49 protein-coding genes and 1 pseudogene (1 of these 50 only partly in view) are annotated in these 56805 nt (G+C 62.8%); 23 read left to right on the top strand and 27 right to left on the bottom strand.

The window, feature by feature from the left end; all coding sequences use genetic code 11:
* The 5 genes from AC1DU8_RS19300 to AC1DU8_RS19280 all read right to left on the bottom strand — a co-directional run.
* Window positions 1-830, bottom strand: partial view of an NADP-dependent oxidoreductase gene (locus AC1DU8_RS19300; RefSeq protein WP_457282656.1) — the 5' portion only. It extends 172 nt beyond the left edge of the window; only the first 830 of its 1002 coding nucleotides appear in the window; it begins with the start codon at window positions 828-830; its stop codon lies beyond the left edge, outside the window.
* A complete protein-coding gene (locus AC1DU8_RS19295) occupies window positions 827-1663 on the bottom strand; it encodes an oxidoreductase (protein ID WP_477689801.1) in 837 nt (278 codons plus the stop codon). The genes AC1DU8_RS19300 and AC1DU8_RS19295 overlap by 4 nt, the downstream gene beginning before the upstream one ends.
* 93 nt (window positions 1664-1756) lie before the next feature.
* Window positions 1757-2362, bottom strand: coding sequence for a TetR/AcrR family transcriptional regulator (locus AC1DU8_RS19290; protein WP_477666872.1), 606 nt, complete (start codon window positions 2360-2362; stop codon window positions 1757-1759).
* A gap of 200 nt (window positions 2363-2562) precedes the next feature.
* Window positions 2563-2922 (bottom strand): DUF4148 domain-containing protein, encoded by a 360-nt coding sequence (locus AC1DU8_RS19285; RefSeq protein WP_477666871.1) that lies wholly within the window; start codon window positions 2920-2922, stop codon window positions 2563-2565.
* Window positions 2923-3302: 380 nt separating this feature from the next.
* The gene (locus AC1DU8_RS19280) at window positions 3303-4229 is read right to left on the bottom strand and encodes a LysR family transcriptional regulator (protein ID WP_477666870.1); all 927 of its coding nucleotides are present in this window, start codon (window positions 4227-4229) and stop codon (window positions 3303-3305) included.
* A gap of 206 nt (window positions 4230-4435) precedes the next feature.
* Here AC1DU8_RS19280 and AC1DU8_RS19275 point away from each other — a divergent pair, with 206 nt between their 5' ends.
* Entirely contained in the window at window positions 4436-4720 is a 285-nt protein-coding gene (locus tag AC1DU8_RS19275) for a DUF4148 domain-containing protein (protein WP_477666869.1), read from the top strand.
* A gap of 145 nt (window positions 4721-4865) precedes the next feature.
* Window positions 4866-5696: a hypothetical protein gene (locus tag AC1DU8_RS19270; protein WP_477727163.1), complete on the top strand. Its 831-nt coding sequence runs from the start codon at window positions 4866-4868 to the stop codon at window positions 5694-5696.
* A 109-nt stretch (window positions 5697-5805) separates the two neighbouring features.
* On the opposite strand, the gene AC1DU8_RS19265 is transcribed toward AC1DU8_RS19270, so the two are convergent.
* From AC1DU8_RS19265 to AC1DU8_RS19220, 10 genes are all read right to left on the bottom strand, one after another.
* Window positions 5806-5973 (bottom strand): hypothetical protein, encoded by a 168-nt coding sequence (locus AC1DU8_RS19265; protein WP_477727162.1) that lies wholly within the window; start codon window positions 5971-5973, stop codon window positions 5806-5808.
* A gap of 28 nt (window positions 5974-6001) precedes the next feature.
* Window positions 6002-7156 (bottom strand): DUF1513 domain-containing protein, encoded by a 1155-nt coding sequence (locus AC1DU8_RS19260; RefSeq protein WP_477727161.1) that lies wholly within the window; start codon window positions 7154-7156, stop codon window positions 6002-6004.
* Between the two features lie 9 nt (window positions 7157-7165).
* The gene (locus tag AC1DU8_RS19255; RefSeq protein ID WP_477727160.1) at window positions 7166-8266 is read right to left on the bottom strand and encodes an imelysin family protein; all 1101 of its coding nucleotides are present in this window, start codon (window positions 8264-8266) and stop codon (window positions 7166-7168) included.
* Between the two features lie 66 nt (window positions 8267-8332).
* Window positions 8333-9802, bottom strand: a complete 1470-nt coding sequence (locus tag AC1DU8_RS19250; protein WP_477689806.1) for a di-heme oxidoreductase family protein — start codon at window positions 9800-9802, stop codon at window positions 8333-8335.
* Window positions 9802-10947 (bottom strand): imelysin family protein, encoded by a 1146-nt coding sequence (locus tag AC1DU8_RS19245; RefSeq protein WP_477701928.1) that lies wholly within the window; start codon window positions 10945-10947, stop codon window positions 9802-9804. The genes AC1DU8_RS19250 and AC1DU8_RS19245 overlap by 1 nt, the downstream gene beginning before the upstream one ends.
* Before the next feature lie 180 nt (window positions 10948-11127).
* Window positions 11128-12459, bottom strand: coding sequence for a cation:proton antiporter (locus AC1DU8_RS19240; RefSeq protein WP_477727159.1), 1332 nt, complete (start codon window positions 12457-12459; stop codon window positions 11128-11130).
* 186 nt (window positions 12460-12645) lie between these two features.
* Entirely contained in the window at window positions 12646-13851 is a 1206-nt protein-coding gene (locus AC1DU8_RS19235; protein WP_457282667.1) for a phospholipase A, read from the bottom strand.
* A 25-nt stretch (window positions 13852-13876) separates the two neighbouring features.
* Complete coding sequence (locus AC1DU8_RS19230) at window positions 13877-14263, bottom strand: hypothetical protein (protein WP_457282668.1); 387 nt, start codon at window positions 14261-14263, stop codon at window positions 13877-13879.
* Between the two features lie 408 nt (window positions 14264-14671).
* Complete coding sequence (locus AC1DU8_RS19225) at window positions 14672-16762, bottom strand: ATP-dependent helicase (protein ID WP_477689941.1); 2091 nt, start codon at window positions 16760-16762, stop codon at window positions 14672-14674.
* Window positions 16763-17033: 271 nt separating this feature from the next.
* Window positions 17034-17897, bottom strand: a complete 864-nt coding sequence (locus AC1DU8_RS19220) for an IclR family transcriptional regulator (RefSeq protein WP_477689808.1) — start codon at window positions 17895-17897, stop codon at window positions 17034-17036.
* Window positions 17898-18438: 541 nt separating this feature from the next.
* On the opposite strand from AC1DU8_RS19220, the gene AC1DU8_RS19215 reads away from it, so the two are divergent.
* The 12 genes from AC1DU8_RS19215 to AC1DU8_RS19160 all read left to right on the top strand — a co-directional run bounded on the left by AC1DU8_RS19215 (window position 18439) and on the right by AC1DU8_RS19160 (window position 30661).
* Window positions 18439-19977 (top strand): sugar ABC transporter ATP-binding protein, encoded by a 1539-nt coding sequence (locus tag AC1DU8_RS19215; protein WP_457282671.1) that lies wholly within the window; start codon window positions 18439-18441, stop codon window positions 19975-19977.
* A 20-nt stretch (window positions 19978-19997) separates the two neighbouring features.
* The gene (locus tag AC1DU8_RS19210) at window positions 19998-20993 is read left to right on the top strand and encodes an ABC transporter permease (protein WP_457282672.1); all 996 of its coding nucleotides are present in this window, start codon (window positions 19998-20000) and stop codon (window positions 20991-20993) included.
* 137 nt (window positions 20994-21130) lie between these two features.
* Window positions 21131-22075: an ABC transporter substrate-binding protein gene (locus AC1DU8_RS19205; RefSeq protein ID WP_457282704.1), complete on the top strand. Its 945-nt coding sequence runs from the start codon at window positions 21131-21133 to the stop codon at window positions 22073-22075.
* Between the two features lie 75 nt (window positions 22076-22150).
* Complete coding sequence (locus tag AC1DU8_RS19200) at window positions 22151-23431, top strand: L-fuconate dehydratase (protein ID WP_457282673.1); 1281 nt, start codon at window positions 22151-22153, stop codon at window positions 23429-23431.
* A 61-nt stretch (window positions 23432-23492) separates the two neighbouring features.
* Window positions 23493-24275, top strand: a complete 783-nt coding sequence (locus AC1DU8_RS19195) for an L-fucose dehydrogenase (protein ID WP_457282674.1) — start codon at window positions 23493-23495, stop codon at window positions 24273-24275.
* Window positions 24276-24469: 194 nt separating this feature from the next.
* A complete protein-coding gene (locus tag AC1DU8_RS19190; RefSeq protein ID WP_457282675.1) occupies window positions 24470-25531 on the top strand; it encodes a porin in 1062 nt (353 codons plus the stop codon).
* A 223-nt stretch (window positions 25532-25754) separates the two neighbouring features.
* A complete protein-coding gene (locus AC1DU8_RS19185) occupies window positions 25755-26708 on the top strand; it encodes an AEC family transporter (RefSeq protein WP_457282676.1) in 954 nt (317 codons plus the stop codon).
* 173 nt (window positions 26709-26881) lie between these two features.
* A complete protein-coding gene (locus AC1DU8_RS19180; RefSeq protein ID WP_457282677.1) occupies window positions 26882-27319 on the top strand; it encodes a YciI family protein in 438 nt (145 codons plus the stop codon).
* A gap of 65 nt (window positions 27320-27384) precedes the next feature.
* The gene (locus AC1DU8_RS19175) at window positions 27385-28158 is read left to right on the top strand and encodes a YciI family protein (RefSeq protein ID WP_457282678.1); all 774 of its coding nucleotides are present in this window, start codon (window positions 27385-27387) and stop codon (window positions 28156-28158) included.
* 174 nt (window positions 28159-28332) lie between these two features.
* Window positions 28333-28869, top strand: a complete 537-nt coding sequence (locus tag AC1DU8_RS19170; protein WP_457282679.1) for an SRPBCC family protein — start codon at window positions 28333-28335, stop codon at window positions 28867-28869.
* Window positions 28870-28906: 37 nt separating this feature from the next.
* Window positions 28907-29356, top strand: coding sequence for a YciI family protein (locus tag AC1DU8_RS19165; RefSeq protein WP_457282680.1), 450 nt, complete (start codon window positions 28907-28909; stop codon window positions 29354-29356).
* A gap of 6 nt (window positions 29357-29362) precedes the next feature.
* Window positions 29363-30661, top strand: a complete 1299-nt coding sequence (locus AC1DU8_RS19160; RefSeq protein ID WP_477727158.1) for an RNA polymerase sigma factor — start codon at window positions 29363-29365, stop codon at window positions 30659-30661.
* Between the two features lie 5 nt (window positions 30662-30666).
* Here AC1DU8_RS19160 and AC1DU8_RS19155 read toward each other — a convergent pair whose 3' ends face one another.
* Window positions 30667-31953 (bottom strand): MFS transporter, encoded by a 1287-nt coding sequence (locus tag AC1DU8_RS19155; protein WP_477727157.1) that lies wholly within the window; start codon window positions 31951-31953, stop codon window positions 30667-30669.
* Between the two features lie 141 nt (window positions 31954-32094).
* Between AC1DU8_RS19155 and AC1DU8_RS19150 the strand changes: the two genes are divergently transcribed.
* From AC1DU8_RS19150 to AC1DU8_RS19135, 4 genes are all read left to right on the top strand, one after another.
* On the top strand, window positions 32095-32859 hold the full coding sequence (locus tag AC1DU8_RS19150; RefSeq protein ID WP_477666970.1) for an ArsR/SmtB family transcription factor: 765 nt from the start codon (window positions 32095-32097) through the stop codon (window positions 32857-32859).
* An 84-nt stretch (window positions 32860-32943) separates the two neighbouring features.
* Window positions 32944-33342, top strand: coding sequence for a pentapeptide repeat-containing protein (locus AC1DU8_RS19145; RefSeq protein WP_457282683.1), 399 nt, complete (start codon window positions 32944-32946; stop codon window positions 33340-33342).
* Between the two features lie 191 nt (window positions 33343-33533).
* The gene (locus AC1DU8_RS19140) at window positions 33534-34076 is read left to right on the top strand and encodes a hypothetical protein (RefSeq protein ID WP_477689812.1); all 543 of its coding nucleotides are present in this window, start codon (window positions 33534-33536) and stop codon (window positions 34074-34076) included.
* Between the two features lie 135 nt (window positions 34077-34211).
* On the top strand, window positions 34212-34757 hold the full coding sequence (locus AC1DU8_RS19135; RefSeq protein ID WP_457282685.1) for a hypothetical protein: 546 nt from the start codon (window positions 34212-34214) through the stop codon (window positions 34755-34757).
* A gap of 30 nt (window positions 34758-34787) precedes the next feature.
* On the opposite strand, the gene priA is transcribed toward AC1DU8_RS19135, so the two are convergent.
* From priA to hemE, 3 genes are read right to left on the bottom strand one after another with little or no spacing between them, the layout of a single operon-like run.
* A complete protein-coding gene (gene priA / locus AC1DU8_RS19130) occupies window positions 34788-36989 on the bottom strand; it encodes a replication restart helicase PriA (RefSeq protein WP_477689813.1) in 2202 nt (733 codons plus the stop codon).
* Window positions 36986-37327, bottom strand: coding sequence for a hypothetical protein (locus AC1DU8_RS19125; RefSeq protein ID WP_457282687.1), 342 nt, complete (start codon window positions 37325-37327; stop codon window positions 36986-36988). The genes priA and AC1DU8_RS19125 overlap by 4 nt, the downstream gene beginning before the upstream one ends.
* Before the next feature lie 36 nt (window positions 37328-37363).
* Window positions 37364-38473 carry a uroporphyrinogen decarboxylase gene (gene hemE / locus AC1DU8_RS19120; protein WP_457282688.1) on the bottom strand — a complete coding sequence of 370 codons (1110 nt, stop codon included), beginning with the start codon at window positions 38471-38473 and terminating at the stop codon, window positions 37364-37366.
* A 123-nt stretch (window positions 38474-38596) separates the two neighbouring features.
* Between hemE and AC1DU8_RS19115 the strand changes: the two genes are divergently transcribed.
* On the top strand, window positions 38597-38965 hold the full coding sequence (locus AC1DU8_RS19115; protein ID WP_457282689.1) for an aminoacyl-tRNA synthetase: 369 nt from the start codon (window positions 38597-38599) through the stop codon (window positions 38963-38965).
* On the opposite strand, the gene AC1DU8_RS19110 is transcribed toward AC1DU8_RS19115, so the two are convergent.
* Window positions 38946-41531 (bottom strand): putative bifunctional diguanylate cyclase/phosphodiesterase, encoded by a 2586-nt coding sequence (locus AC1DU8_RS19110; protein WP_457282690.1) that lies wholly within the window; start codon window positions 41529-41531, stop codon window positions 38946-38948. The genes AC1DU8_RS19115 and AC1DU8_RS19110 overlap by 20 nt on opposite strands.
* A gap of 279 nt (window positions 41532-41810) precedes the next feature.
* Between AC1DU8_RS19110 and AC1DU8_RS19105 the strand changes: the two genes are divergently transcribed.
* Window positions 41811-42107 (top strand): hypothetical protein, encoded by a 297-nt coding sequence (locus AC1DU8_RS19105; protein WP_457306745.1) that lies wholly within the window; start codon window positions 41811-41813, stop codon window positions 42105-42107.
* 31 nt (window positions 42108-42138) lie between these two features.
* On the opposite strand, the gene AC1DU8_RS19100 is transcribed toward AC1DU8_RS19105, so the two are convergent.
* The 5 genes from AC1DU8_RS19100 to AC1DU8_RS19080 all read right to left on the bottom strand — a co-directional run bounded on the left by AC1DU8_RS19100 (window position 42139) and on the right by AC1DU8_RS19080 (window position 47862).
* Window positions 42139-43473: a class I SAM-dependent methyltransferase gene (locus AC1DU8_RS19100; RefSeq protein WP_477727156.1), complete on the bottom strand. Its 1335-nt coding sequence runs from the start codon at window positions 43471-43473 to the stop codon at window positions 42139-42141.
* A 175-nt stretch (window positions 43474-43648) separates the two neighbouring features.
* Window positions 43649-44431, bottom strand: coding sequence for a hypothetical protein (locus AC1DU8_RS19095; RefSeq protein ID WP_477666856.1), 783 nt, complete (start codon window positions 44429-44431; stop codon window positions 43649-43651).
* Between the two features lie 74 nt (window positions 44432-44505).
* The gene (locus AC1DU8_RS19090) at window positions 44506-44970 is read right to left on the bottom strand and encodes a CoA-binding protein (protein ID WP_477666855.1); all 465 of its coding nucleotides are present in this window, start codon (window positions 44968-44970) and stop codon (window positions 44506-44508) included.
* Window positions 44971-44977: 7 nt separating this feature from the next.
* Window positions 44978-45631: a thioredoxin family protein gene (locus tag AC1DU8_RS19085; protein WP_457282695.1), complete on the bottom strand. Its 654-nt coding sequence runs from the start codon at window positions 45629-45631 to the stop codon at window positions 44978-44980.
* A gap of 50 nt (window positions 45632-45681) precedes the next feature.
* Window positions 45682-47862 carry a protein-disulfide reductase DsbD family protein gene (locus AC1DU8_RS19080; protein ID WP_477727155.1) on the bottom strand — a complete coding sequence of 727 codons (2181 nt, stop codon included), beginning with the start codon at window positions 47860-47862 and terminating at the stop codon, window positions 45682-45684.
* A gap of 146 nt (window positions 47863-48008) precedes the next feature.
* On the opposite strand from AC1DU8_RS19080, the gene AC1DU8_RS19075 reads away from it, so the two are divergent.
* A complete protein-coding gene (locus tag AC1DU8_RS19075) occupies window positions 48009-49616 on the top strand; it encodes a B12-binding domain-containing radical SAM protein (protein ID WP_457282697.1) in 1608 nt (535 codons plus the stop codon).
* Between the two features lie 19 nt (window positions 49617-49635).
* Here AC1DU8_RS19075 and AC1DU8_RS19070 read toward each other — a convergent pair whose 3' ends face one another.
* Both AC1DU8_RS19070 and AC1DU8_RS19065 read right to left on the bottom strand, forming a co-directional pair.
* Entirely contained in the window at window positions 49636-51333 is a 1698-nt protein-coding gene (locus AC1DU8_RS19070; protein WP_477689815.1) for a phospholipase D-like domain-containing protein, read from the bottom strand.
* 126 nt (window positions 51334-51459) lie between these two features.
* Window positions 51460-53388 (bottom strand): ATP-binding cassette domain-containing protein, encoded by a 1929-nt coding sequence (locus AC1DU8_RS19065; RefSeq protein ID WP_477666851.1) that lies wholly within the window; start codon window positions 53386-53388, stop codon window positions 51460-51462.
* A gap of 208 nt (window positions 53389-53596) precedes the next feature.
* Between AC1DU8_RS19065 and AC1DU8_RS19060 the strand changes: the two are divergent.
* Window positions 53597-54034, top strand: a pseudogene (locus AC1DU8_RS19060) ((2Fe-2S)-binding protein); the annotation flags it as partial.
* 137 nt (window positions 54035-54171) lie between these two features.
* Window positions 54172-56481, top strand: coding sequence for a xanthine dehydrogenase family protein molybdopterin-binding subunit (locus AC1DU8_RS19055; protein WP_457282700.1), 2310 nt, complete (start codon window positions 54172-54174; stop codon window positions 56479-56481).
* Window positions 56482-56805: the final 324 nt, after the last annotated feature.

Raw genomic sequence — 56805 nt, 5'->3', positions numbered from 1 at the left:
AACGCGTAGTCCACTCCACGGCTCTTTGCCCTGCGCCGGATGCCTGAACTCAGCATGCGAATCACCAGCTTTACGAATGCAGGAGCACTGCTTTCCTTGCCGAATGCGGGATCAGGTGGGCCGGAGATGGAGATGAGCTTCCCGCCGGCCTTGAGAATCCGCAGGGATTTTTCAAGCGTCTTGCCGTCCTGGCTGTTCAGGACCACGTCGTAGTCGCGCAAGATGTCTTCGAAGTCCTGCGTCTTGTAGTCGATCACGACGTCCGCGCCCAGACTCTTCACAAGTGCGACATTGCCCGTGCTTGTCGTCGTGGCAACGGTAGCGCCCAGGTGCTTGGCCAACTGGATGGCAAAGGTGCCAACGCCCCCTGAGCCAGCCTGGATGAAAACCTTCTGCCCTTTTTTCAGCTTGGCCTTCTCGACCAGTGCTTGCCAGGCCGTTAAGGCCACCAGCGGGATGGACGCGGCTTCTTCCATCGTGAGCCCCGCAGGTTTGAGCGCCAGGGATGCCTCCTTGACCGGGACGAATTCAGCGAAGGTACCGATCCGGAAATCATCCGGCCGGGCGTAGACCTCATCGCCCGGCTTGAACTGCCGCACGCCTGGGCCGACCTTGACGACCACCCCAGCGACGTCGTGGCCCAGAATGAGAGGCAGGCGATAGGGCAGTATGAGTTTGAACTCGCCGTCGCGGATCTTGAAGTCCAGCTGGTTCACGCCAGCGGCATGCACCTGGACCATGACCTCGTCATCGCGCAGCTCCGGGCTCGGCATGTCCGTCAACCGCAAACTGCTCTTTTTTCCATAACGTTCAACGATGAATGCTTTCATGATGTTGTCACTGTTGGCATCACGTCGAGCCGCAGATCTTTTCGAATCCCGGCATCCACCAGACCCGCAGGCGCAAATGTGCGGAGCAATCGCAGGCGACTCGCGAGTCCGCCTGCGGTGTATCGGAGTTTGGGACGAGCGGCACTGGCAGCTTTCAGCACGACGTCCGCCACGACGCCTGGCTGTTCCGCAGTTGCCATCACTTCCTTCACGCGCTGGCTCACGGCAGCGCGAACCTCGCGGTACTCATCGAGCTGAGCGTCGGGTTCCAGGAAGTTCGCGTCGAACGGCGTCTTCGTGTATGCAGGCTCGATGACCGAGACCCGGATGCCCCTCGTGCGCAGCTCATGGTCAAGCGACTCGGAGTAGCCTTCGATGGCATGCTTCGTCGCCGCATACAGTGCCCCGTACGGCATTGGCAGGAAACCAAGCACCGAGCCGATGTTGATGATGCGTCCCGCGCCCTGTCGGCGCATGTGCGGCACGACGGCGCGCGTCATTCGGACGATCCCGAAGAAGTTGGTGTCGAAGATCGCCTGGGCCTGCGTGATCGAACTTTCCTCCGCACCAGCCGGGGCGACGCCGAAGCCCGCGTTGTTGACCAGCAGGTCGATGCGGCCCTCAAGCTGAATCAGCTGTTGCACCGCGGCTTCAACCGACGCGTCCTGGGTCACATCCAGGGCCAGCATCTCGAAGGGCTGCCCGCCCGTCCGGTCGCCGCGCCGGCTGGTGCCGTAGACCTTGTAGCCGGCTTTTGCAAGCCGCTCTGCCGTCTCTTTTCCGATGCCTGAGGAGGCGCCCGTCACAAGGGCAATTTTGTTTTCGGTGTTCATGGTGTTGTTCTTTCAGTTTGAAGTGAATTTTGAATGATGATCGTCATATGTAATGGCGAAGAAAAAAGCAGGCGTGCTTCAAAAAAAATGAATTCAGTGGGAGACCGGTACCAGCTGCTTCAGCGCGGCTTCGCAAAAGCTGTCCGCCAGCGCGGGCTCGTCGACCACGCGCGCCAGCAGCAAGGTGCCGACCATGGTGGCGACCGTCGCCAGCGCGCGCTCGTGGGCGCCGGGCTGGCCCCAATCGGGTGACTGGCGGGCGACGAAATCCACCATTTCCTTGACATGCCGGGTGGTCGCGCGGCGCACTTCAGGCGCCTGGCGCGGCGTCTCCGAACCCAGCGCGGCCAGGGGGCAGCCCATCTCAACCTGCTCCCGGTGCTCCGGTGAGAGGTAGGCGCGCAACATGGCCGCCATGGCCTGTTCAGGCGGCGAGCCGGCCGCAACACCCGCCACCACGGCCGCCGATTCGGCACAGGCCCGCGTTGCGGCTTCGGCCAGCATGGCCTCGCGCGACGCGAAGTGGGCGTAAAACGCACCATGGGTCAGGCCGGCCTCTTTCATGATGTCGGCCACGCCGGTGCCGCTATAGCCGCTGCGGCGTATTGCCCGCGCGGCTACGGAGACGATACGTTCGTGGGAGGCCTCCTTGGCGGCCGTTCTGGCGTTGATCTTGGTGTTTCGCATGATACGCATCATACATGATTTTGCAACTATGCGTGCCAAGGCAATTTTGATCGCTGACTTGTTGAATGTCCTTCACGCGACGCCAGGATGGACAACAGGGAAGGAAGGGACGGTGCTGCGCGCAGGCCAACGTCCAGAAAGCCGGAGGCTTCCTGGACGTTGCAATGCGGTTTAACGAGAGATGCACACGCCGGCTGGCGGTGCGGCGCTGCTTAACCCGCGGAGTGTGCCCTGCCGTGTGCGGCAGGTACGTTGAAGTCGCTGGGGTAGGAGTTGTCAACGCTCAGCTTGTAGCCTTCGTGCTGTGCCTGCTCCAGTTCAGCGCGGACTTCGGCGCGGGTCTTGGTGCCTGCAACGGGGGTGGCATCAGTGCCAGGATAGCTGCTGTCGCTGTTGACCTGGTATGACGCGCGCGGTGATTGCAGCAACTCTGCGCGGACGTCGGCGCGGGTCCTGGTGCTGGCGGCGCTCACTTCATTGCCGGGGTAGTTGCTGTCCTGGGCAAAGCTGTTCGCCGAGGCGAGCGCTGCAAGGGCAAGAACGGATGCGGAAACAAGTTTCGTCGATTTCATGGTGAATTTCCTTTAAGAACAATTGTGAAAACAGGTCGGACGGGCGTTCTGCCCGTGAGGCCTTCATCGCTGAGTCGCTTTGAATAGGTGGCTCACCGATGTATCAAACCTTGTTCCGCGGCGCAGATACACAAGTGCGTATTGGCAGAACATTCAATTGTCGAAACCGGAACAATAACGGCGTGTAGTCCTGGAACTTTTTGGTGTGCAAAAAGTTCGTTCACGTCTTCGCGATTGGCGCAACGTGTTTGGCGAGGGTGGAGTTTCACGGCATACGCCGGCAAACCGGGCAAAGGCTGCCGTTGATACATGGGGCCGCAAGGCCGCATTTCCACACCGGCCGCTGGCGTGAGTGCTTTTGCCGTGCGCCCGGCGCAGGCTCAGTCCTGCCGCGCTTCCATCTTTTTGAGCACAGCGCGCGTGTACTCGGTCATGAACTCCAGAAACACGCTGGTGCGGGCAGGAATGAATTTGCGGCTGGGCAGCGCTGCATACAGCGTGTTCCTTCCCGTGATCCAATGCGGCAAAACCCGCTGCAGCTCGCCGTTCTGGAGGTACTTCGCCACGATGTCGATGGCCTGGATGCTGATGCCGGCGCCGTCAAGGCAAGCCCGAATCAGCGCGGTGGTGTTGTTGACCAGCAGCGCGGGTTCGATCTGAACCTCCACTTCCCGGTTGTGTTCCTCCGGGTTGATGAGGCGCAGGGTGCGGTGCCGGTTCGCCTGGAGCTTGACGCGCAGGCAGCGGTGGCTGGCGAGATCTTCCGGTTGCAGCGGAATGCCATGCTCCCGCAAGTAGTCGGGCGAGGCGCACAGGATGCCGTCCGAGGAGGCGATGGGCCGCGCAATGATGTTGGCGTCGAAAGTATCAGCGGCGCCCAGCAGGGTCAGGTCGTAGTCTTCAATGGGCGGCACCAGTGGCGAGTCCGCATGGATGTCCAGCACGACCTTGGGGTAGCGCCGCCCGAACTCGGCCACCAGCGGCGCCAGCACATGGGTGGCGAACACCGGCGGCGTCAGGATGCGGATGACGCCTGACATTTCCTGGGCGTGCGCCTGGGCGGCGGCGTGGGCTTCATCAATGTCGTTCAGGATATGGCGCACGCGGGCCAGGTAGGTTTCCCCCGCATCGGTGAGTGCCAGGCGGCGGGTGGTGCGCTGCAGCAGCCGCACCCCAAGGTGATCTTCCAGGTCGCCGACCAGCCGGGTCACCACGGCGGAAGACATGTCGAATTTGCGCGCTGCCGCTGCAAAACTCCCGTCATCCACCACTTGCTGAAAAACGCGCATTGATTGAAGCCGGTCCATGGTTTACCCCTAAATAATGCCTCTATTGTTGCTGATTCGACAGTAATGTATTGTTGAAATTGCTATTTTTTGATTGATTTGAATGGAATAAAGTTCATACATCGATGAGCCGAAGCCCACTACAAGGCGACTCACCGAGGCTGGACAGACGGGAAGATGAGCCCGCCATGCCCGGAACGTCACTTAACTTTGAGAGGATATTCATCATGAAATCGAACTTTATCGCCGCTTCCGTTGTGGCTGTTGCCGCCCTGACTTCCGTGGCTGCTTCTGCCCAAACCTTCAACTCCTATCTGTTTGACCAGATGCAGGCACCTGCGACCAGAACCCGCGCGGAAGTCAAAAGCGAAGTGGTACACGCCCAAAATGCCAGCTCTGCTTCCAGCTACAACGGCGCCACCGCCCAGCAAAACCTCGGCGCTCCCCGCGCCGAGAAGGCCGGTGCAGCACCCCAAGCTGCTGCTGAACTCGTGAAGACCAGCCAGCAATAAGCCTGCTAAGGCGCCGGTAGCAGCCGGCTTCAGCACTATCGCCCCGGTAGCCAAAGGTTGCCGGGGCGATGGCATTTGGGCGTACGGGATTCACTCAGGTCCGCATACGGAAGTATCCCGGCCGCACTCTAGAATCCCAGACACCTTGAAGACCTCCAACGCACCTTACGCCTTTGCTTTTGTCGCCGCACAGCTGTTGGCCCTGCCGGGCCTGGGTCTGGCGCTTTACCTGTACACCGTTGGCAAGGTGGCGGGCAGTGGTGGCTGGCTGCTGGGCGTGTTCGAACTGCTGTTTTCAGGCGTGGTGGTCCTGCCCGCGGTGTTGCTGTGCACGGTGCTCTTGCTGATTGCTGGCTTGTTCTCCCGGGTGCGGCCATGGGCTTGCCTCGTGCTGTTGCTGGTCAATGCGGCCGTGCTGGCTGTTGGCTGGACGATCAGTCCAGCCACCGAAGCCGCCGAGCTGCTGGTCTGGGTCGCCACAGCGCTTTCGGCCGCGGCTGCTGCTGCGCTGGCGTGGCAGGCGTTTTCACCGGTGACAAGGCCTGAGCGGAACATGCTGTGGGGCCAGCTCCTGCTGGCTGTTGGGCTTGGGATTGGATTGGGGCTGGCAGGCGGCGGCAGTGTCCCGGCTCCGTCACCTGCCGAGCCGGACCCCATGGCAGCGATACCGCCGGAGCGCGTATTCAAGGGACTGTTGGAGGGTAAGCCGGTGCACCTCGCGGTGCATGATTGCAAGGTCTACCGCGCCATACCAAAGGAGGCCAGGGAGCCCGGAAAGGGCGGCGAGGGCGACTGGCAGTTGGTGCTCGAACCCGATCTCTATCCCTTCTTCACGTATTGCGAGCGGCAATCGCTGCAGGCAGACAACGGTGTCGTCACCGTCACCCTCGGACGCATCGCCTTCGGTGCAGGGGGCTGCTGCGCCACGGGTGGCACTTACCGCTCCAGGGATGGCGAGCTGTGGAAGAAGCTGTGAAGTCCGCCGAATAACGGTGCCGAATAGGGCGCCGAATAAGCTGCGTTCGAATCCGCAGGTCATCGGGGCGCTATAAAAACAATAGCTGCTTGCGCAGGACCCGCTTGGGTCAAAGCCGTTTTTCGCTTTGAAAATAGCCTTTTTTGGTTGTCCTGGGGACGACAAAAATCCGGAAAAATCCCTGCCAGGACGCGGTTTCAGGGCCTTTTTGTTTGCCAAATGTGCCGGTAGCCCAATAAGAACAGGCGCGAGCAGCTATCAAAAAGATAGCGATCATCGATGCCCCCAGCCAGCCCAACCGTTATCTAACCCGCAAGCGGCGCCCAGTGGTTGTCCAGCCGCACATTTCTGACCGCCGGCAAAGCTGTGTGGCCTGCGCCGTCGCGTGTCAGTGCGGCGAGCCGCCCGCCTGCCCACAACATGGCGTCAGCCTGGCCCGCGGCCGGGGCCGACGTGACGGCGCAGGCTTCTTCCAGCGGAAAAAAACCTGTCCAGCGCCCATCGGCCTGCCACACGGCCACGCCGTTGGCGCGCGGGCAACCCACGGCAAAACCGCCCGCGGCCCAGGCGATGTCGCCGCCGTAACCCGCAAGCACCTGTCCGGCGCCTGCAGCACAGGTCTGCAACTTCCGGCCGTCAAAAAGCGCCAACACGGGCGCGGCGGTTTTGGTTGCCGTGTCGTCATGCTCGGCCTGCAGTGCGATGCCCAGGACACGCGCCCCGCCTGCCGCCGGTGCGCGGCCCCAGGCCATGTGCCGCAGGCTCAGGCGTTTGTCGGCCAGTCGCCACTGTCCCAGCAGCGCGCCGCGTCGTGTGTCCAGCCGCACCAGCGAGGCATCCATGCGGTCCATGTGAATTTTCAGCCGGCCGGTTTCAGGCAGCGCGGGGATGCCGCCGTTCGCCACGACCAAACTGCCGTCGTCATCCAGCAAAAGTTCATGCGGGTCCATGCCGTGGGTCGGCCATTCGCCAAATTTCTCCAGTGTGGCGGCATCACGCAGGCCGATCAGGCCTTCACCGGTTTCGAGATTCGTTTCGGTGGTGTAGAGCGTTTTGCCGTCGGGGCTAGCGATCACGTGGCCGTTGACGGCGCGGTCAGGGTCGGCCCAACCCCAGGAGATGGCTTGACCGGTGCCGTTGCCTTCGGGCTTCCAGCGCAGCAGCCAGTCGCCCGGCCGGCGGGCCACCGCCAGCAGCGTGCCGCTGCGCTCGACCCACACGCCATGGGCGCGCGTCGGTACGTCGAGTGCGGCGCTGACCCGGAGCGCGGCGCTGCGATACGCCAGCACACCGACCTGGTAGCCGTGCGCGGCCTCCCAGGCGGCGGCCAATTGCTGCGGCCGGGCAGTGACTGTGACGGCGGCTGTCAGGGCGGGATTGAGCCAGGCGCCGGTGCCGGCCGCCGCCAGCACCAGCCATTGCCGGCGCTGCAGTGTTGTCAGGGCGTCAGCCTTTTTCATGGTGGATGCCTAGTCGCCGTCGGCGTCTGAAAAGCCGATGCTCACTTCCAGCGCGGGCGCGATGTCGGCTTCGGCGAGTTTTTTCAGGTCGGCCAGCGAGCGCCCGGCGCTGCCCATGCCGGCTTTGTTGGCGGGCGATGCGCTTTGCATGGCTTTGTCGGTTTTGTTCACCGCTTGCGCGAGCTGGTTGGCCGGCTCGTTGCGGCCCAGTCCGCGCAAATAGGTTTCCAGCGGCGCCAGGCCGGCGCCGGGCAAAGGGGCTTCACGCGCCTGCGATGCGCCCAGTGTGCGCAGCGCCTGCCATTGCGCGGCCCAGCGCGCCGCCGTCTGGCCGCTGGCGCTGCGCGCGTAGGCGGCATTGCGGTTGCCTTGCACCCCGGCCATGCGGGGCTTTTCCATCTCGGCCCAGCGCAGGCGTTCCAGCGCACCGGTCCACTGATTGACCAGCTCGCTCATCGCCGGCCCATTGCTTTCTTCCGACTCGCCGGGTTTGCGCGCCGCCAGTTCGCCGAAGGCTTTGGCCAGCGTGTCGGCTTCGCGCTGGATGTCGGCGGCCACCTGCACCGCGTAGCGGCAGGCCGGTGTGGCGGGTGCAGACGACGAAACAGGCTGGCTCCACAGCAGCCACTCCAGCGCCGGCAGGCCTTTGGCCGGCGAGCCTATGCTTTCCATGGCGGTGGCATCTTGCGGCGCTGACTGAATTGCCCGCTTGATGAGCTCGGGCCGCGTCGGCGAAAAGTCGATTTGCCGCGCCGAGCGCCGCTGCACCAGCGGGCCGGCCTGCACGCCGTTCAGGCGGTCCCAGGCGAGCGCGGTGGTTTTCCAGCGCTCTTTGGCTTGCTCCAGTTTTTCGGGTGCGGTGGTGGCGGTCGCGTCGCACACGGCTTGCATTGCCGCAGGCAGGCCGCCGGCCTGCTCGGCAAATGCGGCGGCTTGCGGCGCATACCAGAAGCGATGGATGCCGCGCATGAAATCACCCGCCGTGTAAAACGGCACGGCAACGTTGGGCGCGACCACTTGCGCCTGCGCCGCGCCGCCGGCCAGCAGCATGGCGATGGCCGGCACGGCTTTGCGCCAGGCCGGCTGCAACAAAGAGGTGAGGGAATTCATCGGGCTGCTCCCTTATGGGTTGTCGCTTGCAATGCCTGGGTCAGGCACTCGATACCTTCATGGCACTCATAGCGATTCAAGGAATTTCACCAGCGCGGTGCGTTCCTGCGCATTCATCCGCAGGACTTTGTCCTTGCTGGCTTTGGCTTCGCCATCGTGCCAGAGCACGGCTTCCAGCGCGCCGCGCGCGCGGCCGTCGTGCAGCAGGCGGTTGTGGCCGTTCACGTCGGGCACAAGGCCGATGCCCCACAGCGGCGGCGTGCGCCATTGGCGGCCATCGGCCAGGAAGTCGGGCCGGCCGTCGGCCAGGCCTTCGCCCATGTCGTGCAGCAGCAAGTCGGTGTAGGGCCAGATGGTCTGGCCCTGCACGGCCTTGCTGCCCAGCCGCGGAAATGGGCTTTCGCCGGTGACGTAGCTCGGGCGGTGGCAGGCGGCGCACTGTGCGTCGGCAAACAGTTTCTGGCCGCGCACCACCTGGGCATCGCGCGGATTGCGGCGCGCCGCCGGTGCCAGTGTGGTTTCATAAAACACCACGTCGTTGAATGTTTTCTCGTCAATCTCGCTCGCCTTGCCCTGTGCGCCGCGCGGCGCCGCCAGGCAGTCTTTCTGGGCGGCTGTGCAGGTCTCTTTCGGAAAGACCGGCGAGGTGATGCCCATGTCGCCGAGGAAGGCGCCCGCGGTCTGGTGTGCCAGGGTGGCGACGTTGGCCTTCCAGCCGAAGCGGCCTGTGCGCATCTGCTGCGTCGGCGCGTCCCACACCTGGTTGACGACGCCGCGCACTGGGCTGTCGGAGGCGGCTTGCTCGCGCGCATTGCGCAGGATTTCCGCTTCGGGAATCGCTTCGAGCAAACCCACGCCGGCCATCTGCGGCGCGATGCGCGGGCTCACCATCACATCTTTGGCCATGGGGCCGTAATGGAGTTTGCTGAAACCGTAGCGGGGTTTTTGCAACTGGTAGGGTGTGCCGTCGGCAAACTTGCCGCGCACCACGTCGTAGCGCAGGGATATCTGCCCCTCGGGCATCACGCCCTGCACCGCGAAATTGGAAAACTGGTCGCCGTACACCGGATCCGGCAGCGGCCCGCCGTGTGCGTCCTTGCCCGGCACCGACAGGCGCAGCAGCAGGCCGACCGGCTGGTCGGCTAGGCCGCGGTTGAAGTCGGGCGGTGCGCCGCGGCCGTCCTGCACATGGCAGCCGCCGCAGGAGCGGGCGATGAAGTGCGGGCCCAGGCCGTCACGCGCGGTGGTGGAGGACGGCGCCTGTACCCAGTTGCGCTTGAAGAAAGAATTACCGATGACAAAACGCGTGCGTTCCTCATCGTCCAGGTTGGCCAGCGGAAATGAAAACGCGTTGTGGCCAGTGGCAAACACCGTGGTGTCGCCGCCGGTTTTCTCGTCGTCGGGCGCCGTGCCGGCTTGCGCACCCGGCCCTGCCGACGCCCAGAAGGCCAGCCCTGCCAGTCCCGCTGCGGCCACGCAGGCAAGCACTGCACGCGCAGGGCGCGTGACCATCCGGGACGACGCGGCCTTGGCCATTAAGGTTTGACCAGCGTCAGCTTGGTGATGCCGGCGGCGTTGGCGGCTTCCACCAGGTCCTTGCTTTGCTGCACCAGGCTGTCGACGGTTTTTTGCACGCGCAGCCGGCCGGGTGCGTCTTTGGCGCCGACGATTTCGCGGTCAAACGGTGCCTGAATGCCTTCGGCGGCGGCGACGGATGCTGCGATCTGCTTGCTGGTGCGGTCTGCCAGTGCCGGGTTTTTCACCGCCACCAGGTCACGCAGCGACGGGCCGGCCAGCGTCGTGCCGTCGGCGCGCTTGTACTGGCCCAGCCAGGCGTTCTGGATGCCTTTGGCGTTGTTCACCACGTCGCGGTGCGTATTGTCGGAAAAGCATGAGTGCTCATCTTCCTGGTCCTGGCTGGCCAGGGCGACTTCGAGGCGTTCACCGGCGAGTTCACCGCGCGAAAGCGAGCCCAGGCCGACAAACATCTTGCGCACCGACTCCATGCCGCCGCGCTCGAACTTCGCGCGGTAGGAGGTCGACGTGGGCGCCCAGGCTTTGGTGAGGGTGCCGAGGTCGTCAACCAGCAGCTCGGTCACCACCTTGAGGTATTGGCGGCGGCGGTCGGCGTTGGGTTTCTTGCCGTCCACAAAATCTTCAAACGAACGGTTGCCCGGGCCGGTGGTGCTCAGGTCCTGGCCCCACAGCAAAAATTCAATCGCGTGCCAGCCGGTGGCGATGTTTTCTTCGCCGTTGCGCTCGTTCAGGCTGGCCAGCCGTTTTTTGTTGATCACGGCCTTGCGGTTGTTGATGATGCCGGCGTTGGGTGCGTCTTTCACGTAGTCGACATAGGACTCGTCCATGGGCCAGGCATTGATGCGGCCTTCAGGGCCGTTTTTGTCATCGATCGGGCCGCCGTAAAAACGGAAGGCCTCGGTCTGGCCGTAATACTCGCGCGCGTCCAGCCAGGCCTTGCGCGCGGCCTTGAGGCCGTCGTCCGACGGTGCGTCGGTAAAAGCCTGCACTGCTTTTTGCAGGATGAGCGTGCTGGCCAGCGTGTCGTCATAGTTTGATTGCACCAGGTGGGCGTAATGCTTTGCCACGGCGGCCGCCGTGGTGGCAGGTGCCGCCACTGTGCCAGGCGCGGCGCCGGCCGCTGCCGTTGCTGCGGGCTGGGCCATGGCCGGCACGGCAAGCAGGGCCACCAGGGCGGCAAGGATGGCGGGTTTGATTGCTGGTTTCACGACGACTCCTGTGTCTTTGTTAATCGGTCAAAGTGCGATTATACAAATGAGAATCGTTATCGTTATCAATAAGGTGACTTTCTGTGACGCTGTGCGGACGCCCGCCGGACCGCTTGTTCAGGGCCCGCGGCGTTTACCCGGTTTGCGCGCCTCATAGCGTTTCATCAGCGGCGTGACAGAAATGCCGTGGGCAATCACCGAGGCGACGACCACCGCGAGCGTGATGGAAAGCAGCCGTTGCGCCAGCGCGGGCGGGAGGTGGTGGTTGATGGCATAGAGCAGGTAATACAGCGAGCCGATGCCGCGAATGCCGAACCAGGCCATCAGGCGGCGCTGCGAACCCCTGACCGGCGTTCCCAGCAGTCCGATAAAAACCGCCGCCGGCCGGATCACCAGGAACAGCGCCGGGATAAACCACAGCACTTCAGCGCGAAAACGTGTAGTGGCGACCAGCACGCCCACCGCCAGCACGATGGCGACTTCCACGAAGCTTTCCAGCTGGCTGTTAAAGCGCTCTACTGCGCGCATCATGTGGGCGGGCGCTTCCGCGCCCGAGGCTTCCTGGTCATCGGGGCTCAGCGTTTTGTCGGGTGCGGCCGCTGCCTGGGGCAAGGGCCGCACGTCGGGCTCGTCGATGCGGCGCAGCGCCAGGCCCGCCGCAAACACCGCCAGGAAGCCATAGGTGTGAAAGAGCAGCGCCAGGCCGTACGTCAACCCGATGAGTCCCAGCGCGATGAATTCGTCCGAGCCCAGCGCTTCGCGGTGGCGCATGCGCAGGTAGAGGATGGCGCGGCCCACCAGCGTGCCGAGCAGCCAGCCCAGGGCCAGACCGCCGGCCACGGCCCACAGCACGTCGACGGCCCACCAGCGCCAGCCGCCTTCGCCGAGTTCGTGCAGGCCCAGCAGGCCCAGCCCGAGCATCACAAACGGAAAAGCAGTGCCGTCGTTGAGCCCACCCTCACCGGTGAGGCCGAAACGCAGGCGGTCACGGTCGCCCGGGTTGGCCACCTGGACATCCGAGGCCAGCACCGGGTCGGTCGGCGCGAGGATGGCGCCCAGCAGCACCGCGGCGCCCACGGGCAGCTCCAGCACATAAACGCCCAGTGCGGTGATGGCGGCCACGGTGACCACCATCGACACGGTTGCGAGTTGCACCGGAATGCGCCAGCGGCCATCCCGTACGCGGAACTCGAGCTTCATGCCGGCGGTGAACAGCGAGATCAGTACCGCCACCTCCGTGAGGCGCTCCAGCAGCACCGTGTTCTTGAGGGCGTCGAGTTTGAGCAGCCCCAGTCCAACGGGACTGACCGCCACACCAACACCGAGGTACAGCATGGCGGCACTCAGAGGTAACCGTGCAATGAAAGAGCCGCCCAGTGTCATGGCAATCAGCAGCGCACCGGCCACGATGCAGGCCAGCGTGAAAGTGGTGGGCTCGGCAAAAGTCATCGCCCCACCTTACGGCAAGCGCAGGCGTCCCGGTATCAGCCGACGCGCCGTTGCCGTGGTGCCTGGATGCGCCCTGTAGACACGTTTGTGTCCGATTTTTTTAAGCGAAAACCGCTCTGAGGCCAATAAATAAAAGCGCGATAAGCTATAAAAACTATAGCAAACCGCGGAATGCCGTTCCAGCGCCTACCAGTCCACCAGGCTCAGGCCGATGCTCAGAACATTGCGCTTTCGGTTGTAGTCCACGAGGCTGTCACCGTAGCCGCTGAAAAGCTGCACGTGGTAGCGCAAGCCGGTGTAGTTGGGCGACGAGGCCGGCGCCATCATCCAGTCAAACCGGGCCGAGCCGCGGGCTTCCTTGCGCAACGAGTGGCGCAGCGTGACGCCCACCGTGTTGGCTTTGTTGATCTGCCAGCTGCCCGTGACTTCCGCGCGGCCCACATAGTTTTCGATGCCGGGGTTGTCGTCATTGCCCGAGGACTCCTTGAGCCGGTCCCAGATGCGCCCCTGAAGAATCAGGCCCGAGTCCTGGCCCAGTGTTTTCTCGGCGGCACCCATCAGGTAGACGCGGTTCCAGCTGCGCGACAGCGGCAGCGACTGGCCGTTGGACTGGTGCACCAGCCCCAGGCCCGAGAGCCGGTAGTTCCAGCCACCGGCCAGCGGGATTTGGTGCGGGTAGATGTAGATCACCTCGGGTTCGTGGTCGGTGGTGCGAAACGGCCGCGAGATGCTGCCGTTGAACAGTTGCCAATAGCTTTGCTGCGTGTAGCCGAACCAGACCGAGTCATGGTCGTCGTCATCGTTGTCGCCGCTTTTCAGCAGGCCTTTGGCGACCTTGGTGCGCACCGACAGCTGGATTTTGTTTTCAGTGCGCATATAGGGCACAGAGGTCAGCGCGGTATGCCCTGCGGCGGGTGACGAGGGTTGCGTGTTCACGCTGTCGGCGGTGGAGACGGCCAGCGTGATTGGCCGGTAGCCGCGCAGCGAAAACGTATCGCAGTCGGTGCCGCGCTGCAGTTCCCAGAAGCGGGACAGTTCCGAGTACCTGGTGTTTTTGCAGCCGATCGGCTTGCCGTCCGGCGCTTCGGTGTTCAGTGATGGCAGCAGCAGCACCGGGGTGGCCGGCTGGCCGGTCTGGGCATTGGCCGGCGCTGTGGTCAGGCTGGGCGCCGGTGTGTTGGCGGGCGTTTGCGCATCGGCCCATTGCTGGAAGCAGGTGAGCTGCGCCGCAGGGTCGCCCTTCATGGCCTGGCAGGTTTGCCAGCCTGTGCTGGATGGGCGGTTTGCCGGCGTGGCCTGTGCATGTGCCGCAGCCGTGGTGCCAAGACCCAGGAGGGCCAGAAGCACCGTGCAAAGCGATGCAGCAGCAGGATGGAGAGATTTCAGTGGCATGGCTCGGTCTTGAAAATTGCGCTGTTCAGGGTAGCCGGGTCAGCGTGAAGGGCACATCGGGTGCATTGTCCGGGGCGCTGCTGCTGGTGTCTTTCCAGGTGCCCTTGAAGGCCTTGCCACAAGAACCTTCGACCATTTCGCCATTCCAGGTGCCGGTGATGCTGACATTGTCGGAGGACTCGTCGAGCAGCAACATGCCGCCCTCCAGGTCACCGGCCAATGCGGCCTTGGCCGCATGTCCGGCAATGGCTTTGGAACCGACGGCCGGCCCCAGGTCGCGGCTCACGATGCCGGCCAGGCTTTCGGCGAATTCGGCATGCCGTTCCAGCAGCATGGTGGCGCGGGCCGGCAAGCCGGCAGGTGGGCGGTCAAAGCGCACGGCCCACAGGCCATGGAGTTGTGCGGCCTTCATCTCCGTGGCGGCCGGGCAAGCGGCGGCAGGTTTCGTTTGGGCCGTAGCGCTAGTGGATATTGCGCAAGCGGCGATTAAAAAAAAAGCGGGTCGAAGAAAAAGCAAAGTCATGAACAAGTGAGTGCACGGCCTGGTCGTGCGGTACGGGCTGTAGCAACGCAGCAAGGCGGACGGAGCGGCCAAGGCTGCAGTGCAGGGGGTGAAACGGAAAACTCGGGCACGCGAGTGCGGGGTTGATGCAACGCGCAGGCCGTGGAGCTTGCGCACTATCTCACGAATACATCTCAATCAGGTAAAGCACCGGTAAAAACCCGTGGCCTGAAACGGTTTGTAACCACAGCACTGAAAACGCCTTCATGCGGCCCGGCACCTGATCTCGCGCCGAATTAACCACGGAACAGGGCAGCGCTAGCGCGTCTCTGCCGCCGCTGCCGCCGCAATCCCGTCCGCTGACTTCTTCGCAAACTCCGCACGCAAGGCCTTGATCTTTTCGCGCGGGTCTTCCTTCACGGAGGCCTTGTCCAGCGCCATCTCGGCGATGAAGCGGCTGGGTGCGCCGGGAATCATGTCGCGGCCCTTCTTGCGTTTGCGCAGCCAATTCACCGCCAGCGTGCGCTGCGCGCGGGTGATGCCCACGTACATCAGGCGGCGCTCTTCCTGCAGGCGCAGTGCGATGCTGTCGGTGTTGACTCCGTCATCGTCTTCCAGCTTGAAGGGCAGCAGGCCTTCGTTCACGCCGGCCAGCACCACGTGCGGCCACTCCAGGCCCTTGGCGGCATGCAAGGTAGAGAGGGTCACCACGTTCTGGTCACCTTCGCGTTCGCTGATGGTGGAGAGCAGGGCAATGGTTTGCACCACTTCGAGCATGGTTTTGGTTTCGGCGGCCACCACGGCGCCTGAGGCGTCATCGATCTGCCCGCCGCAGCGCTGGGCCACCCAGTCGCAGAAATCCATCACGTTGGTCCAGCGCGCGGCGGCCAGCTTTTCGCTGTCTTCTCCGTCGTAGAGGTGCTTCTCGTAGTCGATTTCCTTGAGCCAGTCGTTCAGGAAAACGCGCGCGTCTTCCGCGCCCACAGTGCGCTTGGCGCGGTACTCAAGGTCGTTGAGGTAGCGGCCAAACTCGTGCAGCGAACCCACCGCCTTGGCCGGCAGCACCGAGCCCAGCGAGTTGCTGAAGAGCGCTTCGAAAAGACTTTGCTTCGACTGGCTCGCGAAGGTGCCGAGTGCGCCCAGCGTGGTGTGGCCGATGCCGCGCTTGGGTGTGGTCACCGCGCGCATGAACGCCGGGTCGTCATTGTTGTTGACCAGCAGCCGCATCCAGCAGCACAGGTCCTTGATCTCGGCACGGTCGAAAAAACTTTGGCCGCCCGAGACCTTGTACGGAATGTTGGCTTTGCGAAAGGCCTTCTCGAAAGGCTTGGCCAGGTGGTTGGCGCGGTACAGCACGCAAAAATCTTTCCACTCCTTGTACTGCCCGCCTTCTGCCTGCAAGCTGCCTTCGGCACGCAGGCTCTGGATGCGGGCCACCACGCGTTCGGCTTCGTGCTCTTCGCTGTCGCAATCGATCACGCGCACCGGCTCGCCTTCGCCGAGCTCGCTGAACAGCGTCTTGGGAAACAGCTTGGGATTGGGGCCGATCACGTTGTTGGCCGCGCGCAGTATGGCGCTGGTGGAGCGGTAGTTCTGCTCGAGCTTCACGACCTTGAGGTTGGGGTAGTCCTGCGGCAGCTTTTTCAGGTTGTCCAGCGTGGCGCCGCGCCAGCCGTAAATCGACTGGTCGTCGTCGCCCACGGCGGTGAAGCGGCCGCGCGGACCGACCAGCAGTTTGAGCATCTCGTACTGCGTGGCGTTGGTGTCCTGGTATTCGTCGACCAGCACATGGCCCAGCGACTGCTGCCATTTTTCGCGCACGCTGTCGTGCTCGCGCAGCAGCTTGAGCGGCAGGCCGACCAGGTCGTCGAAGTCGACGCTCTGGTAGGCCGTCAGGCGCTCTTCGTAGTGCGCCATCACGCGGGCGATGGCGCGCTCTTCGTCGCCATTGGCCTGCACCATGGCTTCTGCTGCATTGAGGCCCATGTTCTTCCACAGGCTGATGGTCCATTGCCATTGCCGCGCCGTGGCCGCATCGGTGCTGCCGCCGGCGTCCTTGATGATGCTGGTCACATCGTCGCTGTCGAGAATCGAGAACTGGGGTTTGAGGCCCAGCGCCGCGCCGTCCTGGCGCAGCATGCGCACGCCCAGTGCGTGGAAGGTGCAGACCAGCACGCCCTTGGCGCTTTTGCCGATCAGCGCCTTGGCCCGTTCGCGCATTTCAGCGGCGGCCTTGTTGGTGAAGGTGATCGCGGCAATCTGCTCAGGCTTGAGCCCTGACTGGATCAGCCGGCCTATCTTGTGTGTGATCACTCGCGTCTTGCCGGAACCGGCGCCCGCCAGTACCAGGCAGGGACCATGCAGGTAGTTCACGGCTTCTTGTTGGGCGAGGTTCAGGCCGTGGGTCATGAAAACAATCGATTCCAAGGGGAAAAATGCGCGGGACCGGCCCTGTCAGGGACAGCCAGGGAACGGCAAATCATAGCGGCTGCCCTTTTGGAGCCTGTAGCTCGGTTTGGACCGCACCGCAGGTTTCATGCCTGGCGCTTTAGCTGGATGAAAAAAGACCGCGCCCGCACGGAACCACCACAAGCCCCGGATTCAAGCAATAAATGCTTGCAGCGCAGTGCTGGTCTGCGCTGGCAGCTATCGAATCAATAGCATAGGAGCAGGCGCGGCTTCATGCGTTCCGGCTCGCCGGGGCGAACCCACCCTGCGTCAACGACAGTGCCTGGGCTGCCTGCTGCAGCAGCAGGCGCACGGTTTTCTGGTCGGGGCCGACGTGGCGGTCTATGCGCCGCACGTAAGGGCAGGTCAACGCGGCCAGGGCGCTGTGGTCGGGCCCGAAGATGGGGCAGGAAATATCGGCCACGCCGAAAGACTGCAGACTGTCGCGCTCGAAATAGCCTTGCTCCCGGATGACACCGAGGGCGGCAGCCAATGCATCGGACCCGATCGGCACTTCGCCTTCGAGTGCGGTGTGCTGGGCCAGCATTTGCTGAGTCTGGCTGGCATCCGCGAAAGCCAGCAACACCCGGCCCGAGGCGGTATCGACCAGCCCGACATGCACGCCCACGCGGATCGTCATGCTCCAGGTGCCGGGGCCGTTGACCTGTGCGGTGATCAGCACGTTGCCCTGGTCATAGACGCCCATGTGGCAGGCCTGCTCAGCCTTGTGCGCAAAGGCCTCCATGATGGGAATGGCCTGGGTCACCAGCCGGTTGAGCGGTGGATGCATGTGCGCCAGCGTGAAGAGTTTCAGGCTCAGCGAGTAGCGGTCGCCCGAGAGCGAGCGCATGACATATTGCCGTGCCACCAACCGCTCCAGCATGCGGTAGATCTCGCTCGCGTTGCGGTCCATTTCCTTGACGATCTCCGCGCGCGTCAGGCCCTGCGGCTGGCGAGCCAGCAACTCAAGGATGTCCAGGCCCTTGTCAAGCGCCGGTGCCCGGTAGCGGTCGTCGGCAAGAGGCGGGGATGCGGTGACGACGGCGTCGTTCGTGTTCTGGTCATTCGTCGGGAGAACGGAATATTTTTGTGTCATGGCGGCAGGGTGGGTGAGGTCAAAGGCATTGCAATTTTGATATGTAACGCAGCGCTCTTGATATGGCACGCGGCGCTCGCGAAGACTTTCGCCTTCATTGTTTTAGATTTATTTACTTTTGCACTTAATGTTCATCAATAAATTAAATCTTGACCTAGGGAAAGTCCGGGGCTTGGAAAGATGAGCAAATTTCTATGATTCACACCGCTTCAATCCATAAGTGAATAGATTGTTCATCAATGAACCATTTGTAACAATAAGTTTCCTGATTTTGGTGCCTTCGCCTCATTGAACGGTTCCGTCAACGCAAAAAGGTTTTTGTCATGCACCCAGGAAGTTTGGAAGGAAAAACAGTATCGATCTGCGCGGCCGCCCAAGGCGTCGGCCAGGCCCGTACACCGGTTTGCCTGGCCCCGGGTGATTCCGGGCGTTGCGGCAGCGCCTGGTTTGGGCGCACTCCGGGCCGGTCGACGGGCCGTCTGGCCACGGTCAACGACATCGCGCCGATCTGAGCGAGCACCGCGCCTGTCCGGAACCGCCCATGACACCTCTTGTGAGCATCAGCAACCTGTGCAAATCCTTTCCGGGAGTGCGCGCGTTGCACAACGCCCGGCTTGAGGTTGCCGCAGGCGAGGTGCATGCGCTGATGGGCGAGAACGGCGCCGGGAAATCGACCCTGATGAAGATACTGGCCGGGGTCTACCAGAAGGATGCGGGCGAGATCAGCATCGACGGTCAGGCGGTCGAGATTGCCAGCCCGCGCGCTGCGCAGGCGCTGGGCATCGGCATCATCCACCAGGAACTCAACCTGATGAGCCATCTGAGCGTGGCGCAGAACATCTTCATCGGACGCGAGCCGCTCGGGCGGCTGGGGCTGTTCATCGATACCGAGAAGATGGCCCGTGACACGAAAGCGATATTTGACCGCCTGAACCTGAACCTGGAACCGCACACGCTGGTCTGCGACCTGACGGTGGCGCGCCAGCAGATGGTGGAGATCGCCAAGGCGCTGTCGTTCGACTCGCGCGTGCTGATCATGGACGAGCCCACTGCCGCGCTGAACAATGCGGAAATCGACGACTTGTTCCGCATCATCGGCCAGCTCAAGCGCCACGGCGTCGGCATCGTGTACATCTCGCACAAGATGGACGAGCTCAAGCGCATCTCGGACCGCGTGACAGTGATGCGCGACGGCCAGTACATCGGCACCGTGCCGACTGCCACCACCAGCATGGACACCATCATCGGCATGATGGTCGGGCGCGCGCTGCTTGAAGACGAGAGGCCGCCGGCAACCGGTCAGGGCCGGGAGACCGTGCTGGAGGTGCGCGGGCTCAATCGCGGCCGTACGATCAAGGATGTCAGCTTCACCGTGCGCAAGGGCGAAATCCTCGGGTTTGCCGGCCTGATGGGCGCGGGCCGAACCGAAGTGGCGCGTGCCGTGTTCGGCGCCGACAAAAGGGATTCGGGAGAGATCTGGGTCAGGGGCCGCCAGATCGGGGTGCATAGCCCGGCCGACGCGGTTGAGCACGGCATCGGCTACCTGTCGGAAGACCGCAAGCACTTCGGTCTGGCCACCGGCATGGATGTGCAGACCAACATTGTGCTGTCGAGCTTGCGGCGGTTCTTGAGCTTCGGGTTTCTTCTCAAGCCCGCGGCCATACAGGACACGGCTGCGAAGCTGATCGCGCAACTGGGCATCAAGACCCCAAGCCCGCTGCAGAAAGTGGCGCTGCTGTCGGGGGGTAACCAGCAAAAAATCGTCGTCGCCAAATGGCTGGTGCGCGACTGCGAGATCCTGTTTTTTGACGAGCCTACGCGCGGCATTGACGTGGGCGCCAAGAGTGAAATCTACAAGCTGCTCAATGCGCTGGCGGCGCAGGGCCGTGCCATCGTGATGATCTCCTCCGAACTGCCCGAGGTGCTGCGGCTGAGCCACCGCATCGTGGTGATGTGCGAGGGCCGCATCACCGGCGAGCTGGCGGCACGGGACGCGACCCAGGAAAAAATCATGCAGCTCGCCACCCAGCGCGAAGCCACGGCTACCGTTTCCGGCACGGTTGCCGCTGCTGCCTTCTAAGAATACCGGAACCACCATCCATGACCGTCTCCAAGTTGCTGCAAGGTTTCAAAACTGCAGCTTTTAGCAGCAACACCCGTCAAAAGCTGTTGGCATTTGCCAGCTTGCTGGGGTTGCTGATTTTCTTCAGCATGGCCTCGTCCAGTTTCATGCAGACCGACAACATGGTGGGCATTTTGCAGGCCACTGCGGTTAACGGCGTGCTGGCCATCGCCTGCACCTTTGTCATCATCACCTCGGGCATCGACCTGTCGGTGGGCACCTTGATGACCTTTTGCGCCGTCATGGCCGGGGTGGTGCTGACCTATTGGGGCCTGCCCTTCTACCTGGGCGTGCTGGCCGCCATTTTCTTCGGTGCGTTCTCTGGCTTCACCTCGGGCGTGCTGATTGCCAAGCTGAAGATCCCGCCTTTCATTGCCACGCTGGGCATGATGCTCATGCTCAAAGGCCTGTCGCTGGTCATCACCCAATCCAAGCCAATCTATTTCAACGACACGCCGGAGTTCTCGGTCATTTCCCAGGAGTCGTTGATCGGTTATTTCCTGCCCGATCTGCCCATCCCCAATGCGGTGCTGATCCTGTTTGTGGTGGCGGTGGTATCCAGCCTGATCCTGAACAAGACGGTGCTGGGGACCTACACCTTCGCGCTGGGCAGCAACGAAGAGGCGGTACGCCTGTCGGGCGTGAATGTGGACCGCTGGAAGATCATTGTCTACACGCTCAGCGGCGCGATTTGCGGCGTGGCCGGGCTGCTCATCGCCTCGCGCCTGAATTCCGCGCAGCCGGCGCTGGGCCAGGGTTATGAGCTGGACGCGATTGCCGCCGTCGTGATCGGAGGTACCTCGTTGAGCGGTGGGGCGGGCACGATCCTGGGCACCATCATCGGCGCCTTCATCATGAGTGTGCTGACCAACGGGCTGCGCATCATGTCGGTGGCCCAGGAGTGGCAGACGGTGGTGACGGGCCTGATCATCATCGTGGCGGTGTATGCCGATATTTTGCGAAAGCGCAAGTAAATGAAAGCAAGTGCGGTTTCAGCCGCTATCCGCCTGCGTGCAGTTCTTACGAAGGAGAAACCCAAACCCCAGGCCCTGCCAACGTTTGATTTCTGATATTTCATTGCAACACCCATAACGATCCGGAGATGACCATGATTTTGAAACGAACACTTTTGAGCCTTGCGCTGGGCCTTGGCCTGGCTTCCACCTTGAGCACGACGGCGCTGGCCGCCGACGAGATCTACATTCCAATGATCTCCAAGGGCTTTCAGCACCAGTTCTGGCAAGCCGTCAAGGCCGGCGCCGAGCAGGCCGGCAAGGACTACAAGGTCAAGGTGACCTTCGAAGGCCCCGAGAGCGAGAGCATGGTGGACAAGCAGATCGACATGTTCGCGGCGGCGCTGGCCAAAAAGCCGTCGGCCATCGGCTTTGCCGCGCTGGACAGCAAGGCGTCGATCCCGCTGCTGAAAAAAGCCCAGGCCGCCAAGATCCCGGTCATCGCCTTTGACTCGGGCGTGGACAGCGATATTCCGGTAACCACGACCACCACCAACAACGTGGCCGCCGCCGCCCTCGCTGCCGACAAGATGGCCGAGCTGATCGGTAAAAGCGGCGATGTCGCCCTGGTGGTGCATGACCAGACCAGCCGCACCGGCATCGATCGCACCGACGGATTTGTCAACCGTATCAAGTCAACCTATCCCAACATCAAGATCGTCAGCGTGCAGTACGGCGGCGGCGACCAGCTCAAATCGACCGAGATCACCAAGTCCATCCTGCAGGCCAACCCCAACCTGAAGGGAATTTTCGGCGCGAACGAAGGCTCGGCCATCGGCGCGCTGAACGGCGCCAGGGAAATGAAGCGCAAGGTGGTGATCATCGGCTACGACTCCGGCAAGCAGCAAAAGGCCGCCATCATGGATGGCTCGATGGCCGGCGCCATCACCCAGAACCCGGTCGGCATTGGCTACAAGACGGTGGAGGCGGCGGTCAAGTCCCTCAAGGGCGAAAAGCTCCCCAAGATCATCGATACCGGCTTTTACTACTACGACAAGACCACCATCAACGATCCCAAGATCGCTGCGGTTCTGTATGACTGATGGGTGCGGCGGCCTCAGGGCCACGCGCTGAAGCGCTTCTTCACCAGGCAAACAGCAATCCCCAGGCAATCATTCATGAGCACTATCCAATCCATGCGTGTCGTCGATGTGCGCTTTCCCACGTCGCGGCATCTCGACGGCTCGGACGCGATGAATCCGGACCCGGACTATTCGGCGGCCTATGTGGTGCTGGAAACCGGCGAGCCGGGGCTTGAAGGCCATGGCCTGACTTTCACCATCGGCCGTGGCAATGAAGTCTGCTGCGCCGCCATAGAAGCCATGCGCCACCTGGTGGTCGGCCTCGACATGGACTGGGTGACCGAAGACATGGGCCGCTTCTGGCGTTACATCACCTCGGACAGCCAGCTGCGATGGATCGGCCCCGACAAGGGCGCGATCCACCTGGCGACAGCCGCGGTGGTCAATGCCGTGTGGGATCTGTGGGCCAAGCAGGAGGGCCTGCCGGTGTGGAAGCTGGTGGCCCGCATGAGCCCGGAAGAGATCGTCAGGCTGATCGACTTCCGCTACATCACCGACTGCATCACGCCGGCCGAAGCGCTGGCACTGTTGACGCGCCAGGCCGCCGGCAAGGACGCGCGCCTGAAGACGCTCGAGCAGGAAGGCTACGCTTGCTACACCACTTCCGCCGGCTGGCTGGGCTATGACGACGAAAAGCTCAGGCGCCTGGCCCAGGAGGCGGTGGACGCCGGCTTTTCGCACATCAAGCTCAAGGTGGGCCGCGACCTGCAGGACGACATCCGGCGGGTGCGCGTCGCCCGCGAGGTACTCGGCCCCGACCGCACCCTGATGATTGATGCTAACCAGGTGTGGGATGTCAACGAGGCGATTGAGTGGCTGGGCCACCTGGGCTTTGCCAAGCCCTGGTTCATCGAGGAGCCGACCAGCCCCGACGACATTGAGGGTCACCGCCGCATCCGCGAGGCGGTGAAGGGCGACATGCAGGTCGCCACAGGCGAGATGTGCCAGAACCGCGTCATGTTCAAGCAGCTCATCATGCAGGGCGCCATTGACGTGGTGCAGATCGACGCCTGCCGCCTGGGCGGGGTCAACGAGGTGCTGGCCGTGATGTTGATGGCGGCCAAATATGGGCTCAAGGTTTGTCCGCATGCCGGCGGCGTCGGCCTGTGCGAATACGTGCAGCACCTGTCGATGATCGATTACCTCTGCATCGCCGGTACCAAGGAAGGCCGGGTGATCGAATACGTGGACCACCTGCACGAGCATTTCGTGGACCCCTGCGTGATTCGCCATGCCGCCTACATGCCGCCGCAGCGGCCAGGTTATTCGATTGAGATGAAGCGCGAATCGCTGGCGCAGTACGCCTTCAAGGGCTGATGGCCGCTACACACCCTCGGCTGAGCCTGACCATAACCAACATCTGACACCGGAGCCCTTGATGAATTTGCACCTTCAAAACAAGATTGTCATTGTCACCGGCGGGGGCGCCGGAATTGGCGGGGCCATCAGCCTGCAGCTGGCACGCGAAGGCGCCGTGCCGGTGATCTTCGGCCGCAGCCCCTTGTTGCCGGAATTTTCCGCGGCCTTGCGGGATCTCGGTGCACGCCACGGGTTTTTCCAGCTCGACCTTGAAAGCGAATCGGCCTGCCGGACCGCGGTGCAGGGCGCCGTGGCCGAATTCGGCGGCATTGATGCGCTGGTCAACAACGCCGGCGTCAACGACAGCGTCGGCCTGGAGGCCGGCCCCGAGGCCTTCAAGCGCTCGCTGCAGTCCAACCTGATGCATTACTACCTGATGGCGCACCTGTGCCTGGACCAGCTCAAGGCCAGGCGCGGCGCCATCGTCAACATTTCCTCCAAGACGGCGCTCACCGGGCAGGGCAACACCAGCGGCTATGTCGCGGCCAAGGCGGCCCAGCTGGGGCTTACACGCGAATGGGCTGCCGCGCTGGCGCCGCATGGCGTGCGGGTCAATGCGGTGCTGCCGGCCGAAGTCATGACACCGCTCTATGAAACGTGGCTCAAGACCTTTGCCGACCCCGCAGCGGCGCTGGCCGACATCACGGCCCGGATTCCCCTCGGCCAGCGCATGACGACCGACCGCGAAATTGCCGACACGGTGGTGTTCCTGCTGTCCGATCGCGCCTCGCACACGACGGGCCAGTGGATTCATCCCGATGGCGGCTATGTGCATCTGGACCGCGCCTTACCTGTCGGCTGACCGTCATGAACAGACATCCATACGGCCAAAACGCCATGCGGCGTTGCCAGCTACCGAGCCCTGAAAAGCGCGATGAAGCTCGCCGCAGATTTTCCCCGCCCGAACCGGGTTCGCTCTGGGCAGCCATGCCGGCGAATGGGCATATCCGGACTTTTTAACTGACTCAACCTAACCATAGCAAAGAGAGACAAATCATGAAAGCTGCTTTCCGTAGTGTGTACCTCGGCGTGGCCTGCGCGGCCGTGCTGGCGCCGCAGTTGGCCTCGGCCCAGTCCAGCGTCACCTTGTACGGACGTGCCGTATCCGGCCTGGCCTATATTGACAATGTGTATGACCCGGTGGCCAATGCCAGCTTCTCCAAAGCCATGGTGGCCAGCAACCAGTGGGGCACCAGCATGTGGGGCATGAAGGGCAAGGAAGACCTGGGCGGCGGGCTGGCGGCCAACTTCCTTCTCGAAAGCGGGTTTGAACTGAAAAACGGCTCGGTCGGCTCGGCATTGTTCAACCGCCGCGCCTATGTCGGTCTGTCCAACGCCAGCTGGGGCAGCTTCCGTCTTGGCAAGAACCTGTTCATCAGCAACGACGTGTGGGACCTGGACCCGACTGGCCAACAGTGGGTGGGCAGCGCCACCCTGGTCAGGGGCCGCAGCTGGCCCGGTGCCAGCAACGTGGTCGAGTATTCAACGCCTGATATGGGCGGCTTCAGCGCCACCGGGCAAATCTCGTTTGGCGAACAGGCTGGAAACAGCAAGGCCAACCGCGGCGAAGGCATATCGATGACCTATGCGAACCAGGACCTGATGCTGCGCGCCATCTATTCCCAGCGCCGTAATGCTACCGCCACCTTCACGGATGTTTTCAGCACCTCCAAGGAAACCATCATAGGCGGCACTTACAAGTTCGGCCCGGCCAAGCTCTATGCAGCCTACGACTACATCACCGCACCCGACGCGGCCCTCACCGCCGCGTCCAAGCTCAAGCATGCCTGGGTTGGCGTTCGCTACGATGTGACCCCGGCGCTCACGCTGATCGGTTCGGTCTTCCACGTCAAATCTGACCGGGTGGCCGGCAAGGCCACGCTGGGCATGGTGGGTGCGGACTACAACATGTCCAAGCGCACGCTGCTGTACGCGTCATTCGGTAGCGTCAGCAACTCCAGTGGTGCCAACTTCGGGGTGGACGGGGGGATTTCGGGAAATCCGGCGGTCAACCAGGGGCAAAGAACCGTTTACGCGGGTATCGCGCACAGCTTTTAAAGGGCAACGCTGCCGGGCGAGTTCCATGCGTTCGGCGGCAGGCCGGCAGGTTCAGATCGGGATCACCTGACGCGGGCCAGCTGGCCAGCCACTTTTTGCTATTAAAAATATAGCTGCTTGCGCAGGCACTGCCTGCGTCGCAGCTATTTTTTATGCTCAATCGGCGTGCTGGCGGGGCCGTGCTACGCACCCGTATGCAAGGGCGTGGGCGACAATCAGCGCCGTGCTCAGCATTCTTTTCGTCACCTTTCCTTTTTTTGCCCTGGTGCTGTGCGGCTACCTTGCTGCGCGCCGGGGCCTGCTCCCGCAGCTGGCCATTCCTGGCCTCAATACCTTCGTGCTGTATTTCGCACTGCCCTGCATGCTGTACCGCTTTGGCGCCGGCACGCCGATTGCGCAGCTGCTGGACGCGAGCCTGGTGGCCGTCTATTTAGTGTGTGCTCTGTTGATGGTGGCTTTCACCGTGATGCTCACGCGCAAGGGCCGCATTGCATGGAACGATGCGTCTTTTGGCGCGCTGGTGGCGGCCTTCCCCAACACCGGCTTCATGGGTGTGCCCCTGCTGGTGGCGCTGTTGGGTGCGCAGGCCGCCGGACCGGCCATCGTCACCATCCTGGTTGATTTGCTGGTGACAAGCTCGCTGTGCATCGCGCTGTCGCGGCTGGACTCGGCCGACATTCATGGCGCCGAGGTCGCCGCGCAGAATGCGCTCAAGGGCGTGGCGCTCAATCCCATGCCGTGGGCCATCGTGCTGGGCGCGCTGTCGTCCGGCTTGGGTGTGATGTTGCCCGCGCCGGTGATGCAGACCGTCGGGCTGCTGGCCGATGCGGCCTCGCCGGTAGCGCTGTTCACCATTGGCGCGGTGCTGGCGCGTTCGCAGATGAACAGCACGGCAGCCACACCCCTGAAGGAGTATGTGCCGGTTGCTCTCATCAAACTGGTGGTGCACCCGGTACTGGTGGGCCTCGTCGGGCTGGGCGCCATCGCAGTGGGCGTGCCTTTGCAGCCTTTTGCTTTGACCGTCATCGTGCTGGTGGCGGCGCTGCCCAGCGCCAGCAATGTGGCGTTGCTGGCCGAGCGTTTCGGTGCGGACAACGGCCGCATCGCGCGCATCATCCTGTTGTCGACGGTGCTGGCCTTTTTCAGCTTTTCGGCAGCAGTGACCCTGCTGACCTGAGCCAGGTACCAGGCCTTTTCGGCTGTCGTTACAAAAAAACCTGAAAAAAGATGGCCCCGCGCTGTCGATTCCGCTCTTTCTGTTCGTCGTACCGGTAAGAGCAGGATTTTTCTGCCTGGGTTGTCCGGGCTCTCCGCTCCCAACGCAACTAACGCAACTTCAAGGAGTCCGAAATGAAATTCATGGTTCTCATCAAAGCCGACAAACACAGCGAAGCCGGTGAAATGCCCAGTGAACAACTGCTGGCCGACATGGGCAAGTTCAACGAATCGCTGGTCAAGGCCGGCGTCATGCTGGCGGGCGAGGGGCTGCATCCCAGTTCCAAAGGCGCGCGCGTCAGATTTTCCGGCAGCAAGCGCACCGTCATCGACGGGCCTTTTCCCGAAACCAAAGAACTGGTCGCCGGTTTCTGGATGCTGCAGGTCTCGTCCAAAGAAGAGGCCATTGAATGGGTCAAGCGCTGCCCGTTGCCACCTGAGAGCGAGGCCGAAATTGAAATCCGCCAGGTGTTTTCGGCTGAAGACTTTGGCGCGGAATTCACGCCCGAGCTTCGCGAAGCCGAAGAACGCCTGCGCCGGCAGGTGGAGGCGCAGTCCGGCGAAAAGTCCTGAAAACGGGCGTCCGGCTGCCGGGCCCGTGTTTGAGGTAAAAACCGGGTTCCAAGGAGATTCCACGCATGCAATACATGATCCTGCGCAAATCCGACGCGAGCACTGAAGCCGGCGAGCTGCCCAGCCCCGCACTGCTGGCCGCCATGGGCGCCTACAACGAAGAACTCGCCAAGGCCGGCATGCTGCTGGGCGGCGAGGGCCTGCAGGCAAGCTCAAAGGGCGCGCTCATCCGGTTTTCCGGTGGCAAGCCCACGGTCATCGATGGCCCCTTCACCGAAGCCAAAGAGCTGATCGCCGGTTTCACCATGATTGAGGCGGCTTCCAGGGATGACGCACTGGAATGGCTCAAGCGCTGGCCTCAAGAGGATGCGGATGGCAATACCTCGCTGGAAATCCGCGAGGGTGGCTGCCCCGGCGGCCTGCGCGGCGTCGCCGGGGAAGGCGCGCCGCCGCTGCCCGAGGGGTTCCGCCGCTTCATGATTTTGCTCAAGGCCAATGACCGCGCCGAAGCCGGCATCGTGCCCGACAACCAGTGGCTGGGGCGCATGGCCCAACACAACGACGATGCCGTCAAGGCTGGCGTGCTACTCATGGGTGAAGGGCTCAAGCCCAGCGCCAGCGCCTCCCGCATGAAGTTCACCCGAGGCAAACCCAGCGTGATGGACGGGCCGTTCGCCGAAGCCAAGGAGTTGCTGGCCGGCTTCTGGATCATCCGGGCGCGTTCGCTGCAGGCTGCGGTGGACTGGGCGCTGAGTTACCCCTTTCCGTTTCGCGATACGGAAGAGGTTGAGGTCGAGATCCGGTTGCTATATGAGGCGGCAGATTTCGCCCCGGCCTAACGTTCAGGGCTTCGGTCAAAAATATTTGAAATTTTTTTCACCGGGCGTGTCGATTTCGCATTTTTCGTTCGTCGTACCAGTGAGCAGACGTTTTTTTGGGGCCGGAGAGGCCCGATAAACCCGGCGCTCGCCCATTCATCGAAGTGAACGAACACCAACTTAAGGGAATAGAACATGTTCAAGACCATCGCCATCATTGCAGCCGTCGCCATTGTGGTGTTTATCGTGGCCGTGCTGATACTGGCCTCCAACAAGCCCGACACCTTCCGCGTCCAGCGCCAGACCACCATCCAGGCGCCACCCGAAAAAATCTTTCCGCTGATCAACGACTACAAACAGTGGGCCGCCTGGTCGCCCTGGGAGAAGAAGGACGCCGCCATGAAGCGCAGCTTCAGCGGCCCGGCCACCGGCAAAGGTTCTGCCTACGCCTGGGAAAGCAAGGAAGTCGGCACGGGTGACATGCTGATCACCGAGTCCGTACCGTCTTCCCTGGTCAAGATAGACCTGAACTTCAGCAAACCTTTCGAAGCCCACAACAAGGTGGTGTTCACTCTCCAGCCGCAAGCCGGTGGCAGCTTGGTCAGCTGGGATATGGCCGGCCCCGCGCCCCTGATGGCCAGGGTCATGCATGTCTTCTTCGATATGGACAAGATGGTGGGCAAGGATTTCGAAGCCGGCCTGGCCGACCTGAAGGCTGCTGCAGAAAAGTAAGCCCGGCTCACCCGCCCCACACTCAAGGAGTATTCAAATGCGATTCATGATGCTGATGATCCCCAAGGGCTACGAAACTGCCGACGCAGGCACCATGCCCAGCGCCGACGCCGTCGCCGCGATGATGAAATACAACGAAGCACTGCAAAAAGCCGGCGTGTTGCTCGCGCTGGACGGCCTGCACCCGCCCTCCATGGGCGCGCGCGTGAGCTTTCCGGGCGGCAAGGCCCATGTCAGCGACGGCCCCTTTGCCGAAGCCCGTGAGGTACTGGGCGGCTACTGGATGATCAACGTGGCCTCGCGCGAGGAAGCCATCAAGTGGGCAACGCGCTGCCCGGGCGGCGAGAACGAAATCATCGAAGTGCGCCAGGTGCAGGAGATGTCGGACTTCCCGCCCGACGTGCAGGAAGCCGCCGCCGGCTTCGTCGAGATGCAGCAGGCCCCCAGCGGGAAAAGCAAAAGTACCAGCAAAGGCAAGGGCGCCTGAAGCCGCATGGCGTCGCATGAAACCCACCGTGCCATCGACGCCGTCTGGCGCATCGAATCGGCCAAGGTCATCGCCAAGGTTGCACGCATGGTGCAAGAGGTGGGCCTGGCCGAAGAGATCGCGCAGGACGCCTTGGTCACGGCGCTTGAGCGCTGGCCGAAGACCGGTGTTCCGGACAATCCGGGCGCCTGGCTCATGGCCGTCGCCAAGCACCGCGCCATCGACTACCTGCGGCGGCGCAAGCTGCTCGCGCTCAAGCATGAAGAGCTGGGCCATGAACTTGAGCTGGAGCAGGAAATGGCCTTCGCCGATGTAGACGAGCCCGGCTCCGGGGACGAGGGCGATGACGCCTATGGTGACGACCTGCTGCGCCTGATCTTCACCGCCTGCCACCCGGTGCTGTCGACTGAGGCGCGCATCGCGCTCACGCTGCGGCTGCTGGGCGGTCTCAGCACCGACGAAATCGCGCGCGCCTTCCTCGTGCCCGAACCCACCGTGGCCCAGCGCATCGTGCGCGCCAAGCGCACCCTGGCCGAGGCGCGGGTGCCCTTTGAGGTGCCCGGCCCTGCCGAGCGCGAAGCCCGGCTGGCTTCGGTGCTTGAAGTCATCTACCTGATCTTCAATGAAGGCTATTCAGCCACGTCGGGCGGCGACTGGATGCGGCCCGCGCTGTGTGACCAGGCCTTGCGGCTGGGGCGTGTGCTGGCCGAACTCGCGACGCAGGAGCCTGAGGTTCATGGCCTGGTGGCGCTGATGGAAATCCAGGCCTCGCGCGCCAAGGCGCGCACCGGGCCGTCGGGTGAGCCCATCTTGCTGCTGGAACAAAACCGTGCGAGCTGGGACCATATCCTGATCCGCCGCGGCTTTGCCGCATTGGCACGCGCTGAGGCGTTAGGCGGCGCGCTGGGGCCGTATGCGTTACAGGCCGCGATCGCCGCTTGCCATGCGCGTGCGCCCACCGGTGCGGACACCGACTGGCAGCGCATTGCCGCGCTTTACGATGCGCTGGCGCAGCTCATGCCCTCGCCGGTGGTGGAGCTCAATCGCGCCGTGGCGCTGGCCATGGCCTTTGGCCCGGCGACGGGGCTGGAGGTGGCCGATGCGCTGCTGGCCGAGCCCTTGATGAAAAACTACCACCTGCTGCCCAGCGTACGCGCCGACTTTTTGTTCAAGCTCGGCCGAATCGAAGAGGCCCATGCGGAGTTCGAACGCGCCGCCTCGCTCACGCGCAACCTGCGTGAGCGCGAACTGCTGCTGGCGCGCGCTGAAGCCTGCAAGCCCGACGCCACGCCGCGCCCTTCCTGAGGCGCTCAGGCTGCCGGCTTGCGGCCGCCCAGCATGCAGGCGATGGCGGCCAGCTGCAGTAACACCGTCGCGCCAAAGTAAAGGCCTGTGCCCGCACCCAGATGCGCCGGGCTTCCGTTGGCCGTCACCAGCAGCAGCGCAAACGTAGCAGGCGCCAGCGCCCACAGGCCCTGCGACATCGCCACGATCAGCGCCACCACACGCGGAACATCTTCCTTGACGAACTCCACCTGCGCCACCAGCGGCGGCAGCGAGGTCGCGTTGCCGATGCCGACACCAAACAGCACCACGCCCAGCAGGATCAGCGCCGTTTGGTGTTCCGCCGCGCAAGCTAGCAGCAGTGAGCCCGCGATCTGCACCGCGTAGCTCACGCTGGCGACGACGCGTCGGTCGGCATCGGCAGGCATGAATTTGCCAACCACTGTTCGGCCACCGATGGCGCAGGCCGTGGCCAGCGCCATCGCCAGGCCTGCGCCCTGGGTGCTGAGTGCCGACACCAGCAGCGAATACAAATGCGTGATCAGGCCCGCCTGCGCAAACAGGCTGAGCGCCATCGCCGCAGCCAGCGTGCGAAAACTGCGGTCGCGCCACAGCAGGCGGCCCGGCAGCGGCTTGGCGTGCGCCGAGGTGATGCTGCGTGCTGGCGTGCCTGGCGCGTCACCATCAGGCTGCTGGCCCATGCGCTCAGGCGTCTTCGCGATCACGTAAAAGCAAAGGCACGCCACGATGGCCAGCATGGCGCCACCCACCAGCATGGTGGCGGCGGCAAAGCCCATCGCCACAATCAAAGCGCCCCACAGCGGCGAGAAAATCACGCCGCCCAGGCTGGCGCCGTTATAGGCCTTGGCCAGTGCCATGGGCCGGCCGCGCACAAACCAGGGCGAGATGATGGCGTTGATGCCTGCCGCGCCCATGGTGACCCAGCCGCCGCCCGTCAACATGGCGGCCATAAACAGTTGCCACGGCTGTGCAGCCAAGGCCCAACCCAGCAGGCCGACCGCCAGCGCTGCGCAGCCTGCGGCGGTAGTGGCTGCAACGCCCAGCCGGGCATGAATACGCGGCAAGCAGGCCACCACGCCCGCGCCAAAGAGGAAGTGAAACGTCACGGCCGCCGACACCAACGGCAGCGCCCAGCCGGTGCGCGCGATCACCGCATGCAGAAAAATCGCCGGGCTGTAAAAGCCCACGCCCCAGCCAAAGATGGCGAGCACAAAGGCGGCCCGCACCACGGTGGTTCCGTAAAACGCGCGTGGCGCTTGGGGTCGCAGAGTTGGGGTCATTGGCAGTTCCATGAGGTTCTCCTTGTGAGAAGGCAGCGGTTGCTGCATGGCCTTCATGGTGCGGCGAAGCCCTGCCTTGATGCTTCGTCACAGAGCGAAGCATGGGCGGCGCGATGCTGCTAAGGTTGACCCTACAAGACGTCAAACATCATGATGAACACCAACCAAATCGCCCACATCGCCTCGCTGGTCGGCGAGCCGGCCCGCACCGCCATGCTGATGGAGCTGCTCGACGGCCGCTCCCTCACTGCCCATGAGCTGGCCGGGGTCGGCAATGTCTCACCACAAACCGCCAGCCGACACCTGGCCCTGATGGTCGAAGGCGGCTTGCTGTGCGTAGAGCAACACGGCCGGCACCGTTATCACCGCCTCGCCTCGGTGGAAGTGGCACGTGTGCTCGAAGGCATCACGCAACTGGCCTCCCAAAATGCCCCCGCGCCACGCCGCGCCGTAGTGCCCGGCCCCAAAGACGCCGCCATGCGTATGGCCCGCAGCTGCTACGACCACATCGCCGGCCGCCTCGGCGTAGCCATCGCCCATCACCTGCTGGCCGATGGCGCCATCACCTTTGACGGCGAGGCCGGCCACGTCACCGCCAAGGCCGGCGCCGTGCTGGCGCGGCTGGGCATTGAGCTGTCAACCTCGCCCACCAGCATCAACACCAAACGGCCTTACTGCCGCCCGTGCCTTGACTGGAGCGAGCGCCGCTTTCATGTCGCCGGGCAACTCGGCACGCTGATCTGCAACCACAGCCTGGAGCGCGGCTGGCTCTTGCGCCGACAGGGTATGCGCGCGCTGGAGATCACACCTAAAGGTGCGGTGGCGCTGCGCGACTGGATGGGGCAGGAGGACTGGCGGCAAGTGACGGAGGGAGAGACCTTCCCAGCGCGGCAGGAGCAACGGCGCGCAGCCGCCTGAACTCGGCGCCCGTTCATGCCACAGCCTTTTGCGGCATACATTACGTCAGGCGCTTCACTCAAATCCACTTCTGCCAGATTTTCCATGACACTCTACGTTGAGAGCACTGACTTTGACCAAGACTCCCTGCCCAAAGGCTGGGACGAGGGGTCGTTCAAATACTGCAACTTCAGCAAGCTTGATATAGAAGGTAGCGGTTTCAGCGGCGTTCTCGTGGGCTGCGTCGTCGAAGAATCGGAGTGGTATTGGAGCTTGTTCAATACCGCCACATTTGTGAATGTCAAATTCAGAAAATGCATCTTTCGCGGCGCCTCATTTGCAGGTTGCAGCTTCACTGAATGCCAATTCATCGACTGCTTGTTTGTCAAAGATAGCCTGGACGGGGGCTGCAGCTTCACTGAAAACCGCTGGTACGCATGCACGCAGTCTGGCTGCACAGGCCTCATCGTCAATGCGGTCGCTCAATCGCCGGCCCTCCAGTGAGCAAACGCCCAATCTCTTCAATCGAGAGGACGTGTCCCTTGGTTTTTGCGGTTAGATTCGCCAGCTTGTCCTGTCGCATTTCGCGTCATACATTACGTGAGAGGTCAAAGTCATATGCCTGATGCTTCCGAGATTGAAGTTATCAAGTTAGGTCGTCGTATTTTGCGGCGTACATTAAGTTAGGTCTCACCATGCGGTCGCCCGACATTGAGCTGACGAGTCGAGAGCAAGAGCTGTTCGCTCAAATTCACTTCCACTCCAGGGTGCATGAGGACTTTCGCGCATCGATCATGCCGATGGTCGCTTTAACCGAAACTTTGCTGAAGCGCGGCGCGGTTTCCGAAGTTCGGCGCTTGTACTTTACCGACCCGGAGCGGAATCCCGGTGGCCGTGGCAAGTCCCGCCAGGACATATTCGAGAAGAACGGGACCTCTGGACCAGAGATCCTGGCGCATCCCCACTTCATGAAGTATCTCGAGTACTTTGTGTGCGGACCAAATCTTCCTGCTGCGGTTATCGCGGAGTTCAAAGAAGCTGCGCGCTTCTCAGGTTACTTGACTGGGGGAGATGTTCTTGATCTGATCCCGAAGGCGCGAGCGGTAGTCCGTTCGGAACGTCTCGAACCGCATGACGCATCCGACGAGTTTCACAAGCTGGTGCTTGAGTGCGGAGCTATGCCCTCCAGTGCCGAATCAATCCGAAGCGCGGTACGCGCCATAAAGGTGAGCAGATGAGACTTAACAGGTCGTTCGACACGGACACGCAGCGGCATTGCGCCGCGAGGTGCACGCTTCCCCCGACGCCTCGTGGCGCAATGCCGCTGCATGCCGGTCAACTTCGACGTTAGGCGCGGAATGAGGAAGCAGAGAATGGAACGTCGCATGCTATACATCCCTGTACTCCAAATCGACACGAACCTCATCAATGCTCGGCAAAAGCTTGGTGCGGTAAATCTACTCGAACGGTGGTACGCAGACGAGGTAATTCTGATCAACATCTCCTCTGTCGCCCACGACGAGGCACAGGCGGATGGAGATCCGCTCCGCGTCAAGAAAGCCAACGAGCAGATCTACACCGCAACACCTCCGGTTCCGGAGAACGATCCGCTGTTTGAGAAGGTTCAGACCGCTCTGTTCCCACAGGGACCTAAGGATGAGAATCAGCGCAACGACATCCGCATCGTGTGCGAAGCTGCCAAGTACCATGCCATCTTGGTCACGGCCGACGGAGCTTCAAAGACTCAGCCGGGAGGCATCCTTGGTAATCGTCACAAGCTCGGCAACTTGGTTCAAATCATGTCGCCAGAAGAGGCTGTCGCCTTCGTGCGCTCGAAGATTCGTGAGCGAGACGAGTTCAACGAACGGTCTGTCAAGGAGTTCGGCGGCGAACTCCCACCTTGGACAGGCAAGGACTGAATCGCCGCCCAACGAACCGCCCACCATCCATCAAATCGCAATCGGGTCCACATCAATCGCCCAGCGGATCAGGCTTTTAAATTCTGCCTGCTGGCGCGTTTCAAACAGCGTGGGCTGCCAGGCTGCGAGGAAGCGTTGCAGCGCCGCGCGTGACGGACTTTCGACCAGCATCTGCGCGCGCTCGATATTGGCCACACGCTGTATCGTCATCGGCACGGCCGGATATGCAGTGACCTGCCCGTTGCCCGTGAGCTGTTGCGCCTCGGCCTGGGCCGCTGCTGCGTTCAGAAATCCTTGTGCCACATCCTGCGCACGCGCCTCGGCGCGCACCAGCGCTGAAAAACCGAAGGGCGACATGCCCGCCGCTTCGCGCTCGGCCAACTGCTGCGTCGCAAAACCCGGATAGTCGTGCTTTTTCAGTGCTTCAAAAAGCGGATGGGCGGGATGAAAAGTCTGCACCCACATCTCGCTGGCTTCGCTGTGCCGGGCATCACGGCCTGCACGGCCTCCCGCTTGCATCAAGAGGCTGAAGAGGCGCTCGGGCGCACGGAAGTCGCTGGAGAACAGCGCCCCGTCAGGGTTGATGGCCGCCACCAGCGTGATGTGGCGAAAGTCGTGGCCCTTGGCGATCATCTGCGTGCCGACCAACACGTCGACCTCGCCCGCATGCACGCTGGCCAGCTGCGATTCGAGCGCCCCTTTGAGCCGCGTCGTGTCAGCGTCGATACGGGCAATGCGCGGCGGCTCGCCGTCTGGCCGCTTCACGCCGGCCAGTAATTCGGCCAAATGTTCTTCCAGCCGTTCGGTGCCGCGTCCTACGGGCGCGATGTCGATGTTGCCGCAGCTCGGGCAGGCGCGCGGCACACGTTCGGTGAAGCCGCAGTGATGGCAACGCAGGGTGCGGTCTATCTTGTGAAAAACGCGGTAGGCGCTGCAGTGCGGGCACTCGCTTTTCCAGCCGCAGTCGTGGCAGGCCAGCACAGGCGCATAGCCGCGCCGGTTTAAAAAGATCAACGACTGCTCGCCACGGGCTACGCGCTGCGCGATGGCATCCAGCAGCGGCGGCGCAATCACGCAGTGCTTGGGCTGGTGGTTCATGTCCACGCGCCGAACTGTGGGCAGGCCTCCTGAAGAGCTCGTCGCTGAGGAATTTTCCGACGGGCCGCCCCTAGGAAAATTGGCCCCCTCGGGGGGCAGCGCATTACGCGAAGCGAAAAGCGTGGGGGCCACGTCACCGATACGTTCACTCATCGTGAGGCGTTGGTAGCGGCCCGCCAGTGTCGCCTGCCAACTCTCCAATGATGGCGTGGCCGAACCGAGCAGCACCCTGCAAGGACCATGGTCATGCGTGGCGTCCTCGGTCTCTATCTTGGCGCGGTAGACCGCCAGGTCGCGGGCGGAATAGCGTGCGCCCTCTTGTTGCTTGTAGCTTGGGTCGTGTTCCTCATCGACCACCAGCAGGCGCAGATTCGGCATGGAGGCAAACACCGCCATGCGCGTGCCCAGCACCAGGCGCGCATGGCCGGCGTGGGCCGCCAGCCAGCTTTTCAGGCGCTGGGCTGGGGTCAGGCCGCTGTGCAAGGCCACCACGCGCTCTTTGCCCAGGTGGGCAAAACGCGCTTCAAAGCGCGATTGCAGCTGGGGCGTGAGGTTGATCTCGGGCACCATCACCAGCACCTGGGCTGTGGGGTCCTGCTCCAGCACGCGGGCCGCGGCGCGCAGGTAGACCTCGGTTTTGCCGCTGCCGGTGGCGCCGAACAGCAGCGCGGGCCGGGTATCGTTGTCAAATTCAGCCAGGGCAAGAGCCTGCTGCGCACTGAGCGGCATCAGAGCCGCGGTGTCCTGCGGGCCGCTGGTGTCCGCAACCGGGCGCTTGAGCCGCCGCGCCAGCTGAACATTGCTCAGGTCGCGCAGTTGCGGCGGCAATGCCGCCAGCGCCACCTCGCCCAGGGAGCGCTGGTAATAAGCGGCGGTGAACGTCACCAGTTTTTGCCAGGTCGCCGAAAGAGGCTGCAGCCCTTCCAGCACACCGGTGACATGACGCGTCTGTATTTCCAGCAGCGTTCCACTGTCAGGTACGACTTCCCACACCACCCCAAGGACTTCGCGTTTACCCAGCGGCACGCGCACCAGGGCACCCACAGCAAGCGGCAACTCGCTTTGGTAGGTCAGTGGCCCGCCAATGGAACTGTGCGCGGGCGCGGCAACGGCAACTTGAAGCCAATAGCTCATTTGGAGTAACTAAATGTGTTTACTTCTTGAGAAGTACATCCAGATAGTGCGCTAAGTCCTTGATTTACCATCGCTTTACAGATTTCCAGATTTTCTGTGGATAACTTTGTTGATAGCTTGCCGTGGCGCGTCGCGAAGCCTTGTAAATCAAGGCTTTTCTTAAACTGCCCGGAAAAAAAGCAATTTAAAGTCTCTATATAAATCAACAACTTACGTCCGCTATTGCTTTGATAGCGAAGCATGCCGCCTGCGTTCACCATTGCGGCACCGCAACACGAATTTTGTGCATAAGTCCGGGCGCCATCGCCCGGTTTTGTGCTAGCCATGGTTGAAATCATTCGTCCAGTGGCCTTTTCTGGACGTAGGCGGAAAGTTTAGGTACCAGCGGCGCGCATGCTGCGAGAGTGAGCGTGTACTGCGCGCACCAGCACTTCCACACTTTCGGGGGGCGTGTGCTGGCTGATGCCATGCCCCAGGTTGAAAATATGGGCCGGTCCAGGCTTGCTGGCATCAATATGGGGCTTGCCAAAGCTGTCCAGCACGCTTTTCACTTCGGCTTCTATCTGGGTCGGGTTGGCAAACAGCACGTTGGGGTCCAGGTTGCCCTGCAAGGCTTTGGCATGTGGTCCGTTTTCACCGACCAGCGCGCGCGCCCTGGCCAGGTTGACCGTCCAGTCCAGTCCCAGCACTTCGCAATCGAGCTGCGCCATGGCTTCGAGCCACTGGCCGCCGCCTTTGGTGAAGACGAGGCGGGGGATCTTGACGCCCTCGTGCTCGCGTTTGAGCTGGGCCAGCACGCGGGCCGTGTAGGCCAGGCTGAAGGTTTTGAAGGCTGCGTCGGCCAGCACGCCGCCCCAGCTGTCAAAAATCATCACGGCCTGGGCGCCGGCTTCGATCTGTGCGTTCAGGTAGGAGGCAACCGCGTCGGCGTTCACGGCAAGCATTTTGTGCATCAGGTCCGGGCGCTGGTACAGCATGGTCTTGACCAGGCGGTAGTCGTCGGAGCCTGCGCCTTCGACCATGTAGCAGGCCAGCGTCCAGGGGCTGCCCGAAAAGCCGATCAGCGGCACGCGGCCGTTCAGCGCCTTGCGGATCGACGTGACGGCGTCAAAAACATAGCGCAGCTTGTTCATGTCAGGCACTTCCAGCTTGGCCACCGCAGCTTCGTCACGCACCGGCGTGGCAAAGCGCGGGCCTTCACCGAGCGCAAACGACAGGCCCAGGCCCATGGCATCGGGCACGGTCAGGATGTCGCTGAACAGGATGGCTGCATCCAGCGGGTAACGCTCCAGCGGCTGCAGCGTGACTTCAGTGGCGTAGTCGGTGTTGGTGGCCAGGCCCATGAAACTGCCGGCCTGGGCGCGCGTGGCGCGGTACTCGGGCAAATAGCGGCCGGCCTGGCGCATCAGCCAGACGGGAGTATGGGTGGTGGCCTGGCGCAGGCAGGCGCGCAAAAAGGTGTCGTTTTGAAGGGGTGCGAACATGCCCTGATTGTCTCAGGTGTGAGGCGGGCCCTCCCATCGCGGGATATCCGCAGGGGTGGCACTTGTGCGGGTTCGGATTTACCATGGCCTCATGGGCCCCGCCGGGTCCGAAAGAGGTGTTTCATGCGCATGAACGACCAGGAGTATTTCCGCAGTTGCATCGCCAAGGAGCGGCACCTTGCGCAACTGCTGGGCCATGCGCACATCGAGGAATGCTACGAAAGCGCAGGCACCCTCTGGGACAGCAATCAGGCTTTGCCGCAGTGGACGCGCGACTGGCGTGCCTGTGGCCCGCTGATGACGGCCTACGGCATCACGGTGAGCTATGACGCCGGGGGCGCGACGCTCGGGTCCACGACGGTGCATTTCGCGGACCACCCTGGCCGCGACCGCGCGGTGATGTACGGCATCGTCAAGGAGGTGATCTTCCGGCTGGAACACCACAAGGCCGCGCCTTTGCCTGCCGTCACCGTTAAATCCGAAGTGTCTTGATGAAGGCTTCGAGCTCGTCGATGGGCAGGGGCTTGCAGAACAGATAGCCCTGGTAGCAGTCGCAACCGTGGCGCGACAGAAAGTCGCGCTGGGCTTCGGTCTCAACGCCTTCCGCCACCACGCCCAGCCCCAGGCTTTGCGCCAGGCCAATGATGGTGCGTGCGATGGCAGCGTCGTTAGGGTCGCGCAGGATGTCTTCCACAAAAGACTTGTCGATTTTCAGTTGGTCCAGCGGCAAGCGCTTCAGGCATGAGAGTGAGGAATAGCCCATGCCGAAATCGTCAATGGAAAGGGTCACGCCCATCTTCTTGAGCCGGGCCATTTTTGTGATGGTGACATCCATGTTTTCGGCGAGCAGGCTTTCGGTCAGCTCCAGTTTGAGCTTGTGCGGGCTGACTTTCGTCTCCTTGAGCGCAGCCATGACAAGGTCCACGAACTCCGGGTGCCGGAATTGCCGCACGCTCACATTGACGGCCACGCTGAAGGCTGCGGTTTCAGGACGATGGGCCCACGCTGCGAGCTGGCGGCAGGCTGTCTCGAGCGCCCATTGGCCCAGCGGCAATATCAGTCCGGCCTCCTCAGCCGCCGGAATGAACTCGGACGGCTGTACCAGGCCACGCCCGCCGTGCTGCCAGCGCAACAGCGCCTCGACGCCCGTCATGCGCCCGTCACGCCCCACCTGCGGCTGGTAGTACAGGAGGAACTGCTTTTCACGCAGGCCCTGGCGCAAGTCCGACTGCAGCGCGGCGCTGGCGGTGACGGCGGCCTGCATCGCCGGGTTGAAAAAGCAGATGGTATTGCGCCCCGACATCTTGGCCTGGTACATGGCCAGATCGGCCTGCTTGAGCAGGTCCCCGATGTTGTCCAGGGTCTGGTTGAACGAGGTAATGCCGATGCTGCAGGTGCTGTAGTGCTGGTAGCCCGCCAGGCTGTAGGGCTCGCTCAGCGCGGCAAGAATCCGCGTGCCCACCGCTTCAGCTTTTGCGGCCGCTTCGCGAGGATCCTGGCCCAGGTCCTCCAGCATGACCACAAACTCGTCCCCGCCCAGCCGTGCCACCGTGTCGGGCTGCTCCAGGCAGGCCGCCAGGCGCTTGGCCACCTGTTGCAGCAACAGGTCTCCCTTCTGGTGGCCCATGGTGTCGTTGAGCGTCTTGAAATTGTCCAGGTCGATGAACATCAGCGCGGCTTCGCGCGGGTGCCTGTAATTGTGGGTGAGTGCTTTTTGCAGCCTGTCCATCAGCAGCTGGCGATTGGGCAGCTGCGTCAGCGGGTCGTAGAAGGCCAGGTGCTTGATTTCACTCTCCGCCACCTTGCGGCGCGTGATGTCGCGCCCCACCGCAACCCAATGGGTAAAGAAAACGCCGGCGTCGTCCGCGACCGGCACGATGTCGACTTCCATCCAGAAGTGCCGGCCGTTTTTCTTGTAGGTGATGAGTTCGGCCTGGACGGGTTCGCCTTTCTGAAAGGCGGCGCTGATGCGCTCCAGTTCGCTGCGTTGGGTTAACGGCCCGCACAGCAGGCGCGGCGAATGGCCGAGGGCCTCTTCCGGGCTATAACCGGTATGTTGCTCGAAGGCGTTGTTGACAAAGATGATGCGCAAGCCCGGTTTTCCGGAAGGTACCGCTTCCGTGATGAGCACGATATCGTTGAGGCGGGAGATGCTTGTCTCCAGCAGCATGAGCTGTTCCCTGGCCTTGCGTCGTTCGCTGATATCGCGAAAGTAGATGGCGACTCCGTCCGGAAACGGGTACGCGCGGATCTCGAACCATTTGTCCAGCGGTGCATAGAGCGCTTCAAATTCCACCTGGTAGTTGCCCGCAACCGCGGCCCGGACCTGCTCGGAAAACGAGGTGTTGATGGCGCCCGGAAATTCCTTCCAGATGCTTTTGCCCAGCAGGTCCTTGCTGGGTCGGCGGAGCAGCCGCGCGCCTTCCCGGTTGAGGTAGGTAAAGCGCCATTGCGGATCCAGCGTGTAAAACCCCTCGGTGATGCTTTCCAGCGTGATGCCCAGGCGGGTGGCCAGCCGCTGGGCGTCTTCTTCGGTCTGCTGGCCGGCCGTACCGGCTGCGCTGTCCCCAGGTTCCTCATGTCCTTCTGCCCCTGCGGTTCGCAGCGCATGCTGCTGCAGGTTCAGTTGCGCAGCGATCAATCCGGCAAGCGTGTCCTGGTCTTCCTCTTGCGCTGCGTCCAGGTTCCGCGGAACCCTGTCCATGACGGCCAGTACGCCCAGCAAAACGCCGTCGCCGCCGGCCAGCGGCACACCGCGGTAAAAGTTGATGCCGGGAGCACAACGGGCAGGTATCAGCGGCTGGCGCGGCGGGTTTTCCAGCGTGGCGACGCAGAGCGTCACCAGGCCTTCACGCTCATGCGGAGCGAAGCCGGTGCCCGACCTGAAAGCCGGCTGCCCGTTTTCCATCGCCACCATGATGGCAATCGGCGTGGCGCAGGAGCGGGCCGCCAGCCGGGTAAGCCGGTCGGCGTTGGTTGGACGCGTGGCATCGTGCTCTTCGCCACCCTGCGGCAGGACGTGCAGCGCAAACGCTGGATCGACAGTGGAAACGGACACGGGAGCAACACCTGCTTTTCAAACTACAGCCTTTGATGCTGATGCATAGCGCCGTGAATTAGCGTCAGCGGCGTGTGAGATTTGCAAGTGTTGACCATAAAGCGTTGCAAAACGTTCTGTTGCGTACCCGGAAGCGAATTTGTCCTACGCTGCTCTCTGTCGCTGCCTCACCGTACCTGGCGGTAGCGCGTTGCATGCTGCAACACCTCTCATCGCCCATCGCTCCTGCCTCCTCAGGTTTCCCGATTTTCGTGATCTTTCCTCTTCAGCGAAGCACAAATGCCCCCTCTTGAACTCGATCAATTGCAGCAATGCCCCGATATCGACACTTTGCAAACGGTCCTGAGAAACATGTGTTCCCGTTTTGGCTCCGTCACCCAGCTCAATATCCTGCCGGCCTCCCACGCCGGCAAGCAACAGGCCCTGTGCTTCCTGCGCATGGCCACAGCCGAGGAAGAACAACGCCTGATGAGTGGCCTGGGCATCGGCAGGTTTGGCGGAGAGCTTGTGCTGGTGGTGGATCTGCAGACCACAGAGCCCCTGGCGGCACCCAAATTGTCCGGCTCGGCCGCATGAGTGCCGCCCGGCCGGACCCCTGACGGGATGCTTATCCGGCCGCTAACGGGCCGGCCGAGGGATGCCTGAGCAGCAGCCTGTCGAGGGCAGCCAGTGTGCCAAAGGATTCGGCGAAGTCGGCAAACAGCGTGGCATTGTCGGGTGCCGCGGCCTTGCCTTGCCATGCAGCGCGGAACTGGTCGAAGATTTCGCCAAAACTCCTCTGGCCATCCACCAGCGAAAGAATCTTCGCGCCGTATTTTCCGGGATTGACCATGACCGCGATGCCTGAATGCTGGTGCCTGAGCATGAAGGGCTGGCCCCGGTTGCTGCCGAACACCTGCGCGGCAAGTTCGCCGGTCAGGGGCTCGTGGTAGAAAAACGGCACGTATTCCGCATCGCCATAGGGCGCCTTGCAAGTGTCACCGTGCGTGACGTATAGCGAATGGGTGATGAGGGTACCGGCCATCAGTTCGGCCATTTCGTACTGCTTGCGCCGCGGCAGTTTGCGCAATGCCGCGGCCATGGCCGGCGGCTTGCTTCCCAGCACCATGTGCGGCAAATAAGGCGAAAGGCCGCGCTGTACATCGGTGAACTCCAGGTGCATGCCGTGTCCGCTCTTTGCGCCATGCGCTTCGCCGCCCAGCCAGTCAAACAGCTCGCCCACGCTGTATGAGCGGTCCTGCGAATGCAGCAGCAGGTCGTAGATGCCTGCGTCGCCCATCTTGTGGTCGTGGTGCAGGTCTTCGCTGCGCTTGAACCAGTTGGTGGCGGGCAGGCTAGCCAGCAAGTCGCGCGTGTTGGCGATTTTCCGCTGCGCATCCGCCTCGTCGCCGTTGACCAGGCGCATGAGTTCCTGCATCTGGTACACGCCGGTGCGGCCCGTGGTGGCATACACCATGAGTCCGATGGCGCCATCGTCCTTGAGCACGCTGCGCAGCGCCTTGAATCCCAGATCGGGATCGGCCAGATGGTGCAGCACGCCGCTGCAATTGATGTAGTCGAAGGTGCCGAGCTCTGCCGCCAGGGCCGGCAGGTTCAGCAATGAATCGTGAACCCAGGTGATGTTTGCCAGCCCGCGAATCTGCGCGCGCTCCTTCGCCAGTGCGATGCTGGCTCCACTCATGTCGAGATGCACGATTTGTGCGTCGGTGTCGCGCAACTGCTCGGCCAGGAAAATGGTGGCGTCGCCGGTGCCGCCGCCTGCCACCAGCGCACGAAAGCCATTCTGGAACGACTGCTTCCCCGCAAAGCAATAGTGATTGATCATGGGCAAATCTTCCAGCCAGGTCCGCACCAGGCGCTTTTGGTCGTCCTGCGGATTGCAGGGCGGATAAGGCAGCGCCTCATACTGGTTTCTGACTTCGGGCAAATAGTTGTCGGGCATGGAGGCTTCCGGAAAAACGATTGGCAAAAGCCTATTGTCTCCGCCCAGGATCGCCCCGCGCCGGAAACCTCTCTCCCATCCAGTGGCCGCGCGGAACCGGCTTTGCCGGGCCGCAGCGGCCGCCCCCTGCAAGGGGGGATCCGGCTACACGCAGTGAGCCGAGAAGGGGGTGAACCTACCTGACGGGCAAGAACTGGAGGAACGTGCCGCCCAGCAAGTTCTGAACATAGGTGATCACCGCGCGCCGGTACTTCTCCGTCAGCACTGAGGCCAGCAGATCCAGCCGGCCAATGATTTTGCCGAACTCGCGCTCAAAGCTCAGGTTGCGCTCGCGCTCGGTGATTTCATCGGCCAGCAGCAAGGGCTGGCCTGCGGCATTGCGCCGGTTGGACAGCATCCATACGGCGATTTCAATGTTGCGGGCGGCGTTGTAGATGTATTGCGCATCCAGGCTGTCGGTCAGGTAATATGCTGTTTTCCCGCCGTGGGCCGTGACCACCATGTCGGCGCTGGCATAAATGAACGCCGCCACGCGGTCGCCCTTGAAGTCGGGCCCCAGCGCCAGCGACAGCGCGGCGATGTCGCGCTTGCCCTGCAGTTCGGGCCAGGGCGTACGGGTATCGACCGCCACGCGCAGCTGGGCAAGGGCCGCGTCGCGCCCGAGCGTACTGGTTTTCCGCCATTCCGCCGGGTTGCGCCGGTACAGCTTGTCGGCCAGGCGCAGCAAACCCTCCAGGTTATCGCGCATGCCCAGGGTGGCCATGCGGTTCACGTCCGACTGGCCGATCTCGCTGGCGGCCATCGGGGCGGCCTGTGCTTCGCCCTTGTGCGTGGGCGCCTGGCTGGCGCACCCGGCCAATGCAGCCAGGGCCAGCAGCAAGGGAGGGCGGAAGAATGAAAAAATGGAAGGAGAAATGGCTGGTGCGGGAAGGGAGATGGGTGCCGTGCGCAAGGACATGGGGCATTTTCAGCGGCTGCGCCGCGCCGCGCAAGCATGGCTTTCCCGGGCTGCCGCCGGCTGCAGGGGCAAGCTCAGGCGGAAGCCGCGCCCACTTGGGCAATCGGGTGCAACAGTCCGCGGGATAGCAGCACCCGGTGGTCAATCTTGAGGCAGTGGTCCTGTACCACCAGCAAGCCCGCCGCTTCCGCCTTCGCAGCTGCCGTGGCGTTGGAAATTCCGAGCTGCATCCACACGGCCCTGGCGCCTATCGCAATGGCTTCGTCGACCACTGGCGGAATATCTTCGCTGTTGCGAAAGCAGTTCACCAGGTCGATCTTTTCGTGCTGCGCGGCTTCGGTCAGCGTCGAATAGGCCTTTTCGCCAAGCACCTCGGCGGCGTTCGGGTTGACCGGGATGATGCGGTAGCCATTGGCCTGCATGTAGCGCGCCACATCAAAGCTGGCGCGGTGAGGCTTGGGCGACAAGCCCACTACCGCGATGGTGCGGCAGTGGTTGAGGATGTGCGGCATGCGCTCCGCAGGTGGCAAGGGGTTCATGGCTGGTTCATGCCTTGTATTTGACGGAGCAGCCATAAGCCCGGCTGGTTGCTACGCTCAAGGGCTTGCCGCCCAGCGCTTCGGTCAGGCCCTGGCGCACGTAATTGGTGGCGGTCTTGATATCGTCAACGCGGGCAGAAGGGATGCTGTCAATACCGCCTGCGTAAATCAGCTGGCCCTGCGGACTGATGATGTACATGTGCGGTGTCGTCTTGGCGCCGTAAAGCTGGCCGATCCTGCCTGACTCGTCCATCAGTGTCGCAGTCGGCTGGCCCTGTTTCTCGGCCATCCAGCCGGCCAGTTTGGCCGGCGCCAGGTAGTCGCTGCTTTCGGCCTCCGTGGAGTTGATGGACAGCCACACCACGCCTTTGGCGGTGAATTCCTTTTGCAGGCCTTGCATGTTGCCGCTGTAGTGCTTGCGCACAAAAGGGCAGCCCGGATTGGTCCATTCCAGCACCACCAGCTTGCCTCTGTAATCGCCCAGGTTGCGGGTCTTGCCAGCCGTGTCGGGGGCTGAAAAGTCGGGGGCTGCCTGGCCGACACTTGCTGTGGCCGCCTGCACGGAAAAGGCGGCCGACGCCAGCCAGGGGGCGGCAACGAGAGCGCCGGAAAAGTTGCGGCGGGTAAGTGCCCGGACGGGCTGCAGAGGGGTATTCAACATGGCTTGAACTCCTTCAGGAAGAAATAATCAACAACACGACAACAGGTTCTTTACAGCTTGGCCAGTTCGGCCCTCATGTCGTCCACCGACAAAATCTCCGACAGCACGAGCGGCGCGCGGCCGGGCTTGTAAATCACATATACCGGTACACCGTTGCGGCCCAGTTGCTTCAGTGCCGCTGTCACTGCCGGGTCGCGCCGCGTCCAGTCGGCACGCAACAGCGCCACGTTCTTCGTTTCGATGTCGGCCAGAACCGAGGCATTCGAGAGGGTGGTCTTTTTGTTGTACTGGCAGGTCACGCACCAGGCGGCGGTGAAATCCACGAACACACTTTGCCCTTGCGCGGTGAGCTGGTCAACCCGGCCCGGCTCCCAGGCTTGCCAACCGCCCACTGCCGGTGTTGCCGACACCAGGGCCGCAGGCTTGGTGATGTTCGGGCCAATGGCCCACAGCCCCAGCGCACCCAGCGCCACGGAAAAGGTTGCCAGCAGCGTGCGTGCCGTGCCGCGCAGGGTAAAGGCCCAGATCGCCAGTGCCATCAATACCAGCAAGGCCAGCAGTGCACCCGCGCCGTCGATGCCGCTTTGCTGGCCCAGCACCCAGACCAGCCAGGCGACTGTGGCAAACATCGGGAAAGCCATCAGCTGCTTGAAGGTCACCATCCAGGGGCCGGGACGCGGCAGCATTCTTGCCACGGCCGGTATGGCGCTCGCCGCCAGATAAGGCGATGCCATACCTATACCGATGGCCGCGAAAATCGCGAGCGCTTCAAGCGCCGGAAGCCCCACCGCATAGCCCAGCGAGGCGCCCATGAAAGGAGCGGTGCAGGGCGATGCAATGGCGGTGGCCAGCACACCCGACAAAAATGCGTTGACGGTGGGATTTTTCGCCTGCCAGCCGGCGAGCCGGCCCGGCAGGATGTTGCCGAATTCGAAGAGGCCTGCCAGATTCAGGCCCAACAAGGTGAACAGCGCCGCCAGCAATGCCACTACCGCCGGGTTTTGCAACTGAAAGCCCCAGCCGAGTTGCTCGCCCGCGGCGCGCAAACCCAGCAGCAGTGCACCCAGCGCCAGGAAAGACACCATAACGCCCACGGTGTAAGCCAGGCCGGTGGTCAGGCGCGTGGCCTGGTCCTTCACCTGCACAAAACCCACCACCTTGATGGCCAGCACCGGAAACACACAGGGCATGAGGTTGAGGATCAGGCCGCCGAGCAATGCACCCAGCATGGCGGCGATGAGGCCGACCGGTGGTGCGCTGGTTTGCACGGGTGCCGCACCGGCCGACGCGTTGGCGCGCAAGGCCGCTTCAAGTGCCGGCGGCACGACGGTGGCAGCCGCTGGCGCAGGCCAAGGGCCTTTGACCGGCGCGTCAATGCGATAGGCGGCGTTCTCCAGGGCCACCACCAGCGGCATGCTGGCCGGGCTTTCGGTGCGCTGGCCCGACAGGGGCACCTGGGCCGTCCACACCGCGCCTTGCCAAGCCTGTTGCCAGGGGGCGGCGGGCTCGATCACGCTACCGGTTTCGGGGTACAGCGCCAGTGTTTTGCCCTGCAGGGCAGCGGGCAAGCCGGCCAGGGAAATGCTGATCGCCTTGCCTTCGACTGCCACCTGGCTGGCGCCGGCGGCCAGAGTTTTGGGCGTGGCGGCGAACGTGTCCTGAAACAACTGGCCGCTGGCCGCGGTCGAGCTTCGCACCGGGATGCTCAGTGAAAAGTCACCCTCTTGCGGAATGCATTCCTTGCGGCACACCAGCCAGGACGCCTTGAGTTTGACGTCCAGCTGCCTGGCGGCGAAACCGGGCGCCACGGTCAAAGGCACGGGCAGCAGCACCGCCTTTTCATAGCCGTAGTTGGCCAGCGTGCCAATCGGGATTTTTTTGGGCGTCGGCCAGGCGATATCGCCTGCAGTGATGCCGGCGGGCAATTGCCAGTCGAGCTGCGTCGGCAGCCCGGAATCACCGGAGTTTTTCCAGTAGGTATGCCATTCGGGCTGGTGCGTGAGCCGCAGCCCCACCCAGACCGGCTTGCCGGGCTCCACGCCTTGCGGCGCCCAGGCCAGCAGTTCGGCACTGACCTGCTCCGTTGTGACCACCGCACCGGTTGTGCCCGGGGTGCCTTTGCCCAGAATGTCGCTAAAGGCCTTTTGGGCGCTGGCGGGCACGGGGATTGCGCAAGCAGCTATCAAAAATGTAGCGGCTAGCTTGGCAAACGGAAAACGCAGGGCATTCATTGTGCAAGTGTGAGCGGGTGGCGCAGAGATTAGTTCCTGGAAGGCTAGGAGGCAAGACAGCATGCGGGCATCGCTCGATGACGGTTAGTCCGTTTTCACGCTGCCTTATTACAGCCGTTTTCAGAGTCAGCCCAGATAATAGGGGCATGCCGCGCATTGTCCTCGCCACCCTCAACGCGAAGTACATCCACGCTTCGCTGGGCCTGCGCTACCTGCTGGCCAATATGGACCTGCATGGCGGCCCCGGCCTTCGCGCACAAACGTTGCTGCGCGAATTTGTGATCCAGCAACGGCCCATGCAGATCGTCGAGGAGTTGCTGGCGCTCGATCCTGAAGTCATCGGCCTCGGCATTTATATATGGAACGTGGTGGAAACCACCCAGGTCGTGCGCCTGCTCAAAACCCTGAGGCCCGGCATCAAGGTGGTGCTGGGCGGACCCGAGGTCAGTTACGAGACGGGCGAACAGGAAATCTGCCGCCTGGCCGACCATGTGGTCACCGGCTGGGGCGATGTGAGTTTTCCCAAGCTCTGCCGTGCCTTGCTCGAGGGCCCGCAACCGCTGATGAAGGTCGTTGCGGGGGAGCAGCCGGCACTGGAGGCGCTGGCCTTGCCTTATGGCGAATACACCGACGAAGACCTTGCCAAACGGTTGCTGTATGTCGAAGCCTCGCGCGGCTGCCCCTTCAAGTGCGAGTTTTGCCTGAGCTCGCTCGACAAGACCGCCTGGGCTTTCGATCTGGACGCGTTCATGGCCGGGATGGACGCACTCTACCGGCGCGGCGCACGCAACTTCAAGTTTGTGGACCGCACGTTCAACCTGAAGGTCGAGAACTCGGTGCGCATCCTGCAGTTTTTCCTGGACCGGATGGCGCCTGACCTGTTCGTGCATTTTGAAGTGGTGCCCGACAGCCTGCCCGACCGGCTCAAAGTGCTGATTGCACAGTTCCCGGCAGGTTCGCTGCAGTTTGAAGTCGGTATCCAGAGCTTCAACCCCGAGGTGCAGCAGCGCATTTCGCGCAAGCAGGACAACGCCAGGACCGCGGACAACTTGCGCTGGCTGGTGAACGAGAGCCAGGCCCATGTGCACGCAGACCTGATCTTCGGTTTGCCCGGCGAGACGCTGGAGAGCTTCGCCGAGGGTTTTGATCGCCTGCATGAACTGGCGCCGCATGAAATCCAGTTCGGCATCCTGAAGCGCTTGCGCGGCACTCCGATTACCCGGCACACGGCGGAGTTCGCCATGGCGTATGACCCGCAGACGCCGTACACGATTTTGCAGAGCTCCACGATTGACTTTGTCACCATGCAGCGCATCAACCGCTTCGCACGGTATTGGGAAATGCTGGCCAACTCAGGGCGTTTTGCACGGGGGCTCCAGCTGCTCCTGGCACCGGGCTCGGCATTCGGCCATTTTCTGCATTTCAGCGACTGGCTCTGGGCCAGCACCGGTAAAACCCATGAGTTCGCACCTGAGAAACTGGTGGATTTGCTGTTTGAGCATCTCACCGCAGTGCGGGGCCTGGTCAGCGCAGAGGTGCTCAGCGCACTGTTGGCCGACTACCTGGCCAGCGGCGCACGCGGCCGCCCCAATTGCCTGGCCGATCTGCTGGGTGCCGCCCGGCCGGCTGCGCCGCTGCACGCCGGAAGACAGGGCGCAGCGCGGCAGGGGCGTCATGTAAACCAGAAATCAGGGTTTCAGGACGAGTCGGGCGCCCACCGGGAAGCCATTCAAAAGGCTGCAGCGGCCGCTTGATGAGCCAAAGCCCCGATCTTTAAAGCATCTCTTCCGGCGCAAAGGGCCCGATCAGCTTGAGCATCAGTTGCAGTCCCCAACTGGCATCCGGCTCGATCATGGAGTCCTTGAGGGGCGAGCCCTGCGGCGCGCGCCAGACCAGCCGGCTGTTCTCCAGCTCGACCCGGTAGGCGCCCGACGCCAGCGTAGGTTCGATCAGCCGCGTGGCTTCGGCCGAGATGGCGCGGTTGCGGATGACGATGGCCACTTCGCTGTTTTGCAGCTGCGAGCGCAGGTCCAGGTTCATGGAGCCCACGACCAGCATCCGGTCGTCCATGACGACGACCTTGGAATGCAGGCTGGCACGTGAGCCGCCGGTGGAACCGCCCGTGGATCCCCCCGCGATCGCTGCCGAGCCGAAGCTGCTGAAAGAGCCTTCCTGCTCGGCGCGCATTTCGTAAATCTCGATGCCCATCTCCAGCAAGGCCTTGCGGTAGCGCGCGTAACCGACGTGGGCAGCCGGCGCGTCGTTGGATGCCAGTGAGTTGGTGAGCACCCGCACACGAATACCGCGTTGCCGGAGGTCGGCAAACTGCTTCATCATGCGTTCGCCGGGCACGAAGTACGGCGAAACGATCAGCAGGTTGTTTTTGGCCTGCGACATCAGTTGCAGCAGCCCGTCGACCGTGGTGTCCTGCGATTCTTCAGTGGTGTCGGCGTCGGCGGCGATCTTGGACGCCTTGTCCACCAGCAGCACCGAGGGCGCCCAGGTCCAGGTTAAGAGCCGCAGGTCGGTCGAATCCGGCAGCGTCGGCAATGCAGAGGTCGCCCGTTCCGGCCGGGTTGAGGGGGGTACCGCGCCGTCACCCGCCTGGAGGGTAGCGGCCTGCGCCGTGCCTGCGGGAGAAGAACGGTTTTCAGGGGCCGGCGGCTTGCGCTTGAGTGCGTCGATTTCCTTTTCGGTCATCAGCGACTGCACCGGGTATGCCAGCGGGTTGTTCCAGTACTGGTCAAAGCTGCGCGACAGATCTTGCGCGATGCGGCCGGCCGCCAACACGTCGATGTCCACAAAATTGGTACCGGTGCTTTGGCCGAAGTAGGTTTCGCCCAGGTTGCGCCCGCCGGTGATCGCCACGGCGTTGTCCGCCACAAAGATCTTGTTGTGCATGCGCCGCTGCATGCGCGCCGTGTCTTTGAGGTTGCCCAGGATGCGGAACATCAGGGAGCCGCGGCCGCCCGGCAGGGGGTTGAAGAGGCGCAGCTCGATGTTTTTCTCAAAAGCCAGTTTCAGTACCTGCGCGTTTTTACCCGAGGTGTTGAAGTCGTCCAGCAGGATGCGAATCCGCACGCCACGGCCCGCTGCTTCGCGCAGCGCCTCAAACATGCGTTCGGTGGTTTCGTCGGCAAAGATGGCGTAGTACTGGATATCCAGTGTCTTTTGCGCCGCCTTGATCAGCGTCATGCGGCTGGTGAAAGCCAGTTCTGCGTCGCCGACCAGCGCAAACCCCGAATCGTTTCGCGTGCCGGCCTTGGCCGCACGGGCTGCCACCAGGCTGCCCAGGCGCGTTTCGGCCGGGTTGGCCAGCGCGGTGGAAACCGGGCGGTCGACCTCGCTGGGTAGCGAGGCGCAACCCGCTATCCAAAGAGCGGCGAAGGCCATGGCCAGCCCCTGCAACGCGCGCCAGCCTGTGTGCGGGATCAAGCGGATGCCGGGAAGGGCGCGGGAAGTGGTCTGCATGGTGCAGGCCACTTTAGCGTAAGGAGATGTATTTGGTGCCGCCGGTCCCTGCGTTCGCGCCTATTTTTCTTGTAGGCGCGAGGCTTGACTACACTGACCGCGCCGGAAACACGCGAAGCCGGCGCGTTAAGACGACAGCGTTTCCCAACGCTGCAGTGCGGCCATCAGCTCTTCCTCGATCTTGCTGTTGCGCGCGTTGAGTTCCGCCGCCCGTTTGGCATTCGTGGTGTAGAGCGTTCCGTCATAGAGCTCCTGCTCGATGGCTTTTTGCTGCGACTCCAATTGCTGGATCAGCGCCGGCAGGCCGTCGAGCTCGCGCTGCTCCTTGTAGCTCAGCTTCTTTTTTGATAGCGGTTCGCGCTCGTCCTTATTGGGCTGCGGGCTTGTTTTGCTTGAAGTTTTGCTGCCGGCGGGGCTGCTGGCGGGCTTGTTGGCACCGGTGATCTGCGCTGCGCGTTTGGATTGCGTGATCCAGTCCGTCACGCCGCCTTCGTACTCACGCCAGAAGCCCGGGTTCTCGGGCGTACCTTCATAGGCAATGGTGCTGGTGACCACGTTGTCCAGGAAGCGCCTGTCGTGACTGACCAGGAACACCGTGCCTTCGTAGTTTTGCAACAGGTCTTCCAGCAATTCGAGGGTGTCGATGTCCAGGTCGTTGGTGGGCTCATCGAGCACGAGCACGTTGGCCGGCCGCGCGAACAGGCGCGCCAGCAGCAGCCGGTTGCGCTCGCCGCCTGACAGGGTGCGCACCGGTGAATTTGCGCGCTGGGGCGAGAACAGGAAGTCGGTCAAATAGCTCTTGACGTGTTTTTTCTGGCCGTTGATTTCGACCCACTCGCTGCCGGGGCTGATGAAGTCTTCCAGGGTGGCGTCCAGGTCCAGGCTGTCGCGCATCTGGTCAAAGTACGCGACCTGCAGGTTGGCACCCTGGCGAATCTTGCCGGGCGGATTCGTCACGTCGGGCTGCAGCTCGCCCAGGATGAGCTTGAGCAGCGTGGTTTTGCCTGCGCCGTTGGGGCCGAGCAGGCCGACCTTGTCGCCGCGCAGCAGCGTGCCGGTGAACTTGTTAACGATGAGCTTTTCCGAACCGGGATGGCCGAAGCTCTTGCTCACGTCGGTGAGCTCGGCGACGATCTTGCCGCTCTTCTCGCCGCTGGAGACATCCAGGTTGACGCGGCCCACCGCATCACGCCGTGCGGCACGGTTGTCGCGCAGGGCTTCGAGGCGCCCAATGCGGGCCACGCTGCGGGTGCGGCGCGCTTCGACACCTTTGCGGATCCACACCTCTTCCTGCGCCAGCAGCTTGTCGGCCTTGGCATTGATGACGGCTTCCTGGGCCATCTGCTCTTCTTTTTGCACCAGGTACTGGGCAAAATTGCCGGGGTAGCTGTTCAGTTTGCCGCGGTCGAGCTCGACGATGACGGTGGCGACCTGGTCCAGGAAGGCCCGGTCATGCGTGATGGTGATGATGCTGCCGTTGAAATTGACAAGCAGGTCCTCCAGCCAGGCGATGGAATCGAGGTCCAGGTGGTTGGTCGGCTCGTCGAGCAGCAGCACGTCGGGTTTGGCGACCAGCGCCTGGGCCAGCGCCACGCGTTTTTTGGTACCGCCCGAGAGCGAGCCGACGATGGCGTCCTTGTCCAGGTGCAGGCGGTGCAGGGTTTCCTCGACCCGCTGCTCCCAGGTCCAGCCGTCCAGCGCCTCGATTTCCGACTGCAGGGCGTCCAGGTCGGTGTTTTCGTCGGCTGCGAGATATTGCTCAACTACATGCCTTGTGCGCGCCAGTCCTGCGCTGGCAGCTATAAAAACCGTAGCATGCGGGTCCAGGCTGGGTTCCTGCGGCACGTAGGCAATACGCAGGTTCTGTTGCAGTTGCAGCGTGCCGTCATCGGGTTTTTCGAGGCCGGCGAGAATTTTCAGCAGGGACGACTTGCCCGTGCCGTTGCGTCCGATCAGGCCGATGCGCTGGTTGGTTTCAAGGGAAAAATCTGCGTGATCCAGCAGTGCGACGTGCCCAAAAGCGAGTTGGGCGTCCAGTAAGGTAATAAGTGCCATAAGGGGGCAGATTATCCGCCCCTGCCGTGACGCGGTTTCTTTATAGGCTCTTCATCGGCCCCGCAAGCCCACCCTTGGCCACATACGTGCCATCCGTTAAATACAAGTTATTACGTGGGTGGCCGGTGTCGCATCTGCGCCCTATCGCTTGCCACGCCTCGCCGATATAGTCGTCCGTTCCGGCGATTCGATCGCTGAAGGAGGGACCTTGGAACTGCAAATCAATGGCCGGGCCGTTCAGGCCGACGCCGACCCCGGCATGCCCTTGCTCTGGCTGCTGCGCGACGTGCTGAACATGACGGGCACCAAGTTCGGATGCGGCGTGGCCGCGTGCGGCGCCTGCACGGTGCGGGTGGACGGCGAAGCGGTGCGGTCCTGCGTCGTCCCGGTGTCCGCCGTGGTGGGCAAGCGCATTCAGACCATTGAAGCGCTGGGTGCGCCGGACAAGCCCCACGCCCTGCAGGTCGCCTGGATTGCCGAACAGGTGCCCCAATGCGGCTATTGTCAGTCGGGCATGCTGATGGCGGCCGCCGCCCTGCTCGACAAAATCCCCAAGCCGACAGATGCGGACATCGATGCCACCATGACCAATATCTGCCGCTGCGGCACTTACCAGCGGATCCGGGTGGCCATCAAGCGCGCGGCCGGCATGGCGCCCGGCGGCAAGGGCCCAACACCTAGGGCTCAATTTTCCGCCGGGCCGCCCCAAGGAAACGAGCCCCGGAATATGCAAAAAAGGGGCAGCGCCTTACGCGAAGCGAAAAGCGTGGGGGCCACGTCCTCATGAAGAGAAGAGCCTGGCTGCTCAGTGCAACCGGTGCGGCAGGCGCATTGCTGGTGGGCTGGAGCCTGTTGCCGGCGCGCTCCCGGCTGGGCAGCCCGGCCAAGCCCTGGCCTGCGAGCATTCCCGAGCTTGATGGCGCGGTGTTCAATGGCTGGGTCAAGATACGGGCGGACGGCGGTGTGGTGCTGGCCATGCCGCGCAGCGAGATGGGCCAGGGCGTGCACACGGCGCTGGCCATGCTGGTGGCCGAAGAGCTTGACGTGCCGCTGCAGCGGGTGACCGTGGCGCAGGCGGGTTCTGATGCCATTTACGGTAATGTCGCGATGCTGGTGGGCAGCCTGCCTTTTCACCCACTGGACGTCGATGACTTTGCCAAAGAAGGCGCCCCCAGGGTTCGCCCTACTCCGGTCAGGATCGGCGAGTGGATGATGGGCAAGGTCGCCCGTGAGCTCGGCATCAACGCGACAGGGGGTTCCTCAAGCCTGGCGGATGCCTGGGACGTGGTGCGGCTGGCCGCTGCCACGGCCAGGGCATCCCTGCTGGGGGCCGCCTCGCTGGACTGGAAATTGCCGGTGGATGAGCTCACAGTCAAAAACGGCGTGATTTCGCACCCTTCAGGTCCCTCATCCCACTACGGTGAACTGGCGAAATTTGCCGCAGCGACTCCGCCGGGCGACGTGACACTCAAAAGCCGCGGGGACTGGAAGCTGATAGGGCGCAGCGCCCCGCGGCTGGATTTACCTGCCAAGGTCAATGGCACGGCTGTTTTTGGCCTCGATGTCCGGTTGCCGGGCATGGTGTATGCGGCGATCCGGCTTTGTCCCATGCTGGGCGGTTCAGCGGGTGCGATCCAGGTCAATACGGCGCTGGCCTTGCCGGGTGTGGAGCGCCTGGTGCGGCTGCCGGCCTATGCGGGCTCTACTGCCGGCTTTGCCGTGGTGGGTAAAACCTGGTGGCAGGCCCAGCAGGCGGCCTTGATGGTGCCGGTCGAGTGGCAGCAGCGACCCGCTGGCGCGCTGGACACCCGCGCGATTGAACAATCGCTGGAAGCCGCTCTGGCACGCGAAGAAGGCCATGTCTTTTATGAAAAAGGCGATGCCGGCAAGGCCGAGGCATCCGCTGTGCGAAAAATCGAGGCACTTTATCGCGCGCCCTACCTGGCCCACGCCACGCTTGAACCCATGAACTGCACCGCGCAAGTCATGGACGGCAAGGTATGGCTCTGGGCGCCGACCCAGGTGCCGCAGATGGCTGTGGCCGTTGCCGCACGGGTGGCCGGGGTGGCTCAGGAAGATGTTCATGTCACCGTCACCTTGCTGGGCGGCGGCTTTGGCCGCCGGCTGGAGGTCGACTGTGTGGCACAGGCGGTGCGCATTGCCGTGGAATGTGGTGGCCGGCCCGTACAACTGATCTGGTCGCGCGAAGAAGACACTACGCACGATTTTTACCGGCCCATGCAGGTCGCCAGGCTGAGGGCCTCCCTGGACGAAAAGGGCGACGTCACCTGCCTGTCCATCAAGTCTGCCGGCGACGCCATTACGCCTAGATGGCTCGAACGCAACCTGCCGGCCCTTTCCGGACCCTTTGATACCCCCGACAAGAGTGCTGCGGAAGGTTTGTTCGACCTGCCTTACGGCTTTGCCAGCCAGTCCATGTCACATGTGGCCACGCGCTCGGGCGTACCTGTCGGCTACTGGCGTTCGGTGGGGCATTCGCATAACGCGTTCTTTTCAGAAAGCTTCCTCGATGAGCTGGCCTGGGCGGCTGGACAGGACCCTCTCGCTTTCCGGCGTTCCCTGCTGGACGAAGCACCCCGGCATCTGGCCGTGCTGGAACTGGCTGCACTCAAGGCTGGCTGGGGCGGCGCTTTGCCCGAGGGACGGGCCCGCGGCATCGCCCTGCATGAATCATTTGGATCCATCGTGGCGCAGGTCGTGGAGGTGTCATTGCTCAATGGCATGCCGCGCGTTCACCGCGTGGTGTGTGCTGTGGATTGCGGTACGGTTGTGAACCCGGGCATCGTGGCACAGCAAATGGAGGGAAGCGTTATCTTTGCGCTGACCGCAGCGCTGCATGGCCGCATAGATATAGAAGAAGGTGTCGTGCGCCAGAAGAATTTCCCCCAGTACGCCATGGTGGGGCTGGCGCAGGCGCCTGTTGTGCAGACTCATATTGTCCCCAGCGAAAGAACACCTGGCGGTGCGGGCGAACCAGGTGTTCCGCCGTTGGCGCCCGCATTGGGAAATGCCCTGTACGCACTGACAGGGAAGCGCTTGCGCTCACTGCCTCTTATGGTGAACAACGCGTAAGTTGAGAAAGTTTTTTAAGCGGTGCTTGAAAAGCGCAAAACAACCGTGCTATAGTCGATGGCTCTGCTGAACACAGCGAACAGATTCTTCGGGATTTGCAGCTACCGCGAAAGCGAAAAGTTCAGTAGAAAAAAAAGATCTTGAAAAGTTGACCGGGACTCAAAAATCGGTATAGAATTCAAGGCTCTGCTGAAAACGAAAGTGCTGATTGCCAAGCAGTCAGGCGGCAGAAAAAAGAGTCAAAAAAGTTTGACTGGTGATCAAAAACCAGTATATAATTTGAGGCTCTGCTGATCACAGCAAGACAAGCGAAATTCTCTGAAT

Source organism: Polaromonas sp. P3_A5, assembly GCF_056403055.1.
This window is presented reverse-complemented; position numbering and strand designations above follow the sequence as displayed.

What these genes read in the sequence shown, in the direction of transcription:
- AC1DU8_RS19295 (WP_477689801.1), bottom strand. Translation starts at nt 1,663, where the DNA reads ATGAACACCGAAAACAAAATTGCCCTTGTGACGGGCGCCTCCTCAGGC.
- AC1DU8_RS19290 (WP_477666872.1), bottom strand. Translation starts at nt 2,362, where the DNA reads ATGATGCGTATCATGCGAAACACCAAGATCAACGCCAGAACGGCCGCC.
- AC1DU8_RS19285 (WP_477666871.1), bottom strand. Translation starts at nt 2,922, where the DNA reads ATGAAATCGACGAAACTTGTTTCCGCATCCGTTCTTGCCCTTGCAGCG.
- AC1DU8_RS19280 (WP_477666870.1), bottom strand. Translation starts at nt 4,229, where the DNA reads ATGGACCGGCTTCAATCAATGCGCGTTTTTCAGCAAGTGGTGGATGAC.
- AC1DU8_RS19275 (WP_477666869.1), top strand. Translation starts at nt 4,436, where the DNA reads ATGAAATCGAACTTTATCGCCGCTTCCGTTGTGGCTGTTGCCGCCCTG.
- AC1DU8_RS19265 (WP_477727162.1), bottom strand. Translation starts at nt 5,973, where the DNA reads ATGATCGCTATCTTTTTGATAGCTGCTCGCGCCTGTTCTTATTGGGCT.
- AC1DU8_RS19260 (WP_477727161.1), bottom strand. Translation starts at nt 7,156, where the DNA reads ATGAAAAAGGCTGACGCCCTGACAACACTGCAGCGCCGGCAATGGCTG.
- AC1DU8_RS19255 (WP_477727160.1), bottom strand. Translation starts at nt 8,266, where the DNA reads ATGAATTCCCTCACCTCTTTGTTGCAGCCGGCCTGGCGCAAAGCCGTG.
- AC1DU8_RS19250 (WP_477689806.1), bottom strand. Translation starts at nt 9,802, where the DNA reads ATGGCCAAGGCCGCGTCGTCCCGGATGGTCACGCGCCCTGCGCGTGCA.
- AC1DU8_RS19245 (WP_477701928.1), bottom strand. Translation starts at nt 10,947, where the DNA reads ATGGCCCAGCCCGCAGCAACGGCAGCGGCCGGCGCCGCGCCTGGCACA.
- AC1DU8_RS19240 (WP_477727159.1), bottom strand. Translation starts at nt 12,459, where the DNA reads ATGACTTTTGCCGAGCCCACCACTTTCACGCTGGCCTGCATCGTGGCC.
- AC1DU8_RS19235 (WP_457282667.1), bottom strand. Translation starts at nt 13,851, where the DNA reads ATGCCACTGAAATCTCTCCATCCTGCTGCTGCATCGCTTTGCACGGTG.
- AC1DU8_RS19230 (WP_457282668.1), bottom strand. Translation starts at nt 14,263, where the DNA reads ATGAAGGCCGCACAACTCCATGGCCTGTGGGCCGTGCGCTTTGACCGC.
- AC1DU8_RS19225 (WP_477689941.1), bottom strand. Translation starts at nt 16,762, where the DNA reads ATGACCCACGGCCTGAACCTCGCCCAACAAGAAGCCGTGAACTACCTG.
- AC1DU8_RS19220 (WP_477689808.1), bottom strand. Translation starts at nt 17,897, where the DNA reads ATGACACAAAAATATTCCGTTCTCCCGACGAATGACCAGAACACGAAC.
- AC1DU8_RS19215 (WP_457282671.1), top strand. Translation starts at nt 18,439, where the DNA reads ATGACACCTCTTGTGAGCATCAGCAACCTGTGCAAATCCTTTCCGGGA.
- AC1DU8_RS19210 (WP_457282672.1), top strand. Translation starts at nt 19,998, where the DNA reads ATGACCGTCTCCAAGTTGCTGCAAGGTTTCAAAACTGCAGCTTTTAGC.
- AC1DU8_RS19200 (WP_457282673.1), top strand. Translation starts at nt 22,151, where the DNA reads ATGAGCACTATCCAATCCATGCGTGTCGTCGATGTGCGCTTTCCCACG.
- AC1DU8_RS19195 (WP_457282674.1), top strand. Translation starts at nt 23,493, where the DNA reads ATGAATTTGCACCTTCAAAACAAGATTGTCATTGTCACCGGCGGGGGC.
- AC1DU8_RS19190 (WP_457282675.1), top strand. Translation starts at nt 24,470, where the DNA reads ATGAAAGCTGCTTTCCGTAGTGTGTACCTCGGCGTGGCCTGCGCGGCC.
- AC1DU8_RS19180 (WP_457282677.1), top strand. Translation starts at nt 26,882, where the DNA reads ATGAAATTCATGGTTCTCATCAAAGCCGACAAACACAGCGAAGCCGGT.
- AC1DU8_RS19175 (WP_457282678.1), top strand. Translation starts at nt 27,385, where the DNA reads ATGCAATACATGATCCTGCGCAAATCCGACGCGAGCACTGAAGCCGGC.
- AC1DU8_RS19170 (WP_457282679.1), top strand. Translation starts at nt 28,333, where the DNA reads ATGTTCAAGACCATCGCCATCATTGCAGCCGTCGCCATTGTGGTGTTT.
- AC1DU8_RS19165 (WP_457282680.1), top strand. Translation starts at nt 28,907, where the DNA reads ATGCGATTCATGATGCTGATGATCCCCAAGGGCTACGAAACTGCCGAC.
- AC1DU8_RS19160 (WP_477727158.1), top strand. Translation starts at nt 29,363, where the DNA reads ATGGCGTCGCATGAAACCCACCGTGCCATCGACGCCGTCTGGCGCATC.
- AC1DU8_RS19155 (WP_477727157.1), bottom strand. Translation starts at nt 31,953, where the DNA reads ATGGAACTGCCAATGACCCCAACTCTGCGACCCCAAGCGCCACGCGCG.
- AC1DU8_RS19150 (WP_477666970.1), top strand. Translation starts at nt 32,095, where the DNA reads ATGAACACCAACCAAATCGCCCACATCGCCTCGCTGGTCGGCGAGCCG.
- AC1DU8_RS19145 (WP_457282683.1), top strand. Translation starts at nt 32,944, where the DNA reads ATGACACTCTACGTTGAGAGCACTGACTTTGACCAAGACTCCCTGCCC.
- AC1DU8_RS19140 (WP_477689812.1), top strand. Translation starts at nt 33,534, where the DNA reads ATGCGGTCGCCCGACATTGAGCTGACGAGTCGAGAGCAAGAGCTGTTC.
- AC1DU8_RS19135 (WP_457282685.1), top strand. Translation starts at nt 34,212, where the DNA reads ATGGAACGTCGCATGCTATACATCCCTGTACTCCAAATCGACACGAAC.
- priA (WP_477689813.1), bottom strand. Translation starts at nt 36,989, where the DNA reads ATGAGCTATTGGCTTCAAGTTGCCGTTGCCGCGCCCGCGCACAGTTCC.
- AC1DU8_RS19125 (WP_457282687.1), bottom strand. Translation starts at nt 37,327, where the DNA reads ATGATTTCAACCATGGCTAGCACAAAACCGGGCGATGGCGCCCGGACT.
- hemE (WP_457282688.1), bottom strand. Translation starts at nt 38,473, where the DNA reads ATGTTCGCACCCCTTCAAAACGACACCTTTTTGCGCGCCTGCCTGCGC.
- AC1DU8_RS19115 (WP_457282689.1), top strand. Translation starts at nt 38,597, where the DNA reads ATGCGCATGAACGACCAGGAGTATTTCCGCAGTTGCATCGCCAAGGAG.
- AC1DU8_RS19105 (WP_457306745.1), top strand. Translation starts at nt 41,811, where the DNA reads ATGCCCCCTCTTGAACTCGATCAATTGCAGCAATGCCCCGATATCGAC.
- AC1DU8_RS19100 (WP_477727156.1), bottom strand. Translation starts at nt 43,473, where the DNA reads ATGCCCGACAACTATTTGCCCGAAGTCAGAAACCAGTATGAGGCGCTG.
- AC1DU8_RS19095 (WP_477666856.1), bottom strand. Translation starts at nt 44,431, where the DNA reads ATGTCCTTGCGCACGGCACCCATCTCCCTTCCCGCACCAGCCATTTCT.
- AC1DU8_RS19090 (WP_477666855.1), bottom strand. Translation starts at nt 44,970, where the DNA reads ATGAACCCCTTGCCACCTGCGGAGCGCATGCCGCACATCCTCAACCAC.
- AC1DU8_RS19085 (WP_457282695.1), bottom strand. Translation starts at nt 45,631, where the DNA reads ATGTTGAATACCCCTCTGCAGCCCGTCCGGGCACTTACCCGCCGCAAC.
- AC1DU8_RS19080 (WP_477727155.1), bottom strand. Translation starts at nt 47,862, where the DNA reads ATGAATGCCCTGCGTTTTCCGTTTGCCAAGCTAGCCGCTACATTTTTG.
- AC1DU8_RS19075 (WP_457282697.1), top strand. Translation starts at nt 48,009, where the DNA reads ATGCCGCGCATTGTCCTCGCCACCCTCAACGCGAAGTACATCCACGCT.
- AC1DU8_RS19070 (WP_477689815.1), bottom strand. Translation starts at nt 51,333, where the DNA reads ATGCAGACCACTTCCCGCGCCCTTCCCGGCATCCGCTTGATCCCGCAC.
- AC1DU8_RS19065 (WP_477666851.1), bottom strand. Translation starts at nt 53,388, where the DNA reads ATGGCACTTATTACCTTACTGGACGCCCAACTCGCTTTTGGGCACGTC.
- AC1DU8_RS19055 (WP_457282700.1), top strand. Translation starts at nt 54,172, where the DNA reads ATGAAGAGAAGAGCCTGGCTGCTCAGTGCAACCGGTGCGGCAGGCGCA.